This window comes from Streptomyces sp. NPDC018029, assembly GCF_044327655.1.
In the GTDB taxonomy this organism is placed as follows: Bacteria; Actinomycetota; Actinomycetes; order Streptomycetales; family Streptomycetaceae; genus Streptomyces.
In genome coordinates this window covers 56341-113474 of the sequence record NZ_JBIRFV010000016.1, presented here as the reverse complement: position 1 = coordinate 113474, position 57134 = coordinate 56341, and the positions used below count along the sequence as shown (strand labels likewise).

The 57134-nt window shown below is 70.7% G+C and carries 49 protein-coding genes and 3 pseudogenes (2 of these 52 only partly in view); 23 read left to right on the top strand and 29 right to left on the bottom strand.

Annotation, left to right across the window (positions count from 1 at the left end):
* Window positions 1–166, bottom strand: partial view of a threonine/serine dehydratase gene (locus tag ACH4D5_RS36205; RefSeq protein ID WP_398311701.1) — the 5' portion only. Its footprint begins 794 nt before the window's first position; only the first 166 of its 960 coding nucleotides appear in the window; the start codon lies at window positions 164–166; the stop codon falls past the left edge of the window.
* A 207-nt stretch (window positions 167–373) separates the two neighbouring features.
* The gene (locus ACH4D5_RS36200; protein WP_398311562.1) at window positions 374–754 is read right to left on the bottom strand and encodes a winged helix-turn-helix transcriptional regulator; all 381 of its coding nucleotides are present in this window, start codon (window positions 752–754) and stop codon (window positions 374–376) included.
* A 121-nt stretch (window positions 755–875) separates the two neighbouring features.
* Between ACH4D5_RS36200 and ACH4D5_RS36195 the strand changes: the two genes are divergently transcribed.
* The 4 genes from ACH4D5_RS36195 (at window position 876) to ACH4D5_RS36180 (ending at window position 4227) form a co-directional block, all read left to right on the top strand.
* Window positions 876–1805 (top strand): NADP-dependent oxidoreductase, encoded by a 930-nt coding sequence (locus ACH4D5_RS36195; RefSeq protein ID WP_398311698.1) that lies wholly within the window; start codon window positions 876–878, stop codon window positions 1803–1805.
* Window positions 1806–1913: 108 nt separating this feature from the next.
* Window positions 1914–2861, top strand: coding sequence for a DUF4232 domain-containing protein (locus ACH4D5_RS36190; protein ID WP_398311559.1), 948 nt, complete (start codon window positions 1914–1916; stop codon window positions 2859–2861).
* 106 nt (window positions 2862–2967) lie between these two features.
* Entirely contained in the window at window positions 2968–3573 is a 606-nt protein-coding gene (locus ACH4D5_RS36185; RefSeq protein WP_398311556.1) for an HNH endonuclease signature motif containing protein, read from the top strand.
* A gap of 105 nt (window positions 3574–3678) precedes the next feature.
* On the top strand, window positions 3679–4227 hold the full coding sequence (locus ACH4D5_RS36180) for a hypothetical protein (RefSeq protein WP_398311553.1): 549 nt from the start codon (window positions 3679–3681) through the stop codon (window positions 4225–4227).
* Between the two features lie 30 nt (window positions 4228–4257).
* Here ACH4D5_RS36180 and sigJ read toward each other — a convergent pair whose 3' ends face one another.
* Window positions 4258–5202, bottom strand: a complete 945-nt coding sequence (sigJ, locus tag ACH4D5_RS36175; protein WP_398311550.1) for an RNA polymerase sigma factor SigJ — start codon at window positions 5200–5202, stop codon at window positions 4258–4260.
* A 203-nt stretch (window positions 5203–5405) separates the two neighbouring features.
* On the opposite strand from sigJ, the gene ACH4D5_RS36170 reads away from it, so the two are divergent.
* Window positions 5406–6959 (top strand): MFS transporter, encoded by a 1554-nt coding sequence (locus ACH4D5_RS36170; protein WP_398311547.1) that lies wholly within the window; start codon window positions 5406–5408, stop codon window positions 6957–6959.
* Here ACH4D5_RS36170 and ACH4D5_RS36165 read toward each other — a convergent pair.
* The gene (locus ACH4D5_RS36165; RefSeq protein ID WP_398311544.1) at window positions 6940–7302 is read right to left on the bottom strand and encodes a hypothetical protein; all 363 of its coding nucleotides are present in this window, start codon (window positions 7300–7302) and stop codon (window positions 6940–6942) included. The two genes, ACH4D5_RS36170 and ACH4D5_RS36165, sit on opposite strands and share 20 nt — an antisense overlap.
* 111 nt (window positions 7303–7413) lie before the next feature.
* The gene (locus ACH4D5_RS36160) at window positions 7414–7746 is read right to left on the bottom strand and encodes a hypothetical protein (RefSeq protein WP_398311541.1); all 333 of its coding nucleotides are present in this window, start codon (window positions 7744–7746) and stop codon (window positions 7414–7416) included.
* A gap of 9 nt (window positions 7747–7755) precedes the next feature.
* On the opposite strand from ACH4D5_RS36160, the gene ACH4D5_RS36155 reads away from it, so the two are divergent.
* Window positions 7756–8139: a VOC family protein gene (locus ACH4D5_RS36155; protein WP_398311538.1), complete on the top strand. Its 384-nt coding sequence runs from the start codon at window positions 7756–7758 to the stop codon at window positions 8137–8139.
* A 27-nt stretch (window positions 8140–8166) separates the two neighbouring features.
* Here ACH4D5_RS36155 and ACH4D5_RS36150 read toward each other — a convergent pair whose 3' ends face one another.
* Both ACH4D5_RS36150 and ACH4D5_RS36145 read right to left on the bottom strand, forming a co-directional pair.
* A complete protein-coding gene (locus ACH4D5_RS36150; RefSeq protein ID WP_398311535.1) occupies window positions 8167–9873 on the bottom strand; it encodes an ABC transporter ATP-binding protein in 1707 nt (568 codons plus the stop codon).
* The gene (locus tag ACH4D5_RS36145; protein ID WP_398311532.1) at window positions 9870–11834 is read right to left on the bottom strand and encodes an ABC transporter ATP-binding protein; all 1965 of its coding nucleotides are present in this window, start codon (window positions 11832–11834) and stop codon (window positions 9870–9872) included. Before ACH4D5_RS36145 ends, ACH4D5_RS36150 begins: the two co-directional genes overlap by 4 nt.
* 235 nt (window positions 11835–12069) lie before the next feature.
* Here ACH4D5_RS36145 and ACH4D5_RS36140 point away from each other — a divergent pair, with 235 nt between their 5' ends.
* Both ACH4D5_RS36140 and ACH4D5_RS36135 read left to right on the top strand, forming a co-directional pair.
* The gene (locus ACH4D5_RS36140) at window positions 12070–13221 is read left to right on the top strand and encodes a hypothetical protein (RefSeq protein ID WP_398311529.1); all 1152 of its coding nucleotides are present in this window, start codon (window positions 12070–12072) and stop codon (window positions 13219–13221) included.
* Between the two features lie 95 nt (window positions 13222–13316).
* Complete coding sequence (locus ACH4D5_RS36135; RefSeq protein ID WP_398311526.1) at window positions 13317–13787, top strand: DIP1984 family protein; 471 nt, start codon at window positions 13317–13319, stop codon at window positions 13785–13787.
* 262 nt (window positions 13788–14049) lie between these two features.
* On the opposite strand, the gene ACH4D5_RS36130 is transcribed toward ACH4D5_RS36135, so the two are convergent.
* Window positions 14050–14679, bottom strand: a complete 630-nt coding sequence (locus ACH4D5_RS36130; protein ID WP_398311523.1) for a MarR family winged helix-turn-helix transcriptional regulator — start codon at window positions 14677–14679, stop codon at window positions 14050–14052.
* An 85-nt stretch (window positions 14680–14764) separates the two neighbouring features.
* Between ACH4D5_RS36130 and ACH4D5_RS36125 the strand changes: the two genes are divergently transcribed.
* Window positions 14765–15514 (top strand): SDR family NAD(P)-dependent oxidoreductase, encoded by a 750-nt coding sequence (locus tag ACH4D5_RS36125; RefSeq protein WP_398311520.1) that lies wholly within the window; start codon window positions 14765–14767, stop codon window positions 15512–15514.
* A 94-nt stretch (window positions 15515–15608) separates the two neighbouring features.
* Window positions 15609–16424, top strand: a complete 816-nt coding sequence (locus tag ACH4D5_RS36120) for an SAM-dependent methyltransferase (protein ID WP_398311517.1) — start codon at window positions 15609–15611, stop codon at window positions 16422–16424.
* 41 nt (window positions 16425–16465) lie between these two features.
* Here the strand turns inward: ACH4D5_RS36120 and ACH4D5_RS36115 are convergent, their stop codons facing one another.
* Entirely contained in the window at window positions 16466–16891 is a 426-nt protein-coding gene (locus tag ACH4D5_RS36115) for a pyridoxamine 5'-phosphate oxidase family protein (RefSeq protein ID WP_398311514.1), read from the bottom strand.
* Between the two features lie 232 nt (window positions 16892–17123).
* Here ACH4D5_RS36115 and ACH4D5_RS36110 point away from each other — a divergent pair, with 232 nt between their 5' ends.
* From ACH4D5_RS36110 to ACH4D5_RS36075, 8 genes are all read left to right on the top strand, one after another.
* Complete coding sequence (locus ACH4D5_RS36110) at window positions 17124–21938, top strand: hypothetical protein (protein ID WP_398311511.1); 4815 nt, start codon at window positions 17124–17126, stop codon at window positions 21936–21938.
* Between the two features lie 29 nt (window positions 21939–21967).
* Window positions 21968–22834, top strand: a complete 867-nt coding sequence (locus ACH4D5_RS36105; RefSeq protein WP_398311508.1) for a hypothetical protein — start codon at window positions 21968–21970, stop codon at window positions 22832–22834.
* A gap of 63 nt (window positions 22835–22897) precedes the next feature.
* The gene (locus tag ACH4D5_RS36100) at window positions 22898–23242 is read left to right on the top strand and encodes a hypothetical protein (RefSeq protein WP_398311505.1); all 345 of its coding nucleotides are present in this window, start codon (window positions 22898–22900) and stop codon (window positions 23240–23242) included.
* 170 nt (window positions 23243–23412) lie between these two features.
* Window positions 23413–24237: a sulfite exporter TauE/SafE family protein gene (locus tag ACH4D5_RS36095; RefSeq protein ID WP_398311502.1), complete on the top strand. Its 825-nt coding sequence runs from the start codon at window positions 23413–23415 to the stop codon at window positions 24235–24237.
* Window positions 24238–24353: 116 nt separating this feature from the next.
* Complete coding sequence (locus ACH4D5_RS36090) at window positions 24354–25682, top strand: NAD(P)-binding domain-containing protein (protein ID WP_398311695.1); 1329 nt, start codon at window positions 24354–24356, stop codon at window positions 25680–25682.
* 55 nt (window positions 25683–25737) lie between these two features.
* Window positions 25738–26151 (top strand): hypothetical protein, encoded by a 414-nt coding sequence (locus ACH4D5_RS36085; protein ID WP_398311499.1) that lies wholly within the window; start codon window positions 25738–25740, stop codon window positions 26149–26151.
* Between the two features lie 167 nt (window positions 26152–26318).
* On the top strand, window positions 26319–28490 hold the full coding sequence (locus tag ACH4D5_RS36080) for a hypothetical protein (protein WP_398311496.1): 2172 nt from the start codon (window positions 26319–26321) through the stop codon (window positions 28488–28490).
* Window positions 28491–28571: 81 nt separating this feature from the next.
* Window positions 28572–29624, top strand: a complete 1053-nt coding sequence (locus ACH4D5_RS36075) for a hypothetical protein (protein WP_398311493.1) — start codon at window positions 28572–28574, stop codon at window positions 29622–29624.
* A 12-nt stretch (window positions 29625–29636) separates the two neighbouring features.
* Here ACH4D5_RS36075 and ACH4D5_RS36070 read toward each other — a convergent pair whose 3' ends face one another.
* A complete protein-coding gene (locus ACH4D5_RS36070) occupies window positions 29637–30215 on the bottom strand; it encodes a TetR/AcrR family transcriptional regulator (RefSeq protein ID WP_398311491.1) in 579 nt (192 codons plus the stop codon).
* Window positions 30216–30314: 99 nt separating this feature from the next.
* Between ACH4D5_RS36070 and ACH4D5_RS36065 the strand changes: the two genes are divergently transcribed.
* Window positions 30315–30701, top strand: coding sequence for a nuclear transport factor 2 family protein (locus ACH4D5_RS36065; protein WP_398311488.1), 387 nt, complete (start codon window positions 30315–30317; stop codon window positions 30699–30701).
* A 20-nt stretch (window positions 30702–30721) separates the two neighbouring features.
* Here the strand turns inward: ACH4D5_RS36065 and ACH4D5_RS36060 are convergent, their stop codons facing one another.
* Window positions 30722–31711, bottom strand: a complete 990-nt coding sequence (locus ACH4D5_RS36060) for a DUF5937 family protein (protein WP_398311485.1) — start codon at window positions 31709–31711, stop codon at window positions 30722–30724.
* Between the two features lie 76 nt (window positions 31712–31787).
* Here ACH4D5_RS36060 and ACH4D5_RS36055 point away from each other — a divergent pair.
* Window positions 31788–32699: pseudogene (locus tag ACH4D5_RS36055) on the top strand (aldo/keto reductase).
* Between the two features lie 71 nt (window positions 32700–32770).
* On the opposite strand, the gene ACH4D5_RS36050 reads toward ACH4D5_RS36055, so the two are convergent.
* From ACH4D5_RS36050 to ACH4D5_RS36010, 9 genes are all read right to left on the bottom strand, one after another.
* Window positions 32771–33076, bottom strand: coding sequence for a DUF1330 domain-containing protein (locus ACH4D5_RS36050; RefSeq protein WP_398311482.1), 306 nt, complete (start codon window positions 33074–33076; stop codon window positions 32771–32773).
* Window positions 33077–33244: 168 nt separating this feature from the next.
* Window positions 33245–34084: a class I SAM-dependent methyltransferase gene (locus ACH4D5_RS36045; RefSeq protein ID WP_398311479.1), complete on the bottom strand. Its 840-nt coding sequence runs from the start codon at window positions 34082–34084 to the stop codon at window positions 33245–33247.
* A gap of 123 nt (window positions 34085–34207) precedes the next feature.
* Window positions 34208–35338: a winged helix DNA-binding domain-containing protein gene (locus tag ACH4D5_RS36040; RefSeq protein ID WP_398311476.1), complete on the bottom strand. Its 1131-nt coding sequence runs from the start codon at window positions 35336–35338 to the stop codon at window positions 34208–34210.
* A 53-nt stretch (window positions 35339–35391) separates the two neighbouring features.
* Complete coding sequence (locus ACH4D5_RS36035; protein WP_398311473.1) at window positions 35392–35841, bottom strand: GNAT family N-acetyltransferase; 450 nt, start codon at window positions 35839–35841, stop codon at window positions 35392–35394.
* Complete coding sequence (locus ACH4D5_RS36030) at window positions 35838–37073, bottom strand: acyltransferase family protein (RefSeq protein ID WP_398311470.1); 1236 nt, start codon at window positions 37071–37073, stop codon at window positions 35838–35840. The genes ACH4D5_RS36035 and ACH4D5_RS36030 overlap by 4 nt, the downstream gene beginning before the upstream one ends.
* 263 nt (window positions 37074–37336) lie before the next feature.
* Window positions 37337–38794, bottom strand: coding sequence for an argininosuccinate synthase (gene argG, locus ACH4D5_RS36025; protein WP_398311467.1), 1458 nt, complete (start codon window positions 38792–38794; stop codon window positions 37337–37339).
* A gap of 88 nt (window positions 38795–38882) precedes the next feature.
* Complete coding sequence (locus ACH4D5_RS36020; protein WP_398311465.1) at window positions 38883–39242, bottom strand: hypothetical protein; 360 nt, start codon at window positions 39240–39242, stop codon at window positions 38883–38885.
* Between the two features lie 282 nt (window positions 39243–39524).
* Window positions 39525–40130: a hypothetical protein gene (locus ACH4D5_RS36015; protein WP_398311692.1), complete on the bottom strand. Its 606-nt coding sequence runs from the start codon at window positions 40128–40130 to the stop codon at window positions 39525–39527.
* Window positions 40131–40312: 182 nt separating this feature from the next.
* On the bottom strand, window positions 40313–40834 hold the full coding sequence (locus ACH4D5_RS36010; RefSeq protein ID WP_398311463.1) for a hypothetical protein: 522 nt from the start codon (window positions 40832–40834) through the stop codon (window positions 40313–40315).
* A 131-nt stretch (window positions 40835–40965) separates the two neighbouring features.
* Between ACH4D5_RS36010 and ACH4D5_RS36005 the strand changes: the two are divergent.
* Window positions 40966–42924: pseudogene (locus ACH4D5_RS36005) on the top strand (hypothetical protein); the annotation flags it as partial.
* On the opposite strand, the gene ACH4D5_RS36000 reads toward ACH4D5_RS36005, so the two are convergent.
* From ACH4D5_RS36000 to ACH4D5_RS35970, 7 genes and pseudogenes are all read right to left on the bottom strand, one after another.
* The gene (locus tag ACH4D5_RS36000) at window positions 42809–44287 is read right to left on the bottom strand and encodes an MFS transporter (protein ID WP_398311460.1); all 1479 of its coding nucleotides are present in this window, start codon (window positions 44285–44287) and stop codon (window positions 42809–42811) included. The pseudogene ACH4D5_RS36005 and the gene ACH4D5_RS36000 sit on opposite strands and share 116 nt — an antisense overlap.
* A gap of 109 nt (window positions 44288–44396) precedes the next feature.
* The gene (locus tag ACH4D5_RS35995) at window positions 44397–44756 is read right to left on the bottom strand and encodes an ArsR/SmtB family transcription factor (protein WP_398311458.1); all 360 of its coding nucleotides are present in this window, start codon (window positions 44754–44756) and stop codon (window positions 44397–44399) included.
* 4 nt (window positions 44757–44760) lie between these two features.
* On the bottom strand, window positions 44761–47466 hold the full coding sequence (locus tag ACH4D5_RS35990) for an ATP-binding protein (protein ID WP_398311455.1): 2706 nt from the start codon (window positions 47464–47466) through the stop codon (window positions 44761–44763).
* A 211-nt stretch (window positions 47467–47677) separates the two neighbouring features.
* A pseudogene (locus ACH4D5_RS35985) lies at window positions 47678–48868 on the bottom strand (MFS transporter); the annotation flags it as partial.
* 166 nt (window positions 48869–49034) lie between these two features.
* On the bottom strand, window positions 49035–50516 hold the full coding sequence (locus ACH4D5_RS35980) for a tannase/feruloyl esterase family alpha/beta hydrolase (protein ID WP_398311452.1): 1482 nt from the start codon (window positions 50514–50516) through the stop codon (window positions 49035–49037).
* 316 nt (window positions 50517–50832) lie between these two features.
* On the bottom strand, window positions 50833–52713 hold the full coding sequence (locus tag ACH4D5_RS35975) for a helix-turn-helix domain-containing protein (protein ID WP_398311449.1): 1881 nt from the start codon (window positions 52711–52713) through the stop codon (window positions 50833–50835).
* Between the two features lie 18 nt (window positions 52714–52731).
* Complete coding sequence (locus tag ACH4D5_RS35970; RefSeq protein WP_398311446.1) at window positions 52732–53661, bottom strand: 3-hydroxyacyl-CoA dehydrogenase family protein; 930 nt, start codon at window positions 53659–53661, stop codon at window positions 52732–52734.
* A gap of 392 nt (window positions 53662–54053) precedes the next feature.
* On the opposite strand from ACH4D5_RS35970, the gene ACH4D5_RS35965 reads away from it, so the two are divergent.
* Window positions 54054–54902: an esterase/lipase family protein gene (locus ACH4D5_RS35965; protein ID WP_398311443.1), complete on the top strand. Its 849-nt coding sequence runs from the start codon at window positions 54054–54056 to the stop codon at window positions 54900–54902.
* Between the two features lie 93 nt (window positions 54903–54995).
* Here ACH4D5_RS35965 and ACH4D5_RS35960 read toward each other — a convergent pair whose 3' ends face one another.
* Both ACH4D5_RS35960 and ACH4D5_RS35955 read right to left on the bottom strand, forming a co-directional pair.
* On the bottom strand, window positions 54996–55475 hold the full coding sequence (locus tag ACH4D5_RS35960) for a diadenosine tetraphosphate hydrolase (RefSeq protein WP_398311440.1): 480 nt from the start codon (window positions 55473–55475) through the stop codon (window positions 54996–54998).
* A gap of 43 nt (window positions 55476–55518) precedes the next feature.
* Window positions 55519–56103: a TetR/AcrR family transcriptional regulator gene (locus ACH4D5_RS35955; protein ID WP_398311437.1), complete on the bottom strand. Its 585-nt coding sequence runs from the start codon at window positions 56101–56103 to the stop codon at window positions 55519–55521.
* 395 nt (window positions 56104–56498) lie between these two features.
* Between ACH4D5_RS35955 and ACH4D5_RS35950 the strand changes: the two genes are divergently transcribed.
* On the top strand, window positions 56499–57134 hold the 5' portion of the coding sequence (locus ACH4D5_RS35950) for an ATP-binding cassette domain-containing protein (RefSeq protein ID WP_398311434.1). It continues 369 nt past the right edge of the window; the window shows 636 of its 1005 coding nt (coding positions 1–636); it begins with the start codon at window positions 56499–56501; its stop codon lies beyond the right edge, outside the window.

Genomic DNA, 57134 nt, shown 5'->3' with positions numbered 1-57134 from the left:
TCGCGCCGCGTGCCTTGAAGGAGCCGGTGCGTTGCAGGAGTTCCAGTTTCACGGTGACATGTGCGCCCAGGAGCGCGGAAAGGCCGGGGCTCGGCACCGTCGGGGTCCGTATGACGTGCCCGGTGATCCGCTCGGCTGCGGCTTCCACGTCCGCGACAGTGATCAGCACATTCGCCTCCGTCACATGCTCCGAGCCGCAGGGGTATCGGGGTCCGTACACCTTCCACGGCAGAGGGGCGGCGGCCGCGTGGACGCCGCGCACATGGTGATCAACCGCGCAGCAGTTCGATCATCCTACGCCGCCCATGCTCTGGCCGAAACGGGCTGCGAGGCCCCGCCGGGGGTGCCCCGTCATGAAGGGCGGGGGCCTGCCTCAGTCGCTGTGGGTGACCGGCCCGGGATCGCTGTCGAGCGCGTCGAGCACCGCGTCACCGTTCGCCCTCGCCCACTCGGTCAGCACGTGGATCGGTTCGATCAACGTCGCGCCAAGCGAGGTGAGTTCGTACTCGACGCGGGGCGGCGCCTCGGCGTAGGCGTGGCGGCGGACGAGTCCGTGCGCCTCGAGCCGTCGGAGCGTCTGAGTGAGCACCTTGCGGGAGATGCCGCCGATCAACTCGATCAACTCGCCATGGCGCACCGGCCCCCTGCTGAGGCCCGCGAGCACGACCACCGTCCACTTGTCGGCGATCAGCTCGACCGCCAGACGCGCCGGGCAGTCGGCGAGAAAGGGGTCACCGGGACGGAAACCGCTCATGGCGCCAAAGGTACCTGCTGGTTCCTATCGGAAACCTAGTCTGAATTCTCTCCCCCCTTCCACAGCCAGCAGAGTCATGCGAGCCAGCAGAGTCATGCGAACCAGGAGAGTCATGCGAACCATGCGCGTCATCACCCAGCAGACGCTCGGCGGTCCCGAGGTGCTCACCGTCGTGGACGCGCCCGCACCCCGGCCCCTCCCGACCGAGGTCCTCGTCCGCGTCAAGGCGATCGGACTGAACCCGCTGGAGGCGCGCCTGCGCGCCGGCGAGTTTCCGCTGATCGGCCGGCCGCCGTTCATCCTCGGCTGGGACATCAGCGGCGTGGTCGATCAGGCACCGCAGACGTGGCGGTTCAGGCCCGGCGACGAGGTGTTCGGGATGCCGTTGTTCCCGCGGGCGGCGAGCGGGTACGCCGAGGTCGTGTCGGCGCCGGCGCTGCACCTGGCACGCAAGCCGGCGTCGCTCTCGCACGTCGAGGCGGCGGCGCTGCCGATCGTCGGGCTGACGGCGTGGCAGGGTCTCGTCGACCTCGGCGGCGTGAAGGAGGGCGACCGCGTCCTGGTCCACGGCGGTGGCGGTGGGGTCGGCCACGTCGCGATCCAGATCGCGAAGGCGCTCGGCGCGCATGTGGTCGCCACCGCCGGTCGGAGCAAGCGGAGGTTCGTCGAGGGGCTCGGCGCCGACGAGGTGATCGACTACACGGCGGTCGACTTCACCGAGGCGGTTCGCGACGTCGACCTCGTGCTCGACACGATCGGGGGCGACACCGTCGAGCGGTCACTCGCGGTGCTCCGCCCGGGCGGTCATCTGGTGACGGCGGTGGCCGAGGAGGACTCGGCGCTCATCGCCAGGTACGAGGCGGCCGGCATGCGCTTCAGCGGCATCGCGGTCGACCAGGATCCGGTCGCCCTGCGAGGTCTCGTGCGACTCGTCGAACAAGGCAGGCTCCGCGTCCACGTGCAGGAGACGTTCCCGTTCGAGCGCGTCGCCGACGCGCACCGGCTGCTCGACAGCGGCCACCTCCAGGGCAAGCTCGCCCTCACCGTCTGACCCCGTCGTGGGGCATGGCGTGGGCGAGGCCGAACTTGTGACACCCCTGTGACTGGAACTATGGCCTCCATCACATGCGTAGCATTCGCACCCTGATCAGATGACCGGATGCCCATACCCGTCCCTCTCCGCCCGGCTCGCACCCGCACCCCCGCCCTCCTGTCGGCTCTCGCCGCGACCGCACTGCTGCTCACGGCCTGCGGAACGGAGCACACCGGCGGCGGCGCGGCCGAGGCCGAGCCTCCGTCCCGTACGCAGGTCGACGATCCGGGCAAGGACGGCGTACGGATCATCTCGCTGACCCTCCCGTCGGCTTCCCCCTCGCCCACCCGCAGCTACTCGGTCTCCGCCGACAGCCTCGCCATGGACTCGGGGGTCAGCGCCGGTTACGAGGTCACCAACGAGAGCGCCGAAACTCTGACCTACTCGGTCACCTTCACCTTCCTGAGCAGTGATGGCGGGGCCGTGACCAACCAGACCGTGACCGTGCGCGATGTTCGCCCCGGGAAGTCCGTGCGGGGCACGGTCCAGGCCGGGGAACTGCCGCCCACCACGCCGCGAGTGGCGCAGGCCAAGGTGCTCGAAGTCGCCAAGATCCCCGCGAGCGAGGCGCCGCCCGAAGCGGGCACGTGCCCCTCCTCCGGGATCCGGGTCACCACCGACAAGGGCGACGCGGCCATGGGACTGCGCGTCGTGGGCCTGCACCTCGACAACTGCGGCACGCGCGACTACACCGTCGAGGGCTACCCGCTGCTGGAGCTCCTGGACGACAGCCTCAAGCCCGTCGACGGCGTCGAGATCCTCGACGGCAGCAGCGAGATCACCACCGGCGCGGGGCCCGACAAGGAGCCTCGTCCCGTCACGCTCAAGCCCGGCGAGTCAGCGACCGCGAGCCTGGTCTGGCGCAACACCACCGAACTCGGCACACCGGTGAACGTGCCCCATGTCCGGGTCCGGGCCAAGACGGGTGCCGCCCCGGTGACGGTGACCCCGAACCTCGACCTCGGAACCACCGGAAAGCTCGGGGTCAAACCATGGGAGAAGACGGAACGCTGAGCGGACCCTGCGAAGTCACTGCTGCCCCGTCCGTGCCGCTCCTGTCGGCCACGCAGAGCGTGAAGACCAGCAGTGACTGTCAGTGGTAGCGGTCATACTGCGCGCCATGGAACCCAGCGCAAGCGGATCGCTCTCCCGTGCCGCCCGGGCAGCTGCCCTTGAAGCCAACGCAGGAGGCTGCACCTACTGCTCCTGGGGGTTGGCCGAAGGCATAGACCACGTGATTCCCATGGACAGCGGCGGGCGGGACGACGTCAGCAACATCGTTCCGGCGTGCCGGAGTTGCAACAGCAGTAAAGGGAACCGGACTGTCCTGCAGTGGAAACGAGATATCCATGCCCGTCCGAGCGGCACCGGCACGGCAGGCTGGACGTTCGGCGGACCCGACTATCACGACCCGGACAAGGTCATCGACCTGCCTGCTGACAGCATCACGGAGCATGTCGCGAAAGTGCAGAGCGAGGTGACGGAGAACTTCGAGGCGCACGAGGCGGTGGAGGCGTTGCGGCTCGTCGATGATCTCAACCGCTTCATCGCCCGCCTCGGCAACCTCTCGTCGGAACGACGCTCCCTGCTCAGGAAAGAGGCAATGCTCCGCCTCTGGGACCACGAGGAAATTCTTCTCGCTGTCCCGGCGCCACGACGGCACGCCTTGTGGAAGGAGGACATAAGGCAGATCGACCTCAAAAGGGCACTACGTGATGCCCCGTGACCCCGTCGTGTCGTTGGCCGGTTCTGGAGCGTGTGGCGGGGTTGGGCTTCCGTAGGCTCGGCAGGACAGGACTCGCCTGTCACGCGAGGAGCCCTGGGGGTTGACGTGCTGTACGCATTGGCCTTTGAGCGGGTCGGCGTCGTGGTGAGTGACCTCTACTTTCTGAACCCGAACCCGCTGCGCGGACAGGAGTCCCCCGAGCGCGGGGTGCGGCTGGAGTTGAGAGTCTTCGAGAGTGGTGAGTTGCCCGGTTCCATGTACTCGGCACGCCCCATCACGATCGGTCGCCCCCTGTGGCGGGTGGATCTCCTCCAAGACGCGAACGCCGCCCCGAACACCTTCGACCGCACACACCACCACCCCGACATCGTCGGCTGGGAACCGGGCCCCCGGACCTTCGTCGAGGAACTGTCCGACGAACCGCTGGCGTGGCTGACCGGGAAGCTCACCGACCTCTCCAGCCTGCTGGATGAGGCCGGCATCTCCCCGGACGAGATCTCGCCGGTCGATGCAGACGGCCTCCGCACCGCTGCCCCCGAGATCGTGGACACCGTCCGCCGGATGCTGGAGCGGGTATGGGCCGGTGACCTCGGCCTTCCGGGGGGCGGCATGGATTCGGGAGCGGTGACCAGCGTGCGGGCCGGCTGGCTCTAGTCCGCGGGGTGCGGCGGAGTCGGACCTCAGTCAATCCTGCGGCGACTGGGCCGCCCACAGACGCAGCTTGTGCGGGTTGCGTATCGCCCAGATGTGCGTGATCCGGTCCCCCGTACCGTCGAACGCCACCACCGTCACGGTCACACCGTCCCGCTGCGCCACCAGGCCGGGCCGGCCGTTGACCATGCGTTCCAGGATCGTCAGGCCGGACAGCCTGCGGGCGACGTCGATGAAGCCGAGCGCGATGTGCTCGGCGTCCTCGGCCGGGCCGGAGGTGCTGGCCAGGCCGCCGGTGTCGGCGATCGCCTTGACGTCGGGGTCGAGCAGGGCGACGAGCGCTTTGATGTCCTGCGCCTGCCATGCCTGCTTGAACGCCCGGACGAGACCTGCCTGTTGGGTGACCGGGGCGGCGGGAGGCTGCGCGGCTCGGATCCGGCGGCGGGCCGAGGAGGCCAAGTGGCGGCAGGCCACCGGAGTGCGGCCGAGGATCTCGGCTATGTCGGCGAAGGGGTAGCGAAAGACGTCGTGGAGGACGAACGCGACCCGTTCGGCCGGGGTCATCGAGTCCAGGACGACCAGGAAGGCCATGCTGACGGACTCGTCGAGCGTGACGCGATCGGCGGGGTCGACGGTCGCGCCCTCGGTCAGCCCCGTGCCCCTCTCGGTGAGGTCGGGCAGCGGCTCGGGTAGCCAGTCGCCCGTGTAGCGCTCACGCCGGACCCGGGCCGAGCGGAGGATGTCCAGGCAGATGCGGCTGGCGACCGTCGTCAGCCAGCCGCCGACCGACTCGACCTCGTCCCGCTGCTGCCGGGACATGGCGTACCAGCGTACGTAGGTCTCTTGCACGACGTCCTCGGCGTCGGTCAAGGAGCCCAGCAGCCGGTAGGCGAGGTTCGTCACCTGTCGCCGCTCGCTGATGAGCGCGTTCAGGCTCTCGTCGGCATGCTCGTGCCCGGGCTCGGATGTGGTGGTCATGGTCCTGTCGACTCCCTCGATGACAGATGGCGGGCGCCAATTGCCAGATGGCGGATCGCTGATGGCGGCTCTCTTAGTCGTACGACGAGACCTCGCCCCGAACTGTGCCGTCGCCCGCCCCGTCCCTCCTCCCGTCGCACATTCCGCGACCCCGCCTCGTCGGAAGGCCCGGACACCAACCAGCCCCACAGAAAGGGACGATCATGGCAACACAGAGCGCAGCTTCAGCGGCTGGGCCGCAGTCGGGAGGAGCCGGGCCGCACTCCGGAGCAGCCGCGGATCCGACACCGGCCGCGCACCCCAGGCGCTGGCTCGTCCTCGCTGTCATCTGCTGCGCCTACCTCATGGTCGGCCTCGACCTGGCCGTGATGAACCTCGCGCTGCCGGACGCGCAGCAAGATCTCGGCTTCTCGGACGGCGACCGGCAGTGGGTCGTGACCGCGTACGCGCTGCCGTTGGGAAGCCTGCTCCTGTTCTGCGGGCGGCTGACCGACTTGATCGGCCGCAAGCAGGCCTTCCATATCGGGCTTGCCGGTTTCGCGGTCGCCTCCGCCGTCGGCGGTGCCGCGGACAGCTTCGGCGTGCTGGTGACGGCCCGGGCCTTCCAGGGAGCCTTCGCCGCACTGTTGTCGCCTGCCTGCCTGTCCGTGGTGGCCACCACTTTCACCGACCCGAAGGAGCGCGGCAAGGCCTTCGGTGCCGTCGGCGGTGTGATGGCTGCTGGCGGCGGCCTGGGGCTGATCATCGGCGGTGCCCTGACGGACAGTCTCGACTGGCGCTGGTGCATGTACATCAACCTGCTCTTCGCCGGTGTGGCGTTCATCGGCGGCGTGACTCTGCTGACCAAGCAGCCCAGGGCGGGCGCCCGCATGGACGTCCCGGGCGTGGTCACCGCGTCCGGCGGTATGTTCTGCCTGGTCTACGGCTTCGCCAACGCCGAGGACGGCTGGGGCCTGGCCTCGACGTGGGGCTTCCTCTTGGCCGGTGCCGCGCTGCTGTGCGTCTTCGGGGTGTGGCAGACACGCGCAGGGCATCCGCTGCTGCCGCCCCGGGTGGTCGCGGACCGCAATCGCGGCGGCGCCTACCTCACGATGCTGTTCGTCGGGGCCGGCTTCTTCAGCCTGCTGCTCTTCCTCGTCTACTACATGCAGACCGTCCTGGGTTACTCGGCCGTGGTCGCGGGCTGCGCCATGCTGCCGACGGTCGCGTGCACCATCCTGGTGACCGGCGTGGGAGGCTCGAAGCTGGTGCCCAAGTTCGGCCCCAGGCCACTGATTCCCACCGGCCTGGTGGTCAGCGGGGTCGGCATGGGCTGGCTCTGGTACATCGAGGTGGACTCCAGTTACGCCGGGGCTCTGCTCGGACCGCTCGTCGTGATCGGCATCGGCACGGGGCTGATCTACTCCGCCGTGGCGAACACGGGCACCTCCGGGGTGGCGCCGAAGGACGCCGGGGTCGCCTCGGCGTGTGTCAACACCGGGCAGCAGATCGGCGGTGCCGTCGGTACCGCGCTGTTCAACACGATCGCCGCAGACAAGACCACCAGCTGGCTGGCGGGCAACGTCCAGGGCCGGCCGTCCCCCGGCGAACTGCGCCAAGCGGCGCTCGAAGGCTACGCCGCGGTGTTCTGCTGGGCCGGTTACGCCCTGGTCTTCGGCGCCATCGTGGCCGCCGTACTGCTGCGCAGCGGTCCCCTGCCCACTCCGCCGGACAACTCCGAGGAACCGGCCGAGCCGCTCACGGCAGGCCGAGCCTGACCGACGTCTCGTACGCACCCGTACTCGCCGGGCTGCACCTGGGCATGGCCAGGCGCAGCCCGGCGGCTCTTCGTCCTTCCTCCCTCGCCAGCCACAGCCACAGCCACCCGGCGAGGGTGAACGCCCGATCGACAAGGACAGGTACCGCGGTGCAGACGTCCACTTCGGTGGAAACGGCGACGTCATCGGCGGAACCCCCGCGTCCGGAGATGATCGCTCCTGCGCCCAAGAGGTCCTCCATGGCGGGCCTGAGGCTTCCGTCCGGCCAGCGTTCGCCGGAGGCGATCACCGCAACCGGGCGTTCGGCCGTCCCGTAACCGTGGCGGACGAGCCAGCGGCTCACGGCTGTCGCGTTCCTGAGGGCGCCGGCTATCACGGGCGATTCACCGGCCGAGGCCGCGATGGCGGAGCCGTTGGGTGAAGGAAGTACCAGGCGGGGCGTGAAGGGGGCACGTCACAGGGCGGCGGGAGAGAGGGTCCAGGGGGACGACTCGGTGGCCATGCTGCGTCCGACCGCCAGGTCCGCCCCCACCCGCTCGGCAAACGCGGACGCGGTCGCGTCGCGCCACCGGTAGGGGAAGACCCGTGTCCCCGCCTCGACGGCGACCGTCACCGAGGTGGTGAACGAGAGCACGTCCACGACCACCATGCAGGCGACATCCGCTGCCAGCCGTTCCGCGCCGGTGGGTCCCCACTCGAACCGGACACCGTGGCCCTTCTGCAGATACCAGTCGTCATCATCCAGTACTGATGAAAACGGATGGAGGATCCGAATTCGCTGAGGCAAGCTCGCCCCATGATCTCAGAGGTGCAGAATGTAGCGATCGACTGTGCGGATGCCTATCAACTGGCCCGGTTCTGGAGCGAGGTGACCGGGCACCCGCTGCACCCGGAGGACAAGCCGGGCGACAAGGAGACCCAGGTGATGCTGCCGACGGGGCCGTTGCTGTTCTTCCATCAGGTGCCCGAGCCCAAGACGACGAAGAACCGGCTCCACCTGTGCCTGCGCCCGGACACCACCCGCGAGGCAGAGGTGGAACGGCTGCTGGGTCTCGGCGCCACCCTGGTCAGCGACCGTCGGGAGCCGGACGGCTCCGGATGGGTCGTCCTCGCCGACCCCGAAGGCAACGAGTTCTGCGTCCTGCGCAGCGCATCCGAACGTGCGGCCGCCTCCTCCTGACGTCGTCACGTCGCAGGCACACCGGGCTCACCCCGCTTGCAGCGACAGGTTCCAGAACTCGGCGTAACGGCGACCGTGGCGCAGCAATTCGTCATGGCTGCCCTCCTCCACGACTCGGCCGTCGTCGAGGAAGACGACGCGGTCGGCGCGTCGGACCGTCCGCATCCGGTGCGCGACCATCACGACCGTCCGGCCCGCCATCAGGCGTTCGATGCCTTCGTGGACGGCCGCCTCGTTCACCGGGTCCAGTGCGGAGGTGACCTCGTCCAGCAGCACGATGGGGGCGTCCTTCAGCAGCGCTCGCGCGATCGATACGCGCTGGCGTTCGCCGCCCGACAGCAGGGCGCCGCCCTCGCCGACGTTCGTCGCCCACCCGGCGGGCAGCCGTTCGATCACCTCGTCCAGCCGCGCCGCGGTGGCTGCCGCTCGTACGTCGGCCTCGTCCGCGTCGGGGCGGCCGAGGCGGACGTTCTCCTCGATCGTGCCGTCGAAGAGGTAGACGTCCTGGAAGACGAACGAGATCCGCGCCATCAGCACCTCCGTGTCGATCGCGCGTACGTCCACGCCTCCCACGCGTACCGCGCCCGCGTCCACGTCGTAGAAGCGCGCGAGGAGGTGCAGCAGCGTGCTCTTTCCCGCGCCCGACGGGCCGACGACGGCGAGGCGCTGCCCCTGGGCCACGGACAGCGACACGTCGTCGATCACCGTGCGGTCGCCGTGCCGGAAGGAGACGGACTTGAATTCCAGGTCATGGCGTACCGGCGCGACCGGCGCGGCGGGTTCGGGCAGCGGCTCGGTGCGCAGCACCGTGTCGATCCGGGCCAACACGGCGCGTGCGCCGCACAGTTGGCCGCCGAGGTCGGCCAGCGAGAGCAGTGGGTCCGCGCAGCGGGCGGCCAGGACCAGGAGCGTCAGGACCTCCGCCGTCCCGATGTCCCCGCCCAGCGAGAGATAGGTGCCCAGCACCAGCGAACCGGTGAACACCGCCTGCACCACGAGCGTCAGTCCGACGACTCCGGGCAGGGCGGTCAGGGTGGATCGGCGAGCGGCGCGCTCGACCGCGCGGAGCGAGTCGTCGAGCAGTTGGAAACGTTCTGCCGTACGCCCGCCGGCCCGCAGCACCGGCTGGGCCTGCAGGTATTCGATGACCCGCCCGGTGGCCTCGTCGTCGCGTGCGGACCGTTCCGCGTCGTCCGCGGCCATCGAGCGCGCCGTCCAGAGCTGGATCGCCGCCACGACCGGCACGGCGGCCAGCGCGGCCAGCCCCATCTGCCAGTTGAACGCGAGCATCACGGCGACGATCGTCACAGGGGTGACACTGGCGGAGATCAGCGGCACCAGCAGGTGCGCGATCACGCCCATCGCCTCCAGGACCCCGCGACTGGCCAGGACGGAGACCTCTCCGAGGCGGCCCGCGCTGTACCAGCCGATGGGCAGTCGGGCCAGGTGGTCCCCGAGCCGGTGGTACATGCCGCGGAGCAGCGCGGTGCCAACGCGGAAGCCGGACAGGTCACTCATGTAGCGCAGCCCTGCGTAGACCGCCACCGCGGCCCCGAAGGCCAGCAGCCACGGCCAGGCGCCTTCGGGTGTGCTCCCGAACAGTGACCGCAGTACCGGGACCAGCAAGGCGTAGGACAGGCCCTCGGCCACCGCTGTCGTCGCCATCAGGGCCACCGCGCGGCGCAGCGGCCGGCCGTACTCGCGTCCCAGTACACGGAGCAGCAGCTGGATCATCGGGACTCGCCCTCCTCGTGTACGTTCCCTTGTGCTCCGGGCTCGACAGACGCCGCGACCGCCTGCGGATCCGAAGGCGGATCAGGACACGCGGCAGAATGCTGCGCGTGCCAGAATTCGGCGAACTTCCCGCCCCGCGCCCGTAGTTCGGCCGGGCTACCCCGTTCGACGACCGCTCCACCGTCCAGCATCACGACGGTGTCGGCGTCCGCGATGGTCTCCAGGCGGTGGGCGATGACCACGGTCGTGCGCTCGCCCTTCAGTGTCGCCAGGGCCCGGCGTACCGCCTGTTCCGTCTTCGGGTCGGCGAAGGCGGTCGCCTCGTCGAGTACGAGTACGGGTGTGTCCGCGAGCAGCGCGCGGGCGAGGGCGATCCGCTGTGCCTCACCGCCCGACAGTCCGGCGTCCTCCCCGATCACGGAGTCGTAGCCGCGGGGCAGTTCGAGGATCCTGTCGTGGATGTTCGCCGACCGGGCGGCGCGCACCACGTCGTCATGGTCGGCATGCGGCACCGCCAGGGCGATGTTGTCGGCGACGGTGGCGCGCAGCAGCCGTACGTCCTGGAAGACGAAGGAGACCGTCCGGTAGAGCTCTCGGCTGTCGAGCTCACGCAGGTCGACGCCGCCGAGGAGGACCGAGCCATGTGTGGGGTCGAAGAACCGTGGCAACAGCTGGACCAGCGTCGACTTACCGCTGCCGGACGGGCCGACGATCGCGGTGACCGTCCCCGGTTCGAGTACCAGGTCGATCCCGCGCAGCACCTCGTGACCGACGTCGGCTTCAGTTCCGGCCCCGGTTCCGGCTTCGGCTTCGGCTTCGGCTTCGTAGGCGAACCGGACGTCTCGCAGTTCCACTCGGTGCCCCTGGGGTGCGACCGGGTGTGCGGGTTCCGGCAGTGGCCGCACCGCCAGGACGTCGCGGATGCGGCCGACCGCGCGTCTCGCGGCCTGCATGTCGTCGAAGCCGTGGCCGAGTGCCTCCACCGGAGCGGTGAGGCTGAGCCCGAGCAGCAGGAAGGGCAGCAGGTCGGCCGGGGCCAGGTCGCCGCTCGTGATCAGGATCGTGCCGCCGATGAGAACGACCAGGAGTACGAAGGGCGGGGAGAGGACGAGCTGCATGCCCGCGGCGACCCGGGAGAGGCCGTGCACCCACCGGTGGAAGGTGGTGACGAACGCATCAGTGGCCGTCAGGAACCTCCGGTGGGCGCGGCCGGAGGCGCCGAAGGTCTTCACCACCGCTATGCCCTGCACGAACTCGACGACGGAGCTCGAGATCCGCCCCATGGCCGCGTCGAACTCCTCCTGCTCGCGCAGCCGGGTCGGCGTCATCATCAGGGGCACCAGCGCCACCGCGAGCACCACCGGTATCAGCGTGATCAGGGTGAGCAGCCAGTCGACCGTGAACAGATAGATCAGCGACGCCAGCGGGACCACGAACGCGGAGACGAGTTCGCCGGGGGCGTGCGCGATGAACGGGTGCACGGCGCCGACGTCCTCCCCCACCACCTTGGCCAGCTCGCCCGTCCCGCGCCGGGAGAACCAGCCGATGGGTACGCGCCCGAGGCTTGCGGCCAGCCGACGGCGGAACGACAGCTGCACCTGGCCGTCGAGCAGATGCCCGATCCCGGACGCCGCGGCCGTGCACAGCAGGCGGACGAACAGGCCGACCGCTCCGGCGATCACCGCGAACCAGACGTGATCATGGTCGACCGACTCGGGTGAGAGCAGTGCCCGGCCCAGTTCGACGACGGCCAGCAGCGGCGCGAGGCCCGCGAGGGCGCCGATGAACTGCAGAGATACGACGGCGGCGAATTTCCAGGCGTACGGGCGGAGCAGCGCCGCGACGCTCGGCGGGCCCGTGTCCGGTGGTGGCGCGGTCTGTCTTGGATGCGGCGCTTCGAGGTCGGGGGGCGGGGCGGCCGTGAGGTCGGGACGCGTGGCAGCCGTGAGGTCGGGATGCATGGCCGCCATCCTCATCGGCGCCCACCCGGAGATCACCCGCCAACCGTCGGGCATACCTCCCGGTTCACGCACCGATCGGCGCTGCCGCCCCGCGCGCCCCGAACTCGTACTCGTACTGGTACCGGAGAAGTCGAACGAGAACCCACAAACCGTGACACTGGCCTGCACCGACGTCTTCCATCGACAGCTCGACGGACCATACTGGTCGGGCCCCGATCGCCTACAGAACGAATCCATGGCCAAGAACAGCACCTCCTCGACCGCCGTCCCCGACACCGCGTGGCTCGGGCGCGGGCGCCACCTGGGGCCCGAACCCGAACAGGACGTCCGGCGCAACCTGATCGCCCTGAAGGCGGCCGGGGTGCTCGACGACTTCCTGGACCTCGACCCCGTAGAGGCGGCCGCCTCCACCGTCCTGCACCCGCGCGACGAGTCCGCCGACCCCGGCCCGTCGGCCCGCCGCCTCTTCGAGGCCCGCTGGCGCGTGGCCGACGACGTCACGGTGCGCGCACAGCTGACCACGTACGATCCCGAGGCCCGCCGCAAGGAGGACGAGGGTGTGACGTGGACCCTCGCCGCCGAGGCGGAGCAGGCGTGGGACGATCACTGGCCCTCTCCCGCGCTCATGTTCTGGCCCGACAGCGATCAGGTCGCCTGGGATCACGACACGGTGGCGGGCGTGCGCCTGCGGTCGACGAATCACCTGCCGAAGGACGACGACGAGCTCCGCCACCTGCTGCGGGACTGCACCCGGCAGAGCTGGTTCATCCATGTCGTGGTGCACGAGGCGATGACTCCGGACGCGAAGGGGCAGCAGCCGGTCTCGACGTTCCTGCCGCCCGGCCTGCGGCACCAGGTGGTCGAGCACCGGGGCACGCCGGAGCAGGCGCAGATCGCCGACTTCGCGATGAAGCGCGAGCTGGGTGTGCGGATGCCGCGCGGCGGTGCCGTCATCCTGCCCTCGGCTCCGCAGGGTCCGGACTATGACGCGGAGCGTTTCACGGTACGCACGGTCTTCCTGGACGGGTCCGAGCCGACCGAACTCCTCGACAGGGTGAAGGAGTTCGCCGCGCTCCCCCGGCCCATGTCGCCCGAGGCCGAGAGTGTCCTGACGCGGCTGCGCCAGGGCTGGCACCTGCTCACCCCCGAGGAGGAGCTGGTCCACGCCCAGGACATGGTCACCAAGTACGCCGAGGCGCTCGACGCCATGACGACCTCCCGCGATCTGTACCGGGAGGCGGCCGAGGCGGCGCAGGCGGCGCTGGCCGAGGTGACCGGCGGAGACGGTGTGCCCCGGCCGCCCGCGGCAGGCCAGGCCAAGCCGGAAGGTTCCCCGCTGAGCGCGCTCACGAAGGCTTTCGGCCGCTTCCGGGAGCCGAAGAAGTAGGACCCGTCAGCGGCAGGCGGCACGGGAAAACCTGGTGCGGGATGGGCGGCTCGCCTTCGTATACTCGTGCGAGCTCAGAGGACAGGGGGACAACGGTGAAACTTGCCGAGGCGCTGGCGGAGCGCGCGGAGGCGACGCGCCGCGTGGAGCAGCTGCGGGCGCGCGTCGTCAGCAGTGCGCGGTACCAGGAGGGTGAGACTCCTCCTGAGGACGCGGCCCAGTTGCTGGCCGATGCCGGCGAGGTGCTGGACACCCTCGAGTCGTTGATCCGGCGCATCAACCGGACCAACGCGTCCGTGCACCTGGGAGAGGACGGCACGCTCACCGACGCGCTCGCCCGCCGGGACGTGCTGCGGCTGCGCCACTCGGTGGTCACCGCGGCCGCGGACGCGGCAGCCGGCACGGGCGAACGGGGCTACGGGCGGCAGCTGCGGTCCGAGCTGATGATGCTCTCGGCCCTCCCGGTCGCGGAGCTGCGCGGCCAGGCGGACGCGCTCGCCCGGGAGATCCGTGAGGTCGACGTGCGCATCCAGCGCGCGAACTGGGAGGCCGACCTGCTGGACTGAGCGGACGGTCCGGCCGTACGGACGATGGGGAGCAGGTAGCTGTTCCGGAGGCGTGCACACACCGAGGGCCGGCGGATTTCCGGCCCACGCCTGGCGCGTGAAGAGCAACGCAGGGGTTCGATTCCCCGATGACAGTGCAGCTCAGCACCGCGTACAGGTGACAGTGCACCTTGCACAGCACATCACCACGTGCAGATCCGGGCAGTGAGGGCGGGTTCGGGGTCTCCCCCATCACACGTTTCCGGTCGGCGCCGCGCAGGCATCAGACCTCTCCCACCTGCGTGATCCGTTCGTCCCCGAGGTTCCGCTGGACGTCTTCGAGGAGAAGGCCCAGCAGTTCGGTGAGCTGTGCCTGCTGGGCGGGCGTCAGGCCGCCGATCAAGTCGGCCTCCCTGCCCAGCACTTGGTCCACCGTGGCCTCCACGAGGGCGTGGCCGGCTTCGGTGAGGGTGACCTCGACCGTACGGGGTCGGCCTTCCCCGGGGCGGCGGGTGACCAGGCCTTCGCGTTCGGCACGGGCCACCCGCTGGGAAACCGCGCCCGCCGTGACCATCGACAGGTGCCCCAGTTCGCGGGTGGTCAGGGTGTAGGGCCTGCCACTGCGGCGCAACACGCTGAGCAGGTCGAGTGTCGCCGTGTCCACACCGGCGCGGGCGAGAACGCGTCGCCGGTCGTCGCCGAAGAGCTTGGCCAGTTGCCAGATCGGCGTGACGATGCCGATCGACGTGGCGGGGGTGCCGGGGCGCTCGCGCTCCCAGGCGGCAGCGATGTCCCGTGCGGTGTACGCGGCGGTCCCGCCCGGGACGGAGTCACCCTCCCCCCGTCCGGCCGCTCCCGCCCCCTCCGGACCCGCGTCCTTTTCCTCTGCGCCCCTCGCGCGTGCCGCCTTCATGTCTGGCCCCTCTTTCATGTGCCGCCTCCGCGATGTTACGTTTAGCTCTAAATTTAGACCTCAATGGATGTTCGGAGTTCAGCTTATGACACGCACCATCCTGATCACCGGCGGCGGCACCGGGATCGGCCGCGCGACCGCCCGGCACTTCGCGGAGCGCGGCGAGACCGTGTTCGTCACCGGCCGCCGTCCCGAACCGCTCCACCTGCTGGCAGCCGAGACCGGTGTACGCGGCGTGGTGTGCGACCACACCCGGCCCGAGGCGCTCACCGCGCTCCTCTCCCAGCTGCCGGAGCGGGTCGACGTCCTCGTCAACAACGCCGGCGGGAACACCGACTTCGACGCCGGTCCGCAGGAGGACCTCGAAGTCGGCGAAGAGGCCGATCTCGTCGCGTACGGGCAGGCTTTCCGCGACAACCTGGACGCGAACCTCGTCGGCGCCGCGCTGACCACCAGGGCACTGGACAGCAGGCTCGCGGCCGGTGGAGCCGTCGTGCACATCGGGTCGATCGCCGGCGCCCAGGGATCGGGAGCCGGGGCCTACGGCGCCGCCAAGGCCGGTCTCGCCGCCTGGAACCTGGATCTGGCCCGTACGCTCGGGCCGCGCGGCGTCACCGCCAACATCGTCGCGCCCGGCTACATCGCGGACACCGAGTTCTTCCGGGACCGGCTCGCGGACGAGCGGCGCGAGCAGCTCGTGGCCGCGACCTCGACGGGTCGCGCCGGTTCGCCGGAGGACGTCGCGGAAACGGTCGCCTTCCTCGCCTCTCCCGGAGCCCGTCACATCACCGGTCAGGTGCTGCACGTCAACGGAGGCGCGTACATGACCCGTTGAGGTTCCCCGGGTGAACTGATGTGCGCAACACGGCTGTTGCGACGTAGGTTGTGCGTCGAACAGTCCACGCCACGGTTGAAGACGGACGGTACCCATGACCGACCACGCCACGACGCCCGGTCCTGCGGCGCACCAGAAGATCGACACATCGGTGCCGCACTCGGCCCGGATCTGGAACTACTGGCTGGGAGGCAAGGACAACTACCCCGTCGACGAGGCGGCGGGCGACGCGTACAGCGCCGTCTTCCCCGGCATCGTCACCGTCGCCCGCAGCAGCCGTGCCTTCCTGCGCCGCAACATCACGCACCTGGTCTCCGAGGCGGGCATCCGGCAGTTCCTGGACATCGGTACCGGACTGCCGACGGTGGACAACACGCACGAGGTGGCCCAGCGCCTCGCCCCGGAGGCCAGGATCGTCTACGTGGACCACGACCCCATGGTCCTCACCCACGCCCGCGCGCTGCTCACGTCGACCCCGGAGGGGGCCACGGCCTACATCGACGCCGACCTGTCCGACCCCGACCGCATCCTGGCGGCCGCAGCCGACACCCTGGACCTCAGCCGCCCCACCGCCCTGATCCTCAGCAACATCCTGGGGCACATCGCCGACTACGACGAGGCGCGCGCCATCGTCGCCCGGCTGATGGACGGTCTGCCGTCCGGCAGCTACCTCTCCGTCAACGACGGCTCACGGGGTGTCAACGCGGCGTACGAAGCGGCCCAGGACGCCTACAACGCGTCCGGTGCCGTCCCGTACTTCCTGCGTCCGGTCGACAAGATCGAGGCGTTCTTCGAAGGCCTGGAGCTCCTCGCGCCCGGGGTCGTGTCGGTCCCCTTCTGGCGCCCCGACCCCGGCTCTCCCGCCCAGGAAGCCATCGGTGAGCACGGAGGCCTCGCCCGCAAGCCGTGACCCCCCGGTGAGCCGCACCGGGGGTCAGGCCGCACCGAGGGTCAGACGGAACCTAGGTCCGACGAGTACCAGTGCTCGGGCCGCAGGTAGTAGACGGCCTGTTCGCCGTGCTCCTTCCAGGCGGTCTCGACGTACGACTCGACCTTGTCGGCCGGAAGGTAGCGCGCCGAGATCTCGCGCAGCCGCTCGACGGTCGCGTCCTCGGAGCGGACCACCGGGCCCTCCACGGAGACGTACCGGACGGTCGGCTCCAAGCGGTCGACCATCAGCGAGAAGCGTCCCGCGGCGGCGATCAGCCGGCCCTTCTTCGAGTGCCGGCCCGTCATCACCCACAGCTCGCCGCCCGGGGCGTACTGATACCAGATCGGCAGGGTGAGCGGCGCCCGTCCCTCCTCCGCCGCCACGGCCAGCGCTCCGATGTGCGGCTCGGCAAGGAACTGTTCACGCTCTTCGACACTGAGCGGCATGGGCATCTCCTTCGACGGCTTCTGCTGGTGGTGATCCCCAACTCCCCTGTTGCCGCCGGTATTCCGCGAGCCCTCCGCGCCTTCACTCGTTCGAGTGGTGTTGGGGGGCCGGTCGGTGTGACGTCGGGCGGGTCCGAGAGGCTGGGGAGGCGCCATTTGTGCGGGACAGCACGCTTCGCAGTACGGGACAGCACGCTCGAAGGTTTTCTGACTCGCTTGACGGGAGAGTCACATGGCCGCGTCCCCCTCGCCCGAGCCATACCGGCTGCTGCGGGCGACCGACTTGCTCGATCTGCACTTCGCGTTCCTCGGACTGCGCCTGGAGCGCCCCCTCATCGGACCCCGGCGGCTGGTGCGCGTGGACCCGGGGCAACCGGCCTTTCTGGTGGTCACGTTCGGCCCCCAGCATGTCGCCGAACAGGCCTTCTTCGAAGTCAGCCCGGGTCTGCCCGAGTCGGGGACGCCGGTGTCCGGCGCGGCACCGGCCGGCAGCGAACCCCACAAGCCGCCACCGGTCGCCTCACGCATCGGCGGCCGCAGCCTCCTGGTGTTCACGGTCGCCGCCGACGACTTCGTCGAGTACACCGAATCCGGCCTGCTCACCGCCATGCGGACGCTCCCGATGCGGGTGGTGGACGCCGCCGCCGAACCCGCCTCGGCAGACCGGTCGGCCCGCGCCGTGACCGGTCGGCCCCTCGATGTCTTCCAGGCGCTGCGGCTGGCCCGTACGACGGCGGAACTGACCGCGCGGTACGGGCCGGACGGGCCCCTCGCCGCCGGACTCCCGGCCGTGCCCGCCGCCTCTGAGGCCACCCCGGACACCACCACGAACACACTCCCGGACACCGTCGCGGGCCCCGGTCCGGAGAACCCGCTGGCGGACGCCGGCAACCCGCGCACCGGCATCGAACTGCCCTACCGGCTGCTCCTCTCCCCACCCGGGTCGGCTGCCTGGACGCACACCACCTCGCTGCCCGACCCGGACGGCCGGGTCGAGCTGTGGCACACCCGGATGCCGGCCGGGCACGCCCGTGCCGTGTGGACCCGTGACCCCGAATTCGATCCGGCAGACCCGCGCGCCCTCCCCGCCGGAGGCAGCGAGTTCACCATGGCGCTGGACCGCAAGGACCGGTCCTCCGTGGTGCACCTGAGCTCCAACCGGAACCTGCCGGGCGGCTTCTCCCCCGCCCCGCTGGACGTCGACCATCTCATCCTGTCCGCCATGGGCGGCTGGCTCGACTCCTTCGGCCGGTGGAACAGGCCCCCGACCGGCTTCGACGTCACCCAGTGGCGGCACCGCGCCGCGCTGGGCCGGGATCACTACGTACGCGTCATGTACCGCGGCCGCCTGTGGCCGTTCGGACACCTCGCGGACCTCGTCAAGGTCACCGAGCGCAAGTTCGACCACACCCGCCCCGACCACGCCGCCTATCTCAACCAGCGGTTCTTCATCATGGTGCGGGAACCGGTGCGCAGCTATGGACAGTCGGAGGACAACGCCGACCAGAAGCGGCTGCGCCGGCTCTTCCCGTTCACCAGCGTGCGACTGCTCACCCTGGTCACGCCGGATCTGCAGAAGCCGCAGACGATCCCCGGCCTGTCCCCGATCGGCGGCGACCCCAACGAGAAGCTCGCCTTCTTCCCCGCCTCCGCCACCGAGGACCCCTTCCAGTTCCAGGTGAGCATGACCGACCTGGAGGGGCGCCTCGTCGAGTTCCGTACGCCGATGGCCTTCGTCGGCAAGCTCGTCCACGAGAACAAGGCCGACGTCCAGGTCATCGTCGACTACTACCGGCGCCTGGTGTCGGAGCCTGCGCCGGAGCCGCCGGACCTCAGCAATCCGTGTGTCCGGCGCGCCGTCGCCGACGTGCGCGGCCAGTCCATCGCCTACGCGCCCAGCCGCAAACCCGGCGACACGACCCTGTCCACGGGACAGCTGATCTGGGGCGCCGTGACCACCGAAGCCATCCTGGCGCTGGATCCCACGGATCATCCGCGTTTCCTGCCGACCGTGCGCTGGGCGCGGGCCGTGATCCCCGCGCTCTCCCGGTTCGGCGGCTTCGAAGGTGACGTGACGCAGTCGGTGACCGGCACGCCGGCGGCCCGCGGCGCCGGTATCACCCTGCTGCACACCGACCGCGACCGGCATCTCGCCGGACTCATCGGCGCCGACGTGAGCCGCCAGGTAGCCACCGGTGACGCGGTCCTGACCGCCATGGACCTGCTGCGCGGCTACCGCGTGGACATCGGCGTCGTCGATCCCGCCACCGGGCGGGTGGCACAGTGGCGTTCGCTGCTGCGGCGCAGGGGCCGCTACACCGTCCGCCGGCCGGGACAGCAGCCCGTCGAGATCCAGGTCCGCCCCGACGAGGGCCTGGTGCGCGCCAGCGCGGTCACCGTCGACGCGGCCGACGACCGCCAACTGTACGGACACCAGGCCGTGTTCGGCTGGGACGGCTGGAGTCTGGCGGCTCCGCGCCCCGGCCGCACCATCGGCCTGGACGACCAGCCGGAAGCGCCCGCCCCGCCGGTGTCGCCGGACGTGCCGCTGGACACCAAGTTCACCCCGGAGCCCGGCTCGCTGCCCGCGCTGCGCTTCGGCCGCACCTACCGCATGCGCGCCAGGGCCGTCGACCTGGCGGGCAACGGCTTGGACCACACGGCGAGCACTCCGGACGCCGTGCACTCGGACGCGATCACGTACGGCCGCTGGGATCCGGTGCCCCAGCCCGTGGTGATGCCGCTCCTGCCGTTCAACGAAGGCGAGTCCACCGAGCGCCTGGTCATCCGCAGCACCGTCACCGACGACGGCCGAGCGATCTCCACCGACGAGTACGCCCTGCGGCGCTCGGACGTCCCCGACCACGACGCGCGCTCGGAGGTCGACGGTCTGGACCGGCGGTACAAGCCGGTCTCGGAGCGGCACGTGGCGCCCCCGAAGACCGCTCTGCAGATGGCCGAGGAACACGGCGTGTTCGACGCCGTGTTCGGCCCGGACAAACCCGATCAGGTGCGTGAGGAGTACGTCGCCGTCGCGTCGCGCGAGTCCGGGTCCTTCCTGGACACCAAGGTGCGGGACCCCGAGTGGCCGTACCTGGAGCACGATCTGCTGCGTGCGGGCGAGATCCACATCGCCAAGCACGACGTGCACGACCCGCTGCCACTCACCCGACTGCCCCTCCCCCACCGCGGCGCCTGCCTAGAGCAGGGCGAGTTCGTGGTGCACAGCGCCGACCAGCTGATCCTACCGTACCTGCCGGACGTGCTGGCCGAGGGCGTCATGCTGCGCGGCCTGCCCGGCGACACGGAGAACCGCAAGATCCCGTTCCCCGGCCCGTGGCCGCAGGCCAAACCATTCAGGATCCGCGTCAACGAGGGTGACGGAGTACCCCGTTGGCGCGACGGTCTGGTCGAGCGCGTGCTCGACGTGTTCCTCACGAAGGGTGAGATCGCCACGTTCAGGCTGAGTTGCTACCTCGACGCGGACAAGCTGCCACTGCTGCGCCAGTGGAACCTGCTGACCGCTTCGCCGTTCTGGGCGGACCTGTCCGACGCGGACAAGGCCTTCGTCACGCGGGCGAGCGCCGACGGCGAGAACTGGATGCTGACGCCGTGGGTCGAACTGACCCTGGTGCACGCGGTGGAGAAGCCGGTGCGCCCGCCGAGGCTCGACGGGCTGGCCTGCCACCGCACGGCCGAGCAGACCGCGGCGCAGCTGACGGGAACACTGACCAGCCATGCCGAGAGCAGCGGGCACGTCGAGCTGGACGCGCACTGGAGCGAGTGGCTGGACGACGTCACCCAGCCCGCGCCCACCCGGATCGCCGGGCACACCCACTTGGAGGACATCAAGCTGGCCTACGTCGCGGACGAGGAACACGTCGACCGCACCCACGAGTTCGGCGACACCAGGCACCGCGACGTCCGCTACACCCCGACGGCCGTCACCCGGTTCCGCGAGTACTTCCACCCCAGCATCACCGAGGACCGGGCCAACGTCACCCGCGTCGGGCCGACCGCCGCGCCCCTGGCCGTGCCCAGTTCGCGTCGCCCCGAGCCACCGGCGGTGGCCTATGTCGTGCCGACCTTCCGCTGGCAGCGGACCGTCGACGAGGCCCGCGAGTCCGTCACCCGGCACCGCAGGGCCGCGGGCCTCCGCGTCTATCTGAACCGGCCGTGGTTCTCCTCCGGGGACGACGAGATGCTGGCCGTACTCCTCGACCCGGGCGGCACGGCCCTGCCGGACACCTTCGCCACCCGCTGGGGCGTGGACCCCGTCTGGGCCGACACGACGGTCCTGCCGAGCCCCGCGGCCGCCCACTTCCCGAACGCGGCGAAGCGCCTCACCGGCCTGCGCCTCGCGGAGTCGCCCGACGCGGCGCCGGTCGCGGTCGACGCGGTGGCGTTCGCGCCGACGTACCACTCGGAGCGGCGGCTCTGGTACGTCGACGTCGACGTGGACTTCGCCGACGCGGCCGTCGCCGGGACGACGTACTTCCCGTACGTGCGGCTCGCGCTGGCCCGCTACCAGCCGTACTCGGTGGACCCGTTGCACCTGTCGAAGGCGGAGCGCGCCGAGTTCGCGCAGCTGGTCCCGCCGCGGTCGGTCACCGGGCGCCGGGAGGGTGGCCTGCTCGCCGTCCGGCTGAGCGGCCCCGTGACGTACAACGAATTCGGTGAGCTGAGCGGCACCGGGGCGGTGGCCGCGACGGCGAGCCGCCGGGTCGTCGTGAGCGTGCAGAGCCGGGCGAGTCTGCAGTCGGACGAGATGGACTGGCGGCAGGTGGGCGCTCCGGTGGAGCTGACGTGTCGTCCCGACGGCGGCGCGTTCGTCTGGAGCGGCGGAATCCCCGCGCCGACCGGTCAACCGCTGACCTCGTACCGGCTTCTCGTGCAGGAGTACGAGCTCTACCGCACCGACCAGGACACGGCCACGGACACCGTGCCGGTGAACGGCTCCGCGCTGCCCGCGGCCCGGCGGCTGGTCCATGCCGACTACTTCGGCCTGACCGTCGGCCTGCTCGGGCGCGTCGACTTCGAGCTCTGATCAACTTCGCGCTCCTCGGGAGGCAGCCGATGACACGACGCTCCTTCATCAGCTGCCTGATGGCGCTGGTCCTGGCCCTGATGTGGTCCTCGCCGGCGTCCGGTGCCCCGGTGAGCAGGTTCAACGACCAGCAGCCGCATCGTGGCGGCGCGGAGATCCGCATGACCTACGGCGGCCGGACGGCCGCCTGTTCGTCGGGGTTCGCCGTGCGCAGGGTCGAGGACGGCAAGCGCGCCATGACCACGGCAGGACACTGCGCGCCGACCGGGACGGAGGCGACCTCGGGAGAGTTCCGGTTCGGCACGTTCGTCAGGTCGTTCTACGACGACGCGGTGGACGCCGCGCTGTTGAGCGGCACCCTGATCAAGCCGCAGGTGTACGCGCCGACCCTCTGGACGGACGGGGGCACGCCTGGCACACCCGTCGCCCGCCGCGTCCTCGGCAAGGTGGACGGGCCGGTGGTCGGCCAGAAGGTGTGCGTCAGCGGCAAGGTGACCAAGCTGGTCTGCGACATCGAGGTGTACCAGCTCACCGGCGGCGAGTCCTGTGGCGACGAGGCGCCCCGACGCGTGTGCACGCGAGGTCTGGTCCTCGCGGGGAAGGAAGGCGTGAACATCGTGCACGGGGGCGACCCCGGCGCGCCCGTCTTCGTACCGATCGACACGGAGATCGACGGGCACAAGGTGTACGGCGCCATGCTCGTCGGCATGCTGGTCGGCGGCGGTCCGCGGCGCCAGGGAGGACCCGAGGACCTGGTGACGTCCCACACGGTGAAGCAGGTCGAGTGCGCCCTGAACGCGAGGGTGCTGACCACAGCGGAGGCGGAATCGGGCGACACGACGCCGCCGCCTCCGCGGGGGGATTGCGCTGCCCCGCTGCCACCGGAAACCCGGTAGCAGATGCCAGGTGCCGACGAACGACTAACGTGAGCCGCCCGCAGTCGAGGCCGTGAGGTGCACATGGTCGCTCACACACCGGCCGAACGCATACTGGCAGGCTCATTCACCTCCGACGACGGCACGACCAGGTTTGAGGTCACCGACCTGACGGTGGAACACCACCAGAACCGCAGTGTCACGTTGACCTACCGGCTCAGCGTCGCGCGCAAGGGTCACGCCGACGAGTGCTGGGTGTTCACACTGCCGTGGAGCGACAAATCCTTCGCGGACGTGTTCACCTCGACCGCCCCCGACCCCGAGCGCCTTCGCCAACTGGTCCAGCTGGTGCGCAGCCTCATGGGCGACTGGTGGGACCTCAAGGGGTCCCACCGCCACTTCGCGAAGATGGGACGCCGGTGCTGCTGATCCGTGCGTACGCACAGTAGGCGAGACGTCCAGTAGGCGAGACGTCCTGGGTACCCGAGCGTCCGCTGCGGCTCGCGGCACTGTGCGCGCGGAAAGGACGTGGGAGCCCCGCTCGTTTCGTCGCTTTCTCCACTGCCGGGCGGCGACATGATCGTTGAAGACTGCCGGTCATGACTTCGTCTCCGACATCCGACCCGCCCCGCCACGCGAGCAAGACTCGCTCCATGCCCTTGGTGTTCGGCGCGGGCGCGGTCATCGGCGTGCTCGGCGGAATGATCGGCCTGGGCGGCGCGGAGTTCCGCCTGCCGCTGCTGATCGGCCTGTTCGGGTTCGCGGCACTCTCCGCGGTGATCCTGAACAAGGCGATGAGCCTGGTCGTGGTCCTGGTCGCGCTGCCCGCCCGCCTGGGGGCGGTGTCCGCTTCCGAGGTGGCAGGACACTGGCCGGTGGCGGTCAACCTGCTGGCCGGGAGCCTGCTGGGCGCGTGGGCAGGGGCGGCCTGGGCCGTACGGATGCGCGGCTCCACCCTGTACAAGGTGCTGGCGGCGCTGATGGTGCTCATGGCGGCGGCGCTGCTGGTCACGCACATCGCGACGGTACAGACGCTCGCACTGCCGCTATGGGCTCAGGTGTCCTGCGGTGTCGTGGCAGGTTTCGGCATCGGGGTGGTCGCCGCCATCATGGGCGTGGCCGGCGGTGAGCTGCTGATCCCGACGATCGTGCTGCTCTTCGCGGTGGACATCAAGACGGCGGGAAGCCTGTCGCTGCTGGTGTCGCTGCCGACCATGCTGGTCGCCTTCGCGCGCTACAGCCGCGACGGCAGCTTCGCGGTGCTGGGTGCCAATCTTCGCTTCGCCCTGGTCATGGCCGCGGGGTCGATCACCGGTGCGCTGCTGGGCGGGCTGCTGCTCGGCGTGTTCTCCGACCTCGTACTCATCCCCGTACTCGCCCTGATCCTGCTCGTGTCCGCGGTGAAACTCGCCCGCCACGCCTGAGTCACACCCTTCTGCTTCGATACATGTCTATGTTGACGCCCGTCAAAGCAGGTGGCATCCTGGCGGCCCAGGTCATCGACAGATGTCGAAACAGAGGAGTCGCCGTGACTGCGCCGATCAACCACGTCACCACCACCGAGCTGCCCGTCGTGGTCGTCGGGGCCGGCCCGGTCGGCCTGGCCGCCGCCGCCCACCTCACCGAGCGCGGCCTCACGCCGCTGGTCCTCGAGGCCGGAGCGTCCGCGGGCGCCGCGGTGCGCGAGTGGGCGCATGTGCGGCTGTTCTCCACCTGGGGCGAGGTCACCGACCCGACCGCCGAGAAGCTGCTGGCCCCCACCGGCTGGACCAAGCCCGACGCGAACACCTACCCCTCCGGCGGTGACTGGGCCGAGCGGTACCTCCAGCCCCTCGCCGACGTCCTTGGAGAACGAGTCCGCTTCGGCGTCACCGTCACCGGCGTCTCCCGCACCGGCCGCGACCGCGTCGTCGACGCCGACCGCGAAACCCAGCCGTTCGTCGTGCACGTCACCACCGCCGAAGGCCGGGAGGAGCGCGTCTTCGCCCGCGCCGTCATCGACGCCTCCGGCACCTGGGCCACGCCGGGACCGGCCGGCGGCAGCGGCCTTCCCGCCCTCGGCGAGAAGGCGGCGAGCGACCGGATCACCTACTGCGTCCCCGACCTCAAGGACCCCGCCGTCCGCGCCCGGTACGCGGGCAAGCGCACCGCCGTCATCGGCTCCGGAGCCTCCGCCTTCACCGCCCTCGCCTCCCTCGCCGACCTCGCCACGTCCGACGACGGCGCGAGCACGAAGGGAGTGTGGATCCTGCGGCGGGGCATCTCGGGCGCCACCTTCGGTGGCGGCGAGGCCGACCAGCTCCCGGCACGCGGCGCCCTGGGCCTGGCGGCGAAGGCCGCCGTCGACGACGGTCACGCGGAGGCGGTCACCGGATTCCGTACCGAGGAGATCGGGCGCGACACCGACGGCCGTCTGACCCTGGTCGGCGAGGACGGGCGCCGCCTGACCGCGGTCGACGAGGTGATCGTGCTGACCGGCTTCCGCCCGGACCTGTCCTTCCTCGACGAGTTGCGCCTGGGCCTCGACGAGCGCCTCCAGGCCCCCGTCGAACTCGCCCCGCTGATCGACCCCAACCAGCACTCCTGTGGCACCGTCTACCCCCACGGCCACCGCGAGCTGTCCCACCCCGAAGCCGGCGTGTACCTGGTCGGAATGAAGTCCTACGGCCGCGCCCCCACGTTCCTGGCCATGACCGGTTACGAGCAGGTCCGCTCCGTCGCCGCCGCGATCGCCGGCGACCTCGACTCCGCCGACCGCGTCGAGCTCACCCTCCCCGAGACCGGGGTGTGCGGTGGCGCCGGCCTGTTCGACACCCCCGGCGCCCCCGCCACCCAGCAGGAAGACGCCGGCGGCTGCTGCGGCTCATGACGGGCGCGCGCGTGGTGCGCCGTCGAGACGTCGCAGGGCGCGGCAGACTGCGGGCATGAGCAGATACGCCGAGGTCATCGTTCTCGCTCGCGATGCCGAGGAGGTGATGGAGCCGCTGACCCGCCCGTCCGCCGACCGCGAGTGGTACCAGTGCTTCACCCGCGTCGACAATTCCGTCTTCGCGGGCGCCGACTCCAGCTCGCGAGAGTGTTACGCCTGGGTCGTCCAGTTCACCCGGCACAACTGGTACGGGCTGTTGCCTCACCTGGAGTCCCTGCCGTGGCCCGACCCCTACTCCGTCCAGGTTCTCGTCCGCGACGAAGAGGACGACTGCTTCGGGCTCTGGATGCTCCACGACGGCAAGCTCACCGAGGTCTCTCTCCCGCACACCTCCCGGCACCTCGCCCCCGGCATCAGCGTGACCGGGACGCTGAGCAGGACCGACCGGGACTGGGCCGACCCGGACTGAGCCGGCCGGGGCCGACCGACCGGGGCCGAAGCGGGCCGCGCCCACCACCGACTCATCCTTCTGGTCCAACTGGCCCAACTTTGCCTGCGTGAAGCACGAAGCGCGGTGTATGGATCACCCCTGAGAAGAATGTCGCGTCAGTGCAACATGAGGGGGTGCGGTCGGTCATGTGTCGACGGAACGTGATCCGGCTCCGGGCAGGTTCACCGGAACGCCGGCGCTGGGCGGCCCTGTTGGTGGTGGTCGTCGCTGGTGTCGCGGCCCTGCTCGGCGCCGGATCGGGGATGGCGCCGGGGGCCGTCCGCGGCCCCTCGCCCACCCCGCCCGTCTACACCCAGTGGGGCCCTCCACTCACGAAGACGACCATTGACGGCGGCAAGTTCATCATCGACGCGAACGGCGTCCCGCACCGCATCGGTGACACGGGAGACAACACGTACACGATCGACGCCCTCGCCTTCATGAACGAGCAGTTGGAGAAGGCGGGGCTGGCCTACGACCGCAGGACCAGGACCGGTTTCGAGTACATCTACCAGGACGACAAGGAGGACGACGAGAAGAAGCTGCTGGTCCCCAAGGGGAGGATCGCCTCGGGCGCGCTCTCCGGAACGACCGCCGACATGCTGAAGCTCGCCTGGAGCAGCGGGCGGCTCGTCAGCGTGGACGTCGTCGACGCGACGGGCACTTCCCGCTCCTACATCGACCCCGTCAACATCGGGCACTACAGCAACACGGTCAACAAGAAGCTGCCCGGCAACGACAACCAGGCCGACAATGTGGTGTTCGTCGCGGAGAACAGAAGACAGGCCGAGATCCTCGCGAAGGCCTACCAGGGCAATCCCCATGTCCGGATCATCCACCCCGCCTCCCGGTACGACACCGGGGAATTCGAAGCCGGGACCGCCGCACTGAAGCAAGCGGCCGGCCACCTGTTCACCGCCCGACCGTCGAACTGCCCCCCGACACCGGCGCACAGCGTGCCGCGCCCTGCCCCCGGCTCCGGCTCCGGCGTGCAGCGAGCCGCCTTCACGGTGGGCCGCACCGCAGACTGCGGCGAGCAGAGTCCGCCGAAGCCCGGCGGCCTCGCGCAGGGACTCGCGGCCGGTGCCCGGGACGCGGGCGGGATCGACTTCACCCGGCTCGAACTGCGCTACCTGGCCGACCCGGGCCCGGGCAACGGCCTGCGGTACGCCTTCCAGGCACCCGTCGAGGCATCCAGCAAGGGGAGTCCGCTCACGGGCCTCGCGAACGCGCGGAACGCTTCCGACTCGTTCTTCACTTGGCTGCAGCTGAACCCGTCGACGTTCTGGGTGAACCTCAGCCCCAACGAACCGGACCGGATCATCGACTCCCGGCTCGGCCGCACGGAGACGGGACGGGTGCTGCTCGAAGCAGACCTCATGCTCAAGAAGACGACCGGCAAGCTGATCCACCCGGACACGGGACGCGGCACCGAGTACTGGCAGTCGCTGTCGGGCAAGTGCACGTCGTTCCGCACCTGGATCGTGCCTGCGCCCGCGACGGTGTACGCCAAGGGCGACGAGCTGCACATCCTCAAGTCGCCGCTGGACGTCCAGATGGAGACGCAGTACCTCAAGCAGCACGACGGCCCGGGCAAGGCCACCTGTCCTCAGCAGTCCGCGCAGGTGCAGGAGCACAACGAGTCCCAGTTCCGGCGGATGATCCTGCCCCACGTGGTCAAGGCGGTGAACACCGCTCCGGAGTACGCCGAGCTGCGACGCGTGTACCTCAGCAGGATCGCCGCCGAGTGGTACCGGGAGCTGAGCCTGCGCAAGAGCACGACCTACGGGTCGATGATCGACGACGGTGATGTCGACGCGTACGTCACGCGAGAGAAGTGGAAGCCGAGGGACACCTTCGACGCGTACGTGCGCTCGTACACCAAAGGCGAGTTCCAGGTGACGCACCGTACCCGCAAGGACGATCGGGTGTACATGAAGACGTACATCTACGGCGGCGTCGACTTCACCGACGTACGGCTCACCTCCCTGGGCGCCGACCGAGTGGAGTCTTCCTGGCCCGGGCTGACCCGAAGCGTCAGCCGGTCGCTGGACGAGCCCACGAGGGACCGGGGGAAGGGACAGGCCTGGCTCGGCGGAGGCGTCCCGGCGGAGGACAGCCACAGCGTCGAGGAAAAGAGCCGCGAAGACAGGGGCGGTGGCACGTCAGAAGCCCTGGGGCTGCCTGTGCAGGAGGACGACGAGGGCTTCGTGGCCGTGGCGGGGCGGTGGCTCGGGGTGGCGGGCGTCTCGCTGTTCGGGGTGATGGTGCTGAGGTTCCTGATCCGCCGACGCCGCGCCAGGCGCATTCCCTCCTGATATTCCCCGGCGTCCGGCGCTTGCCGGGCTGGGGCTTCCGATGACTTCCAGCGATCTGCACGACGAACAGAAGGACGGCACATGTCAGTGGCTCAGGGCATCTTGGTGGCGATCGTGACGGCCCTGGTCGGAGTGCCCTTCATGGCAGTGCTCGCTGTGTGGGCGACAGGGGACACGGAAACCGGACCGGCTGGAGCCGATGCCGAACGCGTCACGCTGGAGAAGGGCACGACGGACGACAACAGCGGCTGGGACAGGGAGTCGACAGAGGGGTGCTGCGTGATCCTCGTCGTCATCCTGGCCATCGTCCTGGTGGAAGTGGCAGTGGCCGACCCCGGCCCCAACAACGGCTACGTCTGGACGGTCACCGCCCTGTCCGTGGTGATGGTGGCGGCGGTACCGGTCGTGCGGTACTACAAGGGCGTACGCGGTCTGCCGCTGGCCCTCCACGTGTCGGGCGCGCTGACGCTGGCGGTGGGCTGCCTGACCCTCGGTGTGTTCATCACCGAGCCGCCGACCTACCGACTCGGGTTGGCCCTGCTCGCTGTCGTCGCAGCAGGTGTGGCGACCACTTCTGTCCTGGCGCTGGTCCTGGCCGAGGTGACGCTCACCGTGGTGCCGGTTGCTGTCGCCGTACTGGTGGCCGTATTCGGTGCCGTCGCACAGTCCGTCCACGACTCGGCCGAATACGCCATGCGCTACGGCCACCCGGTGCGTATGACGTTGCCGACCAGGTGCGTGGGAAATGAGGGGATGACATGCGGGATCACGTGGAACAAGACGGAGCACGGACCCTCCCCCGCCTTTGAGTACGGCCAGGAAGTCACCGTCCACTTCAGTCCGGAGGGCCGGTCCCGCTACGGGCGCTACTACGCGCTCGGCGGCTTCTACAAGCCGGGCGACGCCAACGACCCGACCCTGGTCTCCCTCGACACCCGGGCCATCGACGACAACGCGTACGTGACGACCGGCTACGAAGCGGACTCCATGACGCCGTTGGGCCGGTTCCGTCTGCCATGGCCGGTGTGGGCGGCCCTGCCCCTCTTCCTGGTACCGCTGGCGCTGCACCTGTTCCTCGTCAGGGACAGGGCGACGCATCCGCTGCGGCGGCGCCGGGCGCGCCGCGTCGATTAGCACCCGCAGAACTCAGGCCCGGGGCTCCGCGAGAAGCCCCGCTACAAGGTCGCGGACGTACGCCTCGTCCGTATCGGGAATCGAGAAGACCACCCGGAAGTAGAGCGGCGCGACGATCCGGTCCAGGATCTGCTCCAGAGACGGGGGCGGAGGCGTGTCGCCGCGCTCCCGGGCCGCGTCGAGGACGGGACCGAAGCGCGCGCGGACCCTGCGCAGACACTCCCGCAGTCCCGCGTGCCGCTCGTCGATGTCGGGCGCGACCTCGGCACGGAAGAACGCGATGCCGCCGGGCCGGGAGAGCTCCGTCAAGGTCCAGGCCGCCTGATTCTCCAGGTCGGTGCGCAGATCGCCGACGAGCGGGGGCGCGCCGGCCTCACCGCGGTGCTCGGCGACGTCGGCCATGAGCGCGGCGAGCGTGCCCCAACGCCGGTAGAGCGTACTGGAGTTGACCCCCGCGCGCTTGGCCACAGCGGGGAGGGTCACCTGGTCGGCGCCGCGCTCGCCCACCAGCGCGACCACGGCGCTGTGCACGTCGGCGCGGACGCGGCTGCTGCGGCCGCCGGGCCGCTTCGTCGATGCGTCAGCGTTCACCCCTCCACTCTAAAGCAAAGACTTGTGCCTTAGCGGGCGATGCGCCTACAGTCGCGCTAAAGCAGAGATCGCCGCTTTAGCGTTTTCGAAGGGAATGTCATGTCAACCAACGAAGCCGCCCTCGCCCTCGGGCGCACCTTCCACCGGGCCCTCGCCTCAGGCGACTGGGACGGCATCCGGGCCCTGCTGCACGACGACGCCACCTGGACCCTGCCCGGCGACAACACCATCTCCGGCACGGCGGAAGGCGCCGACGCCGTGGTGGAGCGCGCTCAGCGGATCGCCTCGTACGGTCTCAACTTCGAGCTGCTGCACGTCCTGGTCAGCAGGGAGAACATGGCGCTCTCGCTGCACAACACCGCGCAGCGGGAGGACGCCGTGCTGGACGAACACCTGACGACGGCCTGCCGGCTCCACGATGGAAAGATCGCGAGCATCGAGACCTATCTCTCCGACGTGCCCGGGATGAACGCCTTCTTCGTCTGACGACCAGAGGGTGCGTGAGGTCAGGCGGAGGCGGCTTGGAGAAGGGATTCCGCTGCGGCGGTGCGGGCGTAGAGGACGGAGCGGCCTGCGCGGTGGGCGCTGACCAGGCCCGCGTTGCGGAGTGCGGTGAGGTATTGGGACACCCCTGCGGGGGAGAGTCCGGTGCGGTGGGCCAGCTGTGTGGTGGAGGCCGGGATCTCCAACTCGGACAGCAGCAGGGTCCGTGAGCGGCCGAGTACGGCGGAGAGCGTGTCGGTCCGGGCGACGGGGCGCTTCGCCCACAGTGAGCCGACACCGCGCGCCGGATAGGCGAGTTGGGGCGGGTCCGGCGGCGTCGTTCGGGTGCGCAACCCTGGTCCGGTGAAGACCGAGGGGATCAGCAGCAGTCCCGTGCCTGCCGTCGTGCGGGTCAGCGGCTGCTTTCGGTTGGAGATCCGGAGCGCGTCGTCGTCCCAGCTCAACGACGTGTGCAGGTCGTTGAGGAGGTGACCGGTGCCGTGCTCGGCGGCCAGGCGGGCCCGGTGGAGGATGTCTGCGTCCAGGACTGCCCGGATTCGCGCCCAGTAGGGGGCGAGTACCAGCTCCCAGTACGTTTCGAGCTCTTCTGCGAGTTTGGCCAGGAGGCCTTGGGGGTCGTTGCGCAGAGCTCGCAGTCGGGGGCCGAGGCTCCCCTGATGGCGGGCGAGGTGGTCCAGGTCCTTGCGTACCCGGTCGGCGGGCGAGGCCCGGATCGCGTCGCGCTCCGCCGCCGGGGTGGGGGCCGGTCCGGCGGGGGCGGGGTTGAGGAAGTCGGGGACGTAGCCGCCGGTGAGCGGAACCAACTCGCGGAGCCAGCCCCGGTCCAGCCCCGCGGCCACCATGCGCGGGCGTACCTGGTCGACCCAGGGCCGGTGGATCGGATGCGCGGCGGTGGACGTCAGCAGTCGGAAGCTGGGTGCGACCTCCCACATCGGTGAGACGGCGAACCGTACCTGCGCCAGATCACTCGTCGAGAACGCCAGCTCCGCCACGATGAACGCTCCTCAGTGGATTCAGGCATGCATGAATCAATGGCGGGCCAGCCTACCGCGCGTAGATCATCCCGCCATGACCTCACACACGATCACCGCGGCGGCATCGGGCACCTGGAAGCTCGGCGACCTGACGACGGTCAACCGGATCGGTTTCGGCGCGATGCGCCTGACTCAGTACGGCGAGGCATTCACGGCCGATGCCGTCCCACGCGACCGCGACCAGGCGATCAGAGTGCTGCGCCGCGCGGTCGAACTCGGCGTGAACCACATCGACACCGCCGCGTTCTACTTCTCGTCGCTGCGCTGTGCCAACGAGCTGATCAACCGGGCACTGGCCCCCTACCCGGACGACCTCGTCATCGCCACCAAGGTCGGACCGGGCCGTGACCCTTCAGGCCAATGGCTGCCGCACGCCACGCCCGAGCAGCTGCGCGGCCAGGCCGAGGAGAACCTGCGCCGGCTCGGCCGCGACCACCTCGACGTGGTGAACCTGCGCGTCGTCGGCACCGACTCCATCGCCGAACGCTTCGGCGCACTCGCCGAACTGCGCGAGGCCGGACTCATCCGGCACCTGGGCCTGTCCAACATCCACCCCCACCACCTCGCCGAGGCTCAGAGCATCGCACCGGTGGTCTGCGTCCAGAACATGTACGGCATCGGGGCCTCGCCCGAGCAACAGGAGTTCCTGGCCACCTGCGGTGAACAACGCATCGCGTTCGTGCCGTTCTACTCGATCGCCGGTACCGGACGCGATGGGGGCGCGACCACCGACCACCGCCCGGAGGTGCACGCCGTCGCCCGCGCCCACGGCGTGAGCGCAGCCTAGATCCGGCTGGCCTGGACGCTCCACCAGGGCCCTCACGTCCTGGCCATCCCCGGCACCGGCGACCTCGACCACCTCGCCCAGAACGTCGCCGTCGGCTCCCTGCGCCTGTCGGCGGAAGAACTCACCGCCTTGGATCCCCGCCACCACGAGACGACATGAGCAGGACTCACGTGGCGTAGGTGCCCACGTGGGAAACCCTCACGACGGCGATGCTGGGTCCGCCCCGCCCGTCAGTCGATGCCGTCGACGATGCGGAAGTCGCGCTCGACACCGGCGGGGAGCGCCACCAGCGCCTTCTGGTACGCCTCGCTCTCGTATGCCGCGACGGCCTGTTCAAAGCTGTCGAACTCGACCAGAACGACGCGTTGCGGGATTCCGGCCTCGTGGGCGACGACTCGACCGCCACGGGACGGGATCCGGGAGATGGTACGCCCGCCCCCGGCCTGGACAGCCGGACCGGCCAGCCTGTCGTAGGCAGTCAGCGTCTCAGGGTCGGAAATGGCGGGGTAGACACTGACCCAGTAGCCCTTGGCCATGGAAACCTCCTGTGTTGGGCCGGACGCGATATCCGCAGGCTAGGGCTTGATGTGGGGTCGGGGGAAAGATCAATCCGGGATGGACCCAGAACGCATCGTTATCAATTGACAGGGAGGGCTTACGCCGCCTGGCGCTGACGACTTCGCACAGGGACGCCCGGACAGGCTCTAGACCGCCGCGCGGAAGCGCAGGCTGGTGATGAGAGGCCGGTTGCTCCGAAGGACGGGCAGGGTCGCGGCCCGGGAGACCACGTGGCCCGTGAGGCCGCGGCCGACGGGGAGGGGGACGTCCCGGATCTCGGTGATGGCGGGGTGGACCGTTTGCAGGGTCCGGTGTCCGTCAGCGTCCATTCCCCAGGGCATCGGGGGGAGACGGTAGCCTCCTGGGCCCTTTCCGCCGGTCCGGCAGCGCGCGCTGAATCGGCGCGAGACGGTGTCGAAGACCATCGCTCCGCCGGGGAAGGTTTCCGCGCAGGCGGCGATCAGTTGGTGTACCCGGGCAGCGTCCAGGTACATCAACAGCCCCTGGGCGGTCACCAGTACGCCTTGCGAGGGGTCCACGAGCTCCGTCCAGCGGCTGTCGGGGTCGCGGCTGATGTCACAGGGAACGTGGCACTGCCGCCTGCCGTGCGGCAGTACGCGGGTGCGCAGCGCGAGCGGGTCGGCCAAGTCGACGGATACCCACCGCACTTGACCGTTGTCGACCCGCCAGAACGTCGTCTCCAGACCTTCACCGAGTGCGATCACGGTGCCTTCGGGGTGGGTGGAGAGGAATGCGCGCACCACACCGTCGAACGCGAGGGCCCGCAGTGCGAGGGTCTGGGCCACCCAGGGCCGGGCGGGTCCGAGCCGTTGACGGAAGGGGAAGTCCAACTCGCGTACCAGACGGGCTGCTTGGGGGTCCGGCAGTACGGTGTCTTTCCGGGCCGCCTCGGCCGCGCGGTGGTACAGGGTCCATAGCGCGGTTTCTGCGACTCCCGTGAAGTCTGTCGTGGCGGTGGACTGCATTGCGCACCTCTCCTCCTGGCCTGCTCGGCCCCCACACTGGTCCGACTTCGCCAGTTCAGTGCCCTGCTCAACGGTCCGTCCCCGATTCGGTCACCCCCTCGCCGCGAGCACATGCCCGCCGGGTCAACGTGGGAGCCGCGCGTCCACCCGTACGCGTTCGCTCGTCCCGTCCGACAGGAACGCCGCCAACGCGCCGCCCTCCTCCTCGACTTCGGCGTGCTCCGCGCGGGAGAAGGGGCGCAGCGGAGTCACCAGCACGGTCTCCTTCTCCACCTCCTTCTCCACGGACCACGTCGCCGCGACCCGGCCGTCGACCAGGACGACGCGTTCCCCGGCGACCGACAGACCGCGGTGGGCGTCGTCGATGATCCGACTGCGGTCGTCGTAGCCGAGGATCGCGTTGTCGAACGCGGGCAGGAAGCGCACCGGCGCCGGGGTGTCGGGATCCGGGCGCGGGGCTTCGGGCAGGTCGAGGAGTTCGCGGCCGCGCTCGTCGCGGAAGGAGACCAGTTCCGCGCGGGCCGCGGCGACCGCGGCCGGGAGTCCGGCGAGGCCGCTCCAGGCGCGCAGGTCGGCCGTGGCGGCGGGGCCGTAGGCGGCCAGGTAGCGACGCAGCAGACTCTGGCCGACGGGATCGGAGCCGTCCGGGGAAGGCGGGTCGATGTCTCGTCCCAGCCAGGAGGAGAGCGGGGCGTTGCGCACGCCGGCCTTCGTGCGCCACAGGCCGCGGGGCGGCACCTGGACCATGGGCACGAGACCCCCGATCAGCATCTCCCCCAGTGCGCGCGGCGGCGGCGCCGGCCAGCGGTCGGCGACGGCTCGCGTGAGCTCGGCCATGGTGCGCGGCTCCCCGTCGGCCAGCACCGCCCGGCCCGCGGCGGCGAGTTCGTCGAGGTCCACGCCGTCGAGGTCGCGGCGGTAGACCCCGAGCACCCGCTGGCGCAGCATCGCGTCGTGCCGGGAGCGCCAGGCCAGGGCGTCTTCGGCGGTGACGAGGTGGATCGTACGGCGCATGAGGTGCGTACGGACCACACGGCGCTCGACGAGCAGGTCACAGAGGGCGCCAGGTGCGAAGGCGCGCAGCCTCGACCAGAGTCCGACGAACGGCTCCTGCGGTTCCTGTGCCTGCAGACCGCAGAGGTGCGCGACCGCGTCCAGGGCCGGCATGTCGGCGCGGTCGAGGAGGAGTTGCCGGGCGAGCGTGGCGCGGCCGAGTGTTCGGGCGTCGAGCACGGTCGGGGCGTTGGTGGGCATGGGGCCGCTCCTCGGATCTCTCGGGTCGAGGACCACCGTCGCAGGAGATGCGGTCAGGTGCTGTCCTCTATTCCCCGCTTGCACCACCAGAGCGCCGCACGCCACCCGATGCGGCGCCCGTCCCCGGTGCTGAGCGGAAGCACGCGGGGGTCCATGTGCGGGCACCGCTCCCCCTTCGGCGGGAAGGCGACGCCCGTCTCGTCCTCCATGGCGGCGAAGAAGCGGCGCCCCTCGGACGACTGCCGCGACGTGGACCAGGAGTACTCCGGGCCTGCGGTGAGGGCCGTGTGGACGGCGTGCCGTCCGAGGCCCTGGCCCTGCCAGTGGGCGGCGACGGCGATGTTGCCGATGTGGCCGAGCCGGCACGGGTGGCAGATCTGGTACTCCAGGCTGCCCACGTGGCGGTCGTCGGGGTCCAGCATGGTGACGGCCCGGCGGCCCGCCGGCAGCGTCTCGACGACGTGCTCGAAGTGGATGGCGGGCGGCCGGGCCGGACGACTCACTCGACTCTGCCCTCTCGCCCTGGCTTCTTTGTGCGGGTCCTCGCGTGGGCCCTTCTGCCCGTCGCCCCGGCCCCCTTGGCGAGAGCGGTGGCGTCCTGTGTGAAGGCCCACGTCATCTTCGGCTCCATGGCGAAGCGGAACATCCGCTGTACGGGTGATGTACACAAAAGGGTGATCACGGTCCCGGCGACGAGGGTCACTGCGATCTCGCCGAGCGGCCGGTGGACCCAGTCGGCCTCGTACCAGCCCCAGAAGCGGGAGCCCTTGGCGAGGAAGCCGTGCAGGAGGTAGCCGTAGAGCGTGCCGGCGCCCAGGGCCGTGAACCACAGCTTGCGCCCCGGCACCCAGGCGAAGAAGCAGGCGACGAGGACCAGTGAGCAGCCGAAGAGCGCGAACGTCATGACGGCGCCGGACCAGCCGGGCGCTGCCAGTTCCTGGGCGCTGTCGCGGCGGTAGAACCACGCGGCGTTCATCCGCGGAGCGGCCCAGTAGGCGAAGGCCAGCGCCATGGCGAAGACCGGTACGGCCAGGATCCGGGCCTCGCGGCGGCGCACCAGCTGGAAGTGCTCCGGCTTGAGGACGAGGCCGAGGACGAAGAAGGGGAGGAACTGCAGGACGCGTTGCAGGTCGAGGTCGTCGCCGATGTCCGGGGAGACGGAGGCGAGCGCGGCGATGGCGAGCGCGAGCGGCAGCGGCCGGCGCACGATCTGCCACAGCGGGGTCGTGAGCCGCCAGATGAACAGCGCGGCCAGGAACCAGGTGAGGTACCAGGGGTCGAGCAGGCTGATGGGGTGGTCCGGGTCGTCGCCCGCCCACCTCTTGAAGAAGGTGTACGCGACTTCGAAGATCACATACGGTACGGCGACTCCGGTGACCAGGCGTTTGATCCGGTTCGGGCTCGCGTCGAAACTGCGGGAGAAATAGCCGGAGATGACGATGAACGCCGGCATGTGGAAGGTGTAGACGGTGATGTACAGGGCGGCGGCGGCCCGGCTGTCACCGCGGAGTGGTTCCCACGCGTGTCCCATGGCGACGAGGACGATCGCCAGGTACTTGGCGTTGTCGAAGAACGCGTCGCGTCGCTTGGTGGGCTTCGCCGCCCGCCTCGAGACGCTCGGGACCGTGTACGCGGCCGTGACGCGGGGAGAGGGTGGGGGGTGCTCGATGGGCCGTAGAGGAGGCAGCGGCATCGCGTGACGATGGCGGCCCGTCGGCCGTGAGGTCTCACTCAAGGTGCCCCCCACGGTGACCCCGGGCCTCCGAGATCGCGTCTTGCGTCTGATGCGGGTGTTGCGCCGTCGCAGAACATCTCGGGCACCTTAGCGATACTTCTACAGTCGCGTAAAACCCTCTGGTCATAGCCCTCCCCACGCGGTCCAGGCGTCACGAGTACCCAGAAGAACGGGCGAAGGAACAGGGCCGGCCCGACACCCGAGGTGTCGAACCGGCCCTGTGGGTCCGCGATGAGCTCCCCGATGAGAAGGGGACCGTGCGGTCAGTCCGTGCCGAACTCCATCGCGGCGCGGTCCAGCAGCTCGTCGTCGGCGGAGACCCGGCCGCGCGAGGCGATGGCCTCGGCGCCGCCCTCCGGCATCTCCGGCATCGTGCCGATCAGGCCCGTCGCGGCCGCCTGCGCGGCGCCGATCGGCGTGCCCGCGGCGGTGCCGATCAGGCCGAGGCCCGCGTACTGCTCCAGCTTGGCGCGCGAGTCGGCGATGTCGAGGTTGCGCATGGTGAGCTGGCCGATCCGGTCCACCGGGCCGAACGCCGAGTCCTCGGTGCGCTCCATGGAGAGCTTGTCCGGGTGGTAGCTGAACGCCGGTCCTGTGGTGTCGAGGATCGAGTAGTCCTCGCCGCGCCGCAGCCGCAGCGTCACCTCGCCGGTGACGGCCGCGCCCACCCAGCGCTGCAGCGACTCGCGCACCATCAGCGCCTGCGGGTCCAGCCAGCGGCCTTCGTACATCAGCCGGCCGAGGCGCCGTCCCTCGTTGTGGTACTGGGCGAGGGTGTCCTCGTTGTGGATCGCGTTGACGAGACGTTCGTACGCGGCGTGCAGCAGGGCCATGCCCGGCGCCTCGTAGATGCCCCGGCTCTTGGCCTCGATGATCCGGTTCTCGATCTGGTCCGACATGCCCATGCCGTGGCGGCCGCCGATGGCGTTGGCCTCCATCACCAGGTCGACGGCGGAGGAGAACTCCTTGCCGTTGATCGTCACCGGGCGGCCCTGGTCGAAGCCGATCGTCACGTCCTCGGCGGCGATCTCGACCTCGGGGTCCCAGAACCGCACGCCCATGATGGGCTCCACGGTCTCCACGCCGGTGTCCAGGTGCTCCAGCGTCTTGGCCTCGTGGGTGGCACCCCAGATGTTGGCGTCCGTGGAGTACGCCTTCTCCGTGCTGTCGCGGTAGGGCAGCTCGTGGGCGAGCAGCCACTCCGACATCTCCTTGCGGCCGCCGAGCTCGGTCACGAAGTCGGCGTCCAGCCAGGGCTTGTAGATCCGCAGCTGCGGGTTGGCCAGCAGGCCGTAGCGGTAGAACCGCTCGATGTCGTTGCCCTTGAAGGTGGAGCCGTCGCCCCAGATCTGCACGTCGTCCTCGAGCATCGCCCGGACCAGGAGCGTGCCCGTGACGGCGCGGCCGAGCGGCGTGGTGTTGAAGTACGCGCGGCCGCCCGAGCGGATGTGGAACGCGCCGCAGGTGAGTGCGGCAAGGCCCTCTTCCACCAGCGCCGCACGGCAGTCGACCAGGCGTGCGATCTCCGCGCCGTAGGTCTTGGCGCGGCCGGGCACCGAGGCGATGTCGGGCTCGTCGTACTGCCCGATGTCGGCCGTGTAGGTGCACGGGACGGCGCCCTTGTCGCGCATCCATGCGACCGCGACCGAGGTGTCGAGACCGCCCGAGAAGGCGATGCCGACGCGCTCGCCGGCGGGGAGGGAGGTGAGGACCTTAGACATGGGAAGAGTATGCATCATCGCGCATGGTCATGCAAAGACGTGCATGGCCGGCCGCCGCCGGAGCAGGTGCGCGGCTGCGGGACGGGGGTCAGGCGGCGCCGTCGAACGGCGTGATACGGCGGTACGCGGCCCGGGCGTACCACACCCGGGCCGTCGCCGTGCCGATGAGGGCGGCGGCCAGCAGGCACGCCACCCAGCCGGGATCCCGGTGCCCGGCCCAGGAGAGCTCCCCGGTGGGGTGGGTGGCGAAGACGTTCAGCAGGGCCCAGCACAGCAGGGCCGTGCCCGGCGCCGCGACGAACCGGCCGAGCATGCCGACCAGCGCCGCGAGCACGGACAGCGCCGCGAGGGCGAGGCCGGTGCGGTCGAGCGCGCCGAGCAGGTCGAACGTGATCACAAGGACCAGGGAGCCCGAGCAGGCCGTCGTCCAGACGAACGGCGTGCCCATGGGTTCAGGAACGGCTCTTGCGCCCTTGGCGATATACCGCCACTCCACCACCGTCGATTCCTCCCCACACCGGGCACCGGGTGCGTTACCCGGCGCCCGGCCTCTCCCCGGCCGAATCCTCGTACGACACGACCGTCGCACCGCACCGGCAAGGAGCGGGGCGAGGTCACGGTCTGTCGGCCGATTCTCCCACCCCGTTCCGGAAATGCCGAGGTCGATCGCGGCGACCGATGTCACACGCGGGGCCAGGCCGGGGCCGAGGAGTGTCGAGGAGTCGATATGTCAGTACAGCTTGTTGACGGCCGTCGCGGTCGTGGTCTTGAAGTCGGCGACCTGGGCGTTCGCGAAGTTGCCCATCTGGCCCCACTGCACGAGCGTCACGGTGTTCCCGTCGCGGCCGACGGAGAACATGTTGATGTCGGAGGCTCCCCACGTGGCGGTGGTGTGGACGCCGTAGACGTGTGCGCCCTCCTCGGCGTTCACCTTGCCGTAGTACTTCTGCTTCGCGGTGATGTCGGGGTACTGCTGCATCACCTTCTTCGCGCAGCCGTCGAGGTTCTTGCGCAGGAGGGCGGCGAAGTCCTTGGCCCGCTGCTCGCTGCGCTCGACCACGGTCACCTGCAGCGCACCGGTGTCGAGGTCCGTGCGGTAGGCGCGGTGCACGGAGATCGACGGCAGCGCCTCGCCGACGCACATCGGCAGCGGGTCCGGCTGTCCTGCCGTCACCGGTCCCGCGGTCCACTCCGACGAGGAGTGCGGCGGCAGTTCGGACGGCGAGAGGAAGCGGGGTGTGTCGGCCGCGGCGGCCGGCACCGTCCCGGCCACGACACCCGCCGCCGCCAGCGCGGCCCCCATGACGAACATCCCCTTGGTCCCGCGCCTGTTCATCTTCTTCGTCTCCACGGTTTGCCCCATCTCACTTGGTCACAGTGCCTGTTCGGGCGTTCGATGCCGCCCTTTTGGTCCCACGCCACGTACGACCAGCGACCCCCTACGCGCGTTGCCCCCGCCGACGTCACAGCTCTGTCCGCCATGTCACCGAACAGCAACAGCCCACTGCCGCAAGGGAGTCACCCCGCACGCAGCCACTCCTCCAGCGAGAGAAATTCGGCGTCACCGAGGCCGTACCGCGCGTCGACCCGGCACAGCAGAGCTCGCCCGGGGTGATGCGCCGCGACCCACGCACGGTCCACGTCGCCGATCTCGTCGTCGAGCCACGCGAAGTCCCGGCCCGCCGCCCACGCCACGAGCGTCGGCGTCTTCCAGTGCAGCCCGCCCCGCCCGTCCGCGTCCGACGGCTCGGGCCACTCCACCAGCGGCAGCCGGGGCAGGCCGAGCCGCGGCGCCACGTACTCGTTCGCGTCCGCCATCCAGGTCGTCGCCCAGACCGGGTCGCACGGCAGCGCCAGCAATCGGGCGCCGAGTCGGGGATCGACCCTGGCCAGCAGCGGATTCGCCCCGGCGTCCCGCGCATCGGAGCCGGCGGGGTACGTCGGATAGCCGTCGGGCATCTCCCGCGACGTGGCACCGAACGGGATGAGGGGGCCGTCGACGTCCAGGAAGAGGAGGGGGCGCTGTTGCGGGCTGGGCACGGGGGCACGTTACCGGTGTGTCCCACGGCCGGGGCGGCGGCCGCCGCTCCCGGCGGTGACCATCGCACGATTCACTCGTTTGACGGAGGTCAGGACGTCACACCGTCAGCCTTCGGAAGGCCCTTCGATCGATGAGCACTTCGCAACGGCGCCGGGCGAAGGGGCCCCAGCCGGTGACCCTCGAGCGCGCCGAGGCCGTCATCGTCGACCAGTACACCCGGCTCGTACGCCTCGCCTATCTCACCCTGCCCAGCGCCCTCAGCCGACACCGGCGCGTCCTCGCCGCGCACGCCCTCGTGCAGCGCGCCCTGCCCGGCTTCCCGGCGCGGTGGGCGCCGTCGCAGGTTCCGCGGCCGCGGGCGGCCGACCGCACGCGGGAGACGGCGTGGATGACGGCTCGTGTGCTGGGCGCGGCGTTGGCGCGTGAGCGTCGGCCGCGCGGCTGGCCGAAGCGCCTGCCGCCACCCCGCGCGCTGCGCCCCACGCTGCCGCTCGTCTGGGGCCTGCGTCTCTTCCCCCGCGCCGGTGGCACCGAGGAGATCGCGCTGGCGCAGACCCTCTCCAGGGTCTCCGCGCCCGCCCGCGCCGCGTTCGTCCTCGGCAGTCTGGACGGTCTGGCCCGCTCCGAGGTCGTCGAACTGCTCGCGGCCGCCGACGTGTCCGACCCGGAGGAAGCCGTGCGTGCCGCCTGCCGTGTCGAGGAGGCCGTGGGGGACGCGGCGGGCGCGCTGCTGCGGTCGCAGGAGTTCGACGCCTGTTCCGTCCAGACCCGGCCCACCGATCTGCTGCGCCGCAGGCGCCGGTTCCGGCTCGGCTGGTGCGCCGCGGGGATCGCCGCGCTCAGCTGCGCCGTGCTGACGACGCTCGACTCCGTGCCCGTGCCCGGGGGCGCCCCGACGCGGCCCTCGGGCGGCCGCCCCGCGATCAGTGCCGACGCGTTGCTCCGCACCTCGCCCGCCGTGTGGGCCGACACCTCGCGGGTGGACTTCACCGCGTGGCCGGCCCGCGGCTCCCGCGCCGGCGACCGCGCCCTGCTCACGCGTGCGCTCTCCGCGTGGACCGATCCGCCGCGCGGCACCCGCGTCCGCGCCGCCCCGGCCACGACCACCGAACCACCGCCCAGAGCAACCCAGTTGCTGTACGCCGACGTCGTGGGCGGAGAGGCCGTCGTGCTGTTCCACGACGGCCGCCGCGTGGTCCGGTACGGCGAGCCGCTCGCCGTGACGGAACCGGCGTCCCTGGACTTCTCCCGCGCCGACGACGCCGATGTCACCACGGCGGCGGCGCTGGCCGTCAGCCGTGCCGGTGGCAAGGCCCGCTATCTCACCGCTCCGTGGATCACGGAGGCCCGGTCCCGCGACCTGTTGCGGCCTGACGCGCCCGGCCGCCCGCTCGACGTGTCCGGCGCGGGTCTCACCGAGGCGGTCCACACCCCGTCGGACGCGGGGCCGTGCGACAGCCTGCCCGTCATGCAACTGCGTTCCTCCGCCAGGATCGTGGAGAAGCACGCCTTCCTCGTCGCCGACCTGGGCGGCCTCACTCCGGCCCACCTCAGCTACACCCCGCTGCCCGGCACCGGCGCGCCGGCCCGGCAGCCGCGTGAGGCCACCAGCAGTGCGGCGCTTGCGGCCTGGGCGCGGGGCGCGTGCCACCTCCCCGGACTGCGGGGCGACGGCGTACGGGCCGTCAATCAGTGGGACTTCGCCGAGCAGGAGTTGCCCGAGGACGGCGGTCGCGCCGTGTGGTCCTGCACGCGCGCGTCGACGTGGCGCGGACCCGGCAGCGTACTGCTCGGATTCCGCACGTCCTCGGAGGCGACGCCGTCGCGGGTCGTCGGGCGGGCCGGGTCCACGGCCGCGTGCAGCCGGTTCGGTCAGCACGTGGTGGCGAGCGCTCGGTGGACGGCGGGTTCCGGGCACCGGTACCTCCTCGCCGCGGGCAGTCGCGAGGTCACCCGGATCTCCGTGACGTCCGTCAGAGGTGAGGTCGACGCCGAGAAGCGCGGCCGCTTCCTGGCCGTGCGTGCCCCCGAGGACGCACGGGTGACGGTGCGGGCACGTCTTGCGGACGGCGGGAAGCTGGCCGAGGTGGGTGCCGGCGCGTCCCGGGGGCGTGGTCCGGGGCAGGCCAGCGCGGGTGGCGGGCGTCGATGACGTAGTCGTGCGCGTGCCGCCAGCCGTGCGGTCCGGCGTGGGCGTCGGCGAGGTGGGGGTCGTCGGCGGGCAGGGTGGTGTGGAGGTGGGTGAGGCGGGCCGGGTCCCGGGCCGGCCACAGCAGCGCGGCCGAGGTCGCGGCGGCGAACGCGGCGCCGGTGAGCACCGCGGCGGCCGTCGTCAGTCCGGCTGCGGAGGCCAGCCAGCCCGCCAGGGGGTAGGTGAGCAGCCAGCAGCCGTGGGTGAGGGCGAACCGGGCGGCGAACGCGGCGGACAGGTCGGCGGGCGCGGCGGACCGGCGGACCAGTCGGCCGGCGGCGGTCAGGATCATGGAGGAGCCCGCGCCGAGCAGCGCCCAGGCGGCCAGGAGTCCGGGCCAGGACCACGTGCCGCGTGCGAGACCGATGGTGGACGACGCGAGGACCGTGGCGAGCACGAAGCCGCCGGGCAGCATCACCGTACGGTCGCCGAAGCGCTCCACGGCGCGCGGCACGAGCAGGGCGGCCACCATGGAACCGGCGCCGAACGCGCCCAGGGCCAGCGACACATCGCCCGCCCCGCGGTGCAGGTGGTCACGTACGAGCACGACGGTGTTGATGACGACCATGGAGCCGCCGGCGGCCGCGGCGAGGTCGAGCGCCAGCAGCGCGCGCAGCCGGGGCGTGCCCCAGTGCAGACGCGTGCCGAACGTCGCCTTGGCGTGGACGCCGCCATCGCGCTCGACCGGGAGCGGCGCGGGCAGGACGACCGACAGGACAAGCGCGGCGGAGGCGAGAAAACCGAGGGCGGTACCCGCGAACAGCCAGTTGTAGCTGGTCAGTGTGAGCAGCCCGCCCGCGAGCACCGGGCTGAGCAGGCTCTCCAAGTCGTGGGCGAGCCGGGCGAGGGACAGGGCGCGGAGGTAGTCGCGCTCGTCGGGCAGGATCTCGGGGAGGGTGGCCTGGAAGGTGGGGGTGAAGGCGGCCGACGCGGCCTGCAGGAGGAAGATCAGGACGTACACCTGCGCCACGTGGCCGACGAACGGCAGGGCGAGCGCGACGCCGGCCCGGGTGCCGTCCATCGCCACCAACAGGGCCCTGCGGGGCAGGCGTTCGGCGAAGGCGCCGATCACCGGAGCGAGACCCACGTAGGCGATCATCTTGATGGCCAGCGCGGTGCCCAGGACCGCGGAGGCGTCCGCGCCCGCGAGGTCATACGCCAGCAGGCTCAGGGCGACGGTCGCCAGGCCCGTGCCCACCAGGGCCGTGACCTGAGCGGTGAACAGGCGGCGGTACGTGCGGTTCTGGAGCACTGAGCGCATGGGGGCGCCCCCTGAGTCGGTGGCCCGGACCCCCTCACGGTAGATGACGTGTGCGCACCTGCGCACGCGTCGTACAGAATCGCACGCCGGTTGTACGGAAATACGCTGGTCAGGGGTGCCAGGGCGCCCCGGTGACCTGGTGGTCCGCGTGGTTCAGCGCCTCGGTGACCAGGCGGCGCAAGTGGCCGTCGCGCAGCGAATAGACCATGCGGCGGCCGTCCTTGCGGGCCTGGACGAGGCCCGCGAGCCGCAACTTCGCCAGGTGCTGGCTGACGGCGGGCCGCGCCGCCTCGCTCACGGTGGCCAGTTCGGTCACGTCCGCCTCTCCCCCGGCCAGCAGCCACAGCAGGTGCAGCCGGGTCGGGTCGGCGAGCAGCGCGAACACGGTCGTGGCGGTCTCCAACTGCTCCTTGCCCGGACTCCGTTGGTGCCCATGGTGTGCAGGTGAGGATGTGGCGCGCTCCGGCATGGCCTCATCGTAGGGGGGATTCGGACGGGGTGGCTCTGGCGCCGATGCGGTCGTAGATGCGCGCCGCCTTCCGCAGGTCGGTCATCGCGGCTTCCAGGTCACCCATGAGCACCTGGCTGCGCGCCGCGCCCTCCAGTGCGGTCGCCTCGTCGAGCGGGCTGCCGGCCCGGCGTGCGAGGTCCAGTGCCTTGCGGTGGGCGGCGAGCCCGTCCGCGGCGCCGACGGCCGCGGTGCGGAGGGCGCCCACGCTGTTCCAGACCTCCGCCTCGCCCTGGGGGTCGCCGACCTGCTGGAAGAGTGCGAGGGCCTGTTCGTAGAGGTCGGCCGCGGCCGCGTACTCACCGGCCGCGTAGTGGGTGCGGCCGAGGTCGTGCAGGGCGTTGCACCGGCCGTGGGCGTTTCCGATCTCCTCGAACAGTGCCAGTGCCTGGCGGTGGAGTTCGGCGGCTGCCGCGTGGTCGCCGGTCGCGTACCGGACACGCCCCAGGTTGTTGAGTCCGTTGGCCCGGCCGTGCCGGTCCGCCAGTTCCTCGAAGAGGTGCAGCGCTCGCTCGTGCAGCGCCGCGGCCGCCGCGTGATCCCCCCTCACGAAGCGGACGCGGCCCAGGTTGTTCAGTCCGTTCGCGCGGCCGTGCCGGTCTCCGAGCTCCTCGAAGAGTTCCAGGGCCCGCTCGTGCAGCGCCGCGGCCGCCGCGTAATCCCCCACGATGAAGCGGACGCGCCCCAGGTCCTGCAAGGCGTTGGCCTGGCCGTGGCGGTCGCCCGACTCCTCGTACAGGGTCAGGGCGCGCCCGTGGAGATCGGCCGCCTCCTTGTACTCACCCGTCAGGTACCGGACGAAGCCGAGGCTGAGGAGCGTGCCGCTCTGTCCGCGGCGGTCGCCCAGGGCGTCGAAGAGCGCGAGTGCGCGCCCGCTGAGGTCGGCCGAGGCCGCGTAGTCCGCGGTCATGTACCGGACCCGGCCGAGGCCATGGAGGGCGTTGGCCTGGCCGTGCCGGTCGCCCAACTCCTCGTACAGGGTCAGGGCGCGCTCGTGGAAACCGGTGGCCGCCGCGTAGTCGTCGGCCGTGGCGCGGACCCGCCCGAGACCGTGGAGTGCCTGCGCCTGCCCGTGCCGGTCGCCGATCTCCTCGAACAGGGCCAGCGCGCGCTCGTGGAAGGCGGTCGCCACCGCGAAGTCACCTGTGGCATACCGGACGAAGCCGAGTTCGTCGAGGGCGTGGGCCTCGCCGTGCGGGTCTCCCGTCCGGCGGGCCGCCTCGACGGCCCGCTCGTGGAGCGCCACGGCCTGCGCCCACGGGCCTTCGCGGAGCAGGAAGGGGGCCATGGCCGCGGTCAGGCCGACGACCTGTTCCGGCCGGTCGTGGTCGGCCGCGTGATCGAGGCAGGCCAGGATGTTGGCCCGCTCGGTCCGCAGCCAGGTCACGGCGCGCGTCGCGTCGGGCAGCAGCCCGGGGACGCCGGGGCGGCGTGCCGAGATGATCTCTTCGGCCAGTTCGACGGTACGCCGGTAGTACGCCGTCAGGCGTGCGAGAGCGGCGGCGCGGTCGGTGTCGGCGTCCTCCGAGGCGCCGCGGCGGGCGGCGAACTCCCGTAGGAGGCCGTGGAGGCTGTACCGCCGTGGGGCCATTTCCTCCAGCAGATGGTCCGTGTACAGGGCCTCCAGGCCGTCCCTGGCCTGGGACTCGGTGATTCCGTCCAGTGCCGCCGCCGCGCGCGGGTCGATGTCCGGTCCGGGGTGCAGGCCGAGCCTGCGGAAGAGCCTCCTCCGGGCCGGAGGCAGGTCTCGGTACGAGAGCGTGAAGGCGGCGTCGACCGCGCGCTTGCCTGCGACGAGGTGGACGAGCCGGTCCGCCGTGGCGGTGAACTCGGCGGCGAGGTCGGCGGGCGTCCAGGTGGGCCGGTGGGACAGGCGTCCTGCGAGCAGCACGATGGCCAGGGGCAACCGGCCGCACAGTTCCACGATGTCGTGGACCACTTCGGTGTCGGCGGGGTCATCCGGGGTGCTCCGCGCGGCGCGGTGCGCCAGTCGCCTGAACAGCGTCATGGCCTCGGGGTGGGACAGCGTGCCGAGTGACCACGGCGTGCCGCCGTCGAGGTCGACCAACCGGCTGCGGCTGGTCACCAGGGTCAGACAGCTCGGCCCGCCGGGCAGCAGCGACTCGATCTGGTCGCTGTCCGCGGCGTCGTCCAGGACGAGCAGGACACGGCGCCCCGCGAGCCGGTCCCGCCACAGGCCGCTGCGGCCGTCCAGGGACGTGGGCAGGCTGCGGGGGTCCATGCCCAGTCCGGCGAGGAGCGTGGCGAGCACGTCCAGCGGGTCCGCGGCGGCCTGCCCCGGTGAGTGGGCGCGCAGGTCGACGAAGAACTGTCCGTCGGGGAACCGGCCGGCGAGGAGGTGTGCGGCCCTGGTGACCAGGGCGGTCTTGCCCACCCCTGGCATCCCGTCGACGGTGTGGATCCTCGCCTCGCCCGACGTGGTGGCTCCGAGCAGGCGGCCCAACTCCTCGTCACGGCCCGTGAAGCAGAGGGTGTCTCTGCGCAGTCCGTGGATGACGGTGGGGCGTACGGGGGCCGGGGGCTCGTGGACGTGGGTGGTCCGGTGGACGTCGCGGCCCGCCTGGGTGGTCTCCCCCGCGCCCTCCGCGGTGGCGTGCTGGCCGATCCACGGTGGCAGCGGGCCTTCACCACTGGTCATGCCGCTGGTCATGCCGCTTCTCGTCCTGCTGGTCGTGCCGCTGATCATCCCGCCGGTGGTCCCGCGCACTGCACCACGTCCGGCCCCGCGGATCCATCTCCCACCCCCACCGGAGAAGCGCACCGGCAAAGCCCTGCTGCCACTGTAGAAGGCAGGAGGGGGCGGCGGGGCCCCGTCGTGCGATCTGCTCCGGCTTGTCCCGCGGTGGGTGCCGGGCAGCGGTTCAGGTGGTACGTGCTGGTTGTCCGCCGGGCACCGCGGGCTCGGGGCGGTCGACGGTGGCCAGGTCCCGGTCCCGGGTCTCCTGGGCCAAGGCGACGGCGATCACCGTCAGCAGGGCTGCGGCCATGACGTAGAGGACGATCGGCGCGACGGTGTCGTACTCGGCGAGGAGTGCCGTCGCGATCAGCGGGGCGGGGGCGCCCGCCGCCACGGAGGAGAACTGGGCGCCGATGGACGCGCCGGAGTACCTCATGCGGGTGGCAAACATCTCTGAGAAGAAGGCTGCCTGAGGGGCGTACATGGCGCCGTGGAAGAGGAGTCCGACGGTGACGGCGGCGAGGATGGCGGGGAAGGTGCTCTTGTCGACGAGCAGGAAGAACGGGTAGATCCAGATGCCGGTGCCGATGGCGCCCACGAGGTAGACGGGGCGTCGTCCGAGCCGGTCGGAGAGGGCACCCCACATCGGGATGGTGACGAAGTGCACTGCCGAGGCGACCAGTACGGCGTTGAGCGCGGTCTGCTTGTCAGTGCCCGCGTGTTCCGTCGCGTACACGAGGATGAAGGCGGTGATGACGTAGTAGGAGATGTTGATGTTCTCGGCCATGCGCGCGCCCATGGCGACGAGGACGTCTCTCCAATGGTGGCGCAGGACGGCGAGCGCCGGCAGTTCCTCCGCCGTGGTCCGTTCGGTCCTGCGGCTCTGTGCGGCCGCGAGGGCGGCCTTGAAGACGGGCGATTCGTCGACGGACAGCCGGATCCACAGTCCGACGACGACCAGCAGGCCCGACAGCAGGAACGGCACCCGCCATCCCCAGGAGGTGAAGGCCGACTCGGACAGGGTGGCGGTCAGTGCGGCGAGGACGCCCGTCGCCAGCAGTTGTCCGGCCGGGGCGCCGGTCTGGGGCCAGGAGGCCCAGAAGCCGCGCCGTCGGCTGTCCCCGTGCTCGGAGACCAGCAGGACGGCCCCGCCCCACTCACCACCGAGGGCGAAGCCCTGGATGAGCCGCAGGACGGTGAGCAGGGCGGGGGCGGCCGTGCCGATGGTGGCCTGGGTGGGCAGCAGTCCGATGAGGAAGGTGGCGCCGCCCATCATCAGCAGGCTGAGGACGAGGAGTTTCTTGCGTCCGAGGCGGTCGCCGAAGTGTCCGAAGACGAGTGCGCCCAGGGGCCGGGCCGCGAAGCCGACCGCGTAATTGCGCGGCGATCGGCGACGACATGTGCACCACTTCCGTAGGGGTGGCCGAGTTGTTGCGGTCGTCGCTCAAAGTAGGAAGTCCGGGCCCCGGTGCCGTATGTGCGGGGCGGACATAGTTGCGGCCGTGGTGTCCTCGGAGCAGCCATGTCCCCTGTCGGCCTGCTCAGTGGCGTGGCCCGTGGGAGCAGCGGAAGCTGTCCGCGGAGTCGGGGTCGCCGCTGCCGGTGTATTCAGGCCAGGACGGATGGGCGCACAGCGGCCGCGTCCTGCCGTCCGCGGTGGGGTTGGCGTCGGTGACGACCGGCCGTGAGGGCGCTGTGCCCTTCTCCGCCCACGCCTCCAGGGCGCTCAGCGAGTCCCAGCTCGCCGCGAAGGCGGCGTCGACGTTGACGTGGTTGGCCCCGGGGACGAGGTAGAGCCGGGCGAAGTCGCTCGTGGCGTGCTTGCCCATGTGCTGTCGCACGCGCTGGAAGTAGTCGACGGTGGAGCGGTGGCTGACGAGTTCGTCGGCTGTGCCGTGCAGGAGCAGCAGTTTGCCGCCGGCCTCGGCGAACCGGGTGAGGTCGGGGTTGCCCGCCTCCTGGATCGCGGACAGTTCGCTGATGCGTTGCTGCCAGGCGCCCGGGCGTCGGGGGTCCACGGTCAGCGGGTTGTGCCCGGGGTCGCGGGTGACGAAGTACCGCACCCACTGGTCCCAGAACTGGACGCCGTAGCCGCTGTTCTTCGGCATGGGGTGGCTGGGGGCCTGCGTGCCCATGCCCAGCAGGGGCGTGGTCATGTCGGCGCCGGAGAGGAAAGGGAATCCGGGGTACCCGGTCTCGCCACTGGCGAGGCGGTGGCCGAAGCGCAGGGGGGAGGACAGGGCCCGTACGGCGTGGATCTGGGCGTCGGACAGACAGGTGTCGGCGGTGTCCCGGCCTTGCGGGCAGCGCACGGAGCGCGGGTCGAAGCGGCAGCCGCGCTCGTCGGCGACGACGCCGTCGCGAAGCCCGTCGTCGCCGTCACAGGCCTTGATGACACCGCGGTGGAGCAGGTGCTGCTCGGTGGTGTTCAGGAAGGCTCCGGGGCGGGAGAGGACGTGGGCCTCGTGGCCGAAGAACAGGTTGAGGGCGACGGCGTTCCAGGCCGGGTAGACGGCGATGACGCCGTCGAAGTCGGTGGGCCACCGCTGAGCCACGGCGAGCGCTTCGCGGCCGCCGCTCGACCCGCCGGCGAAGTAGCTGTGGGTGGGGGCAGCACCCGCGTAGTGGGTGCGCATGAGGAAGCGTGCGGCATCGCTGGTCTTCTTCAGTGCGTCGCCGGCGAAGTTGCGTACCGCTTCGTCGTTGAGGCCGAAGGACCCGTCCAGCGAAGGGACCGGCTTGAAGTCGGGTGCGGCCTGGTGTCCCGAATCGCCGGCGAAGGTGGCGTAACCGCGGCTCAGTGGCCGGGGCCCGTCCGTCGGGCCGAAGGGGACGTTGCCGGTGACATCGGGGATGGTGCCGTCGTAGCCCCCGCCACCGAACATCATCGCTTTGCCGTTCCAGCGCTCGGGCAGGGCGACCCGCATCCTGATGTCCGGAGCACGGGGATCCACGGGGTGCAGGGCGGCGTCCGCCCGGCAGTAGGAGCCGGTCGCGGTGGTGCCGCTGCCGGCCGCGGTCACCTCTCCCCCGCTGGTGGCCAAACCGATCGCTGATGCGGGGATCTTCAAGCCGATCAGGTCGCTACAGGCCGCGGGGTGGTGAGTGGCGGGTGCGGCGGGCAGACATGTGCCACCGACCAAGGCCAACGTGAGTCCTGATGCCGCGACGAACTTTTTCATGTGGTCTCCACGGGTGTGCCTGAGACTGCGGGCGCACAGGCTATGGAGTCCGGCACCCCGGAGGGTATGGCCCTGAGGCACACTCGGGCGGCCCGCAGGGTGTGGGTTCGACGGGCCCGGCTCCGGCGGTGTCCTGCGGCCAATATCCCCTCTGGCGCTAGGAGTTGCTGACCTTCAGCAGTCTCAGAGCGACCTGGATCTCCAGCAGTCTCTCCGGGGCCCGCCAGTCGTCGCCGAGGAGGTGGCTCACGCGGGCGAGACGCTGGGAGACGGTGTTGACGTGCAGGTGGAGCATGCGTGCGGTGTTCCTGGCGTGCTGGCCTGTCCGGCAGTACACGTCGAGCGTGCGCACCAGGTCGGAGCGACGTCCCCGGTCGTAGGCGAGCACCGGGCCCATGACGGACTCGATGAAGGATTCGATGGCGGGCCGGCCGCTGAACAGGGCGCCGACGAAGCCGAGACCGCGGGTGTCCGCGATCTCCCCGGTCCTGCCCAGGGCGATCAGGGCGCGCAGACAGTCGTCCGCCTCTCGGTGGGCCGCGGGGATGCCGGCGGTGTCCCCGGCTTGCGCGGTGCCGACGGTGAGGGAGTGCCGTGTGGTGCGGGACAGTTCGCGCGCGGTGGTGCGCGCCGCTTCCAGGGGGTCGTCCCCAGGCAGCAGCAGGATCACGGTGTCGCCTCGGAGGGTCGCGAGGCCGTGGGAGCGCCGGGCGAAGGCCGCGGCGGAGGCGTAGATCCGCTCCCGCGGTTCGTCGTGCAGCTGGGCCACCACGACGGTCCGGCACGCGTCGAGGTCCACGTCGATCAGAGCCGCTCGCTGGCGCAGGAGGTCGTAATCCTTGGGGTGCGCCGCCAGGAGGTCGCTCAACAACTCGCCGCGGACGCGGGCTTCCGCCTCGGCCATCCGTCTGCGGGTGACGAGCACGAGGGAGGCGACCAGAGCGGCCCGCTCCAGGATCCGGCGGTCGGTGGGGTTGGTCTCGGTGCCCGTGCCGGCGAGGACGATGGTGCCCAGGGGCTCGGTCTCGGTGATCAGGGGGACGGCGCACTGGGCGCCGCGGACCACCGTGCCTCGGGTGTGCCACGCGTCCGCACTGACCGCCCGCAGCTCTTCGACCGGCGTCGCCCCGGGGCCGTGCGACTGAGCCGCGACGTCACCGTCCTCGTCGAAGACGACCACGGTGCCGGACAGGGAGGCCGCCGTCGCCTGCGCCACCTCGTCCACTCCCTTGCCCTGGATGACCAGTCGGGTCAGGCGTTCGTGGACGTCGGCGGTGCGCTCCAGGTCGGCCATGTGGGAGCTGATCGTGTCGTGCGCGACCTGCACTTCGGCGACGGCTGCCTGGGCGGCGCCGAGCAAACGTGCGTTCTCGATGGCCACCGCCGCGTGTGAGCCCAGCATGACCAGCACGCTGATGTCGCGGCTGCTGAACTGCCGTTGACTGCGGTGTGCGGCGAGCAGGACCCCGATGACCTCCTGGTTGCGTTTCACCGGCACGCCGAGCAGGGACTCGATCCGTTCCGCGGCGACCGTCCGGTCGATCTCCGCGGTGTGCGTGAACGAGTCGTCGCCGAGGTAGGAGCTGACGGCGCAGGGCTCGCCGGTCCGCGCGACGATGCCGCCGACACCGGTCCCGACGGGCAGCCGGAGCTCGCGCAGCAGACCGGATATGTTGCCTGCCGCCGCCTTGATGTAACTGTCTCCCCGCCCTCGGTCGCTGAGGCTGATGTACGCCAGGTCGCACTCCAGCAGACGCCGTGCGCGATCGGATATCGCCTGGAGGATGGAGTCCAGGTCCCGGAGAGAGGCCAGGTCGTTCGCGGTGTCGTTGAGGAGTTGGAGCTCTGCCTCGTTTCGCCGGTGTCGCAGGTGTCGCTCGCGCAGCCGCAGGGCGATCGCGCGTTCCTCCTCCAACTCCGCGAGCCGGTCGGGCGGCTCCCCCGCGGCCCGCGCCGCTGCCAGTACGTCCTCGAATTCGCTGATGTCGGCGTCCTTCAGCAGCAGGTCCAGGAAGATGCCGCCGTGTGTCCCTGCCATGGCTCCTCCGTCACACCGTTACGGCGTCGGCCTGCTCCGCAGCGAGGCGAGATTGTAACGGATGCCCGTTTCCAGGCGCCGGGAGACTTCCTCGTCCCGGCCCGCCGGCCAAGGCAGCAGCCCGGCTCCGGTGGTGCGGCCCCGGTGGCCGGCGCGGATGAGCTTGTCCAGGGCGGGGAAGTGGTCCGATGAGGCCGCCAGGTGCGGGCTGAGACTGCTGAGGATGTCCCTGGTCAGTTCCAGTCCGATGAGGTCCGCGTTCTCCATGGGGCCCACGGACGGCCAGCGCAGGCCCAGGCTCGCCCGTACGACCGCGTCGATCGTCACCGCGTCGCACACGCCCTGCTCCAGGAGGTACAGCGCTTCACGTACCAGCGCGAACTGCAGCCGGTTTCCGATGAACCCGGGCACGTCCCGGGTGAGACGCACCGTCGTCTTGCCGAGGCCGTCCAGCACGTCGCAGGCTTCCTGTACGAACCGGTGGTCCGTCCTCGCTCCCGGGGCGACCTCGACCAGCGGGATGACATAAGGCGGATTCCACCAGTGGACGCCGACCAGCCGCTGCGGATGCCGCATCTCCCGGGCCACTTCGGTCAGCGACAGCACCGACGTGTTGGACCAGATCGGCGTCGCGGCAGAGACACGTTCCTCCAACGCGGCCAGCACCTGGTGCTTGACCCGCAGACGCTCGGAGACGGCTTCCACGACGATGTCCGAGCGTTGAGCGAGCTCCGCCAGGGTCGGGGCCACGCTGACCCGTTCCGCGACGACCCGCGCGTCCTGCGCTGTCATGCCGCAGCGCTCCAGGGCGTGCACGACCCGCTCGCCAAGACTGGCCAGCGTCGCCGGATCCGTGTCGTGGACGACCACGCGGTGGCCGGCCTCGGCCAGGGCCACGGCGATCCCGTGCCCCATGAGTCCACCGCCGACAATTCCGAACCGGAACATTTCCATCCTCCCGAGTTGCTGGACACCAGCGACACCAGTGCCACCACACCGGTGCCACCAGCGCCACCAGCGCCTTCAAGCCCGGCCCACCGGACGAGCCGCTATGACGCTAGGGCGCTGCCGAGAGCGGAAACGAGGGGAGCAGTACACATACACACCCCGGTCCATACGTGCGCAGCGCACTGTCCGCGCACACCACAGCAGCGGAGGCTCGGCCCCGGTACCTGCGGTCGAACAGGAAGTGCCCTGGCGAGCAACCGAGCCCGGAAATGGGTGGAGCGGACACACGAGCCGCACAACTATGTGTGCGCCTGCCATCAGGGTGCCGCAGGACGCGGTTCTACGGTGCTGCCGTCCACACCCCCGAGGAGCCCCTCGGCCAAGGAGGCACCATGCTGTTCCGCTCTTCATCATCGCTGTTCCGCTCTTCATCATCCGCGCTCACGACGCCGTCCGGGGCGACACCGGCATCGGCAGGCGTACGACGGTGCTCATGGTCCCGCCGGACGCTGTCCGCCGCGATCGCGGCCGCGCTGACCACCGGCCTGTTGGGGCTGGTGTCCCAGACCTCCAGCGCCACACCCCACTCCCCCGCTGCAGCGGCAGCCGCAGCCGGTGAGCACGTCCCCGTCATCATGATCCCCGGAATGACGGGGACGCCGAGCTACATGAACTCGATGAAGTCCAACCTGCAGACCAACGGCTGGCCGGCGAGCAGACTGTTCACCTGGACCGACACCAGCAGGATGACGCAGGACCTGGCCAAGGCCGCGCAGGAACTCTCCGCGAAGGTCGATGAGGTCCGCAGCAGGACCGGCGCCTCCAAGGTCGTCCTGGCCACGTGGTCCGCCTCCACCCTGGCCGCCCGGTACTACATCAAGAACCTCGACGGCGCCGACAAGGTCTCCCAGTACATCGGCTTCGCCGGGCCCCAGCACGGCACCACCAACAACGGCTGTCAGTGGTACGTCTCCTGCCAGCAGTTCGCCTCCCCCAACACGCCCTTCCTCAGGGCGCTCAACTCTCCCACCGAAGTCCCCTTCAACGACAAGATCGACTACCTGACGATCAGGTCGGCCAACGACATCAACGCCGTTCCCGTCGACACCGCCGTGCTCGCCGGCGCGGACGAGAACTACCTCATGAGCGGCCCCATGGCCCCCAACCACTTCCAGATCGTCTCCAACAGCACGGCTCTGGCCAAGATGCGCTCGTTCATCACCGCGCACGAAATCGCCTGATCCGGCCCACAGGACGAGGAGCGGGCCCCGCGCCAGACCGGCGCGGGGCCCGCCCTGTCGCGCGGGTCAGGGGCCGGGGACGCAGGAAACGCCCTAGTCCGGTTCGGCCGGCCGGTCGAGTTCGTCGGTGATCGCCGCTCGCAGCGTGTCGTGCTCGGACGTCAGCGCATACCGTTCGTCGTGCCAGTTGTCGCGGGGGTAGAGCCAGACCGGCATTCGCACCAAGTCGGCCGGTTCCCACGCGAAGCGCGGCCACACGTGCGCGTGGAGAAACCCGTCGGTGTTGCCGAGGATCTCCAGGTTCACCCTGCGGAACTCCGGGTCGAGGCGCCGGCACGCCCGCTCGACGGCCTCTCCGAGCACGTCCATGTCGGAGAGGAACGCCAGCCGTTTCGCCTTCGGGAGATCGGAGAGCCGCTCCACCCGCGGGTCGTCGACCAGGAGCACGGAGTAGCCCGGCAGGAACTGGACGTCCCCGATCGCCGCGAACCCCGCCGTCAACCGCCGCAGCACGGTGGGGTTTTCGCCACGCAGGGCACTTCCGATGCGGTCCGTACGCCAGTCACCCGTCATGACGGCAACCTACGTGATCGCGGCATCCGGCCGACCACCGCGGTCAGCGGTGGTGCGCGATCAGCATGCGCGCCATCGACTGGGCCCGCAGGGCCGCGTCGGGGTCGCCTTCGGCCGCCGAGATGATCGCGCCCTTCATCAGGATGTGCCACGACCGGGCGAACGAGTCGGCGTCGCGCAGCTCGGCTTCCTCGGCCATGCCGCGTACGAAAGAGCGGATGTTCTGCAGGTACTTGATGCAGGCCAGTCCCAGCGGGTGCTCCCAGCCCATCTCCAGCAGGACGTTGATGAACGTGCAGGCGTCGAACTCATCGCTGCGGAACCACTCGTCGAAGACGTCGAAGATGGCAAGGAGTTGCTCTTCGGGTGTGCCGCCTCTGCTGCGGGCGCCCGCAGCGACGAGGCCCAGCGTCCACTGCCGCTCCCGGAGGGCGAGGAAGGCGAGCACGAGCTCGTTCTTCGACGGGAAGTGCCGGTAGAGAGTCGCCTTGGCGACGCCGGACCGCGCGATGACCTCCTCGACGCCGACATCGCGAACACCGCGTCGCGAGAAGAGCTCGTACGCGGTCCTCAATATCCGTTCACGAGGCGTCAGTTGGCCCGTCCCAGTCGGCGATTCACTGTCCATCACCGTCCAGAATAGCCCTGGACAGAGCACCCGCCCGCTGCCATGGTCTAGGCAGAAGCCACGAGACAGACTGGTCTTTCTGCCCCTTCTGATCCGTGGCATTCCGGCCCGACCACCACCACAGGTTCCGGTGTACGCACCGACCGGCAGGACAGCCGAACGCGGGAGAGACCGGCGCCTGCCCCCACCGGGACCCGACCGACGGATGGGGGCGCGGGTTCCCTGGCGCGCCCCTCCCGCCAGGTGAATCGCCCCCATCCGTCGGATGGGAACGCGCCCGGACGGTTCCGGCAGGTGCCGGGGGTTCCGGCAGGTTCCGGAGGTTCCGGCGAGTTCCGGTGTCCTGAAACCGGTGTGAAACCGCGCTGAACGCGGTGTGCCACAGCCTCTGCCGCATGAGTCCTACGACGAGAACGGCCACTTCATCCACCACGACTCGTACCGCTCCGCACTCGCTCGCCATCGCGGCGTACGGGTTGCGCAAGGCGTACGGGGACAAGACCGTCCTCGACGGCATCGACCTGACCGTGCCCACCGGCAGCGTCTTCTCCCTGCTCGGCCCCAACGGCGCCGGCAAGACCACCGCCGTCAAGATCCTCTCCACCCTCGTCCGCGCCGATGGCGGCCGGGTCAGGATCGCCGGCCACGACATCGACGCCGACCCGCAGGCCGTCCGCGCCACCATCGGCGTCACCGGCCAGTTCTCCGCCGTCGACGGCCTCATCACCGGCGAGGAGAACATGCTCCTCATGGCCGACCTGCACCACCTACCCAAGCAGGAAGGACGGAGGACCGCCGCCGAACTGCTGGAGCGCTTCGGCCTCACCGAAGCCGCCCACAAGCCTGCCGCCACCTACTCCGGCGGCATGAAGCGCCGCCTCGACATCGCCATGACCCTCGTCGGCAGCCCGCGCATCATCTTCCTCGACGAACCCACCACCGGCCTCGACCCCCGCTCCCGCCACACCATGTGGCAGATCATTCGCGGCCTGGTCGCCGACGGCGTCACCGTCTTCCTCACCACCCAATAC

Excerpts from the sequence above, each read along its gene's own strand:
- ACH4D5_RS36185 (WP_398311556.1), top strand. The coding sequence starts at position 2,968 with ATGGAACCCAGCGCAAGCGGATCGCTCTCCCGTGCCGCCCGGGCAGCT.
- ACH4D5_RS36125 (WP_398311520.1), top strand. The coding sequence starts at position 14,765 with ATGACACGCACCATCCTGATCACCGGCGGCGGCACCGGGATCGGCCGC.
- ACH4D5_RS36075 (WP_398311493.1), top strand. The coding sequence starts at position 28,572 with ATGTCAGTGGCTCAGGGCATCTTGGTGGCGATCGTGACGGCCCTGGTC.
- ACH4D5_RS35970 (WP_398311446.1), bottom strand. The coding sequence starts at position 53,661 with ATGTTCCGGTTCGGAATTGTCGGCGGTGGACTCATGGGGCACGGGATC.
- ACH4D5_RS35955 (WP_398311437.1), bottom strand. The coding sequence starts at position 56,103 with ATGGACAGTGAATCGCCGACTGGGACGGGCCAACTGACGCCTCGTGAA.
- ACH4D5_RS35990 (WP_398311455.1), bottom strand. The coding sequence starts at position 47,466 with ATGACCAGCGGCATGACCAGTGGTGAAGGCCCGCTGCCACCGTGGATC.
- ACH4D5_RS36065 (WP_398311488.1), top strand. The coding sequence starts at position 30,315 with ATGTCAACCAACGAAGCCGCCCTCGCCCTCGGGCGCACCTTCCACCGG.
- ACH4D5_RS36000 (WP_398311460.1), bottom strand. The coding sequence starts at position 44,287 with ATGCGCTCAGTGCTCCAGAACCGCACGTACCGCCGCCTGTTCACCGCT.
- ACH4D5_RS36115 (WP_398311514.1), bottom strand. The coding sequence starts at position 16,891 with ATGCCGCTCAGTGTCGAAGAGCGTGAACAGTTCCTTGCCGAGCCGCAC.
- ACH4D5_RS35995 (WP_398311458.1), bottom strand. The coding sequence starts at position 44,756 with ATGCCGGAGCGCGCCACATCCTCACCTGCACACCATGGGCACCAACGG.
- ACH4D5_RS36190 (WP_398311559.1), top strand. The coding sequence starts at position 1,914 with ATGCCCATACCCGTCCCTCTCCGCCCGGCTCGCACCCGCACCCCCGCC.
- ACH4D5_RS35975 (WP_398311449.1), bottom strand. The coding sequence starts at position 52,713 with ATGGCAGGGACACACGGCGGCATCTTCCTGGACCTGCTGCTGAAGGAC.
- ACH4D5_RS36095 (WP_398311502.1), top strand. The coding sequence starts at position 23,413 with ATGACTTCGTCTCCGACATCCGACCCGCCCCGCCACGCGAGCAAGACT.
- ACH4D5_RS35960 (WP_398311440.1), bottom strand. The coding sequence starts at position 55,475 with ATGACGGGTGACTGGCGTACGGACCGCATCGGAAGTGCCCTGCGTGGC.
- ACH4D5_RS36050 (WP_398311482.1), bottom strand. The coding sequence starts at position 33,076 with ATGGCCAAGGGCTACTGGGTCAGTGTCTACCCCGCCATTTCCGACCCT.
- ACH4D5_RS36200 (WP_398311562.1), bottom strand. The coding sequence starts at position 754 with ATGAGCGGTTTCCGTCCCGGTGACCCCTTTCTCGCCGACTGCCCGGCG.
- ACH4D5_RS35965 (WP_398311443.1), top strand. The coding sequence starts at position 54,054 with ATGCTGTTCCGCTCTTCATCATCGCTGTTCCGCTCTTCATCATCCGCG.
- ACH4D5_RS36015 (WP_398311692.1), bottom strand. The coding sequence starts at position 40,130 with ATGAACAGGCGCGGGACCAAGGGGATGTTCGTCATGGGGGCCGCGCTG.
- ACH4D5_RS36020 (WP_398311465.1), bottom strand. The coding sequence starts at position 39,242 with ATGGGCACGCCGTTCGTCTGGACGACGGCCTGCTCGGGCTCCCTGGTC.
- ACH4D5_RS36080 (WP_398311496.1), top strand. The coding sequence starts at position 26,319 with ATGTGTCGACGGAACGTGATCCGGCTCCGGGCAGGTTCACCGGAACGC.
- ACH4D5_RS36100 (WP_398311505.1), top strand. The coding sequence starts at position 22,898 with ATGGTCGCTCACACACCGGCCGAACGCATACTGGCAGGCTCATTCACC.
- ACH4D5_RS36150 (WP_398311535.1), bottom strand. The coding sequence starts at position 9,873 with ATGATCCAGCTGCTGCTCCGTGTACTGGGACGCGAGTACGGCCGGCCG.
- ACH4D5_RS36195 (WP_398311698.1), top strand. The coding sequence starts at position 876 with ATGCGCGTCATCACCCAGCAGACGCTCGGCGGTCCCGAGGTGCTCACC.
- ACH4D5_RS36140 (WP_398311529.1), top strand. The coding sequence starts at position 12,070 with ATGGCCAAGAACAGCACCTCCTCGACCGCCGTCCCCGACACCGCGTGG.
- sigJ (WP_398311550.1), bottom strand. The coding sequence starts at position 5,202 with ATGACCACCACATCCGAGCCCGGGCACGAGCATGCCGACGAGAGCCTG.
- ACH4D5_RS36105 (WP_398311508.1), top strand. The coding sequence starts at position 21,968 with ATGACACGACGCTCCTTCATCAGCTGCCTGATGGCGCTGGTCCTGGCC.
- ACH4D5_RS36155 (WP_398311538.1), top strand. The coding sequence starts at position 7,756 with ATGATCTCAGAGGTGCAGAATGTAGCGATCGACTGTGCGGATGCCTAT.
- ACH4D5_RS36110 (WP_398311511.1), top strand. The coding sequence starts at position 17,124 with ATGGCCGCGTCCCCCTCGCCCGAGCCATACCGGCTGCTGCGGGCGACC.
- ACH4D5_RS36120 (WP_398311517.1), top strand. The coding sequence starts at position 15,609 with ATGACCGACCACGCCACGACGCCCGGTCCTGCGGCGCACCAGAAGATC.
- ACH4D5_RS36145 (WP_398311532.1), bottom strand. The coding sequence starts at position 11,834 with ATGCATCCCGACCTCACGGCTGCCACGCGTCCCGACCTCACGGCCGCC.
- ACH4D5_RS36045 (WP_398311479.1), bottom strand. The coding sequence starts at position 34,084 with ATGCAGTCCACCGCCACGACAGACTTCACGGGAGTCGCAGAAACCGCG.
- ACH4D5_RS36130 (WP_398311523.1), bottom strand. The coding sequence starts at position 14,679 with ATGAAGGCGGCACGCGCGAGGGGCGCAGAGGAAAAGGACGCGGGTCCG.
- ACH4D5_RS36040 (WP_398311476.1), bottom strand. The coding sequence starts at position 35,338 with ATGCCCACCAACGCCCCGACCGTGCTCGACGCCCGAACACTCGGCCGC.
- ACH4D5_RS36085 (WP_398311499.1), top strand. The coding sequence starts at position 25,738 with ATGAGCAGATACGCCGAGGTCATCGTTCTCGCTCGCGATGCCGAGGAG.
- ACH4D5_RS36170 (WP_398311547.1), top strand. The coding sequence starts at position 5,406 with ATGGCAACACAGAGCGCAGCTTCAGCGGCTGGGCCGCAGTCGGGAGGA.
- argG (WP_398311467.1), bottom strand. The coding sequence starts at position 38,794 with ATGTCTAAGGTCCTCACCTCCCTCCCCGCCGGCGAGCGCGTCGGCATC.